The organism is Glaesserella parasuis (assembly GCF_002015085.1).
In the GTDB taxonomy this organism is placed as follows: domain Bacteria; phylum Pseudomonadota; class Gammaproteobacteria; order Enterobacterales; family Pasteurellaceae; genus Glaesserella; species Glaesserella parasuis.
On sequence record NZ_MUXW01000002.1, the window covers coordinates 1 to 54,760 of the forward strand.

At 40.9% G+C, this 54,760-nt stretch carries 67 protein-coding genes and 3 pseudogenes (1 of these 70 cut by a window edge); 19 read left to right on the top strand and 51 right to left on the bottom strand.

Annotation, left to right across the window (positions count from 1 at the left end; genetic code table 11):
- Positions 1 to 156: 156 nt before the first annotated feature.
- The 10 genes from B0183_RS00995 to B0183_RS01045 are packed head-to-tail and all read right to left on the bottom strand — an operon-like array spanning position 157 to position 10,569.
- The gene (locus tag B0183_RS00995; protein WP_078208195.1) at positions 157 to 714 is read right to left on the bottom strand and encodes a DUF4376 domain-containing protein; all 558 of its coding nucleotides are present in this window, start codon (positions 712 to 714) and stop codon (positions 157 to 159) included.
- A gap of 9 nt (positions 715 to 723) precedes the next feature.
- Positions 724 to 3,054 (bottom strand): tail fiber protein, encoded by a 2,331-nt coding sequence (locus tag B0183_RS12570; RefSeq protein WP_234802013.1) that lies wholly within the window; start codon positions 3,052 to 3,054, stop codon positions 724 to 726.
- 23 nt (positions 3,055 to 3,077) lie between these two features.
- Positions 3,078 to 3,644, bottom strand: coding sequence for a phage tail protein (locus B0183_RS01010; RefSeq protein WP_035493216.1), 567 nt, complete (start codon positions 3,642 to 3,644; stop codon positions 3,078 to 3,080).
- Entirely contained in the window at positions 3,637 to 4,752 is a 1,116-nt protein-coding gene (locus B0183_RS01015) for a baseplate assembly protein (RefSeq protein WP_078208196.1), read from the bottom strand. Before B0183_RS01015 ends, B0183_RS01010 begins: the two co-directional genes overlap by 8 nt.
- Positions 4,739 to 5,107: a GPW/gp25 family protein gene (locus tag B0183_RS01020; protein WP_021115058.1), complete on the bottom strand. Its 369-nt coding sequence runs from the start codon at positions 5,105 to 5,107 to the stop codon at positions 4,739 to 4,741. The genes B0183_RS01015 and B0183_RS01020 overlap by 14 nt, the downstream gene beginning before the upstream one ends.
- Before the next feature lie 57 nt (positions 5,108 to 5,164).
- Positions 5,165 to 5,749 carry a phage baseplate assembly protein V gene (locus tag B0183_RS01025; RefSeq protein ID WP_035493220.1) on the bottom strand — a complete coding sequence of 195 codons (585 nt, stop codon included), beginning with the start codon at positions 5,747 to 5,749 and terminating at the stop codon, positions 5,165 to 5,167.
- A 14-nt stretch (positions 5,750 to 5,763) separates the two neighbouring features.
- A complete protein-coding gene (locus B0183_RS01030; RefSeq protein WP_021115056.1) occupies positions 5,764 to 6,816 on the bottom strand; it encodes a phage late control D family protein in 1,053 nt (350 codons plus the stop codon).
- 3 nt (positions 6,817 to 6,819) lie between these two features.
- A complete protein-coding gene (locus B0183_RS01035) occupies positions 6,820 to 7,038 on the bottom strand; it encodes a tail protein X (protein WP_012621996.1) in 219 nt (72 codons plus the stop codon).
- Positions 7,031 to 7,972 carry a phage tail protein gene (locus tag B0183_RS01040; protein ID WP_078208197.1) on the bottom strand — a complete coding sequence of 314 codons (942 nt, stop codon included), beginning with the start codon at positions 7,970 to 7,972 and terminating at the stop codon, positions 7,031 to 7,033. The genes B0183_RS01035 and B0183_RS01040 overlap by 8 nt, the downstream gene beginning before the upstream one ends.
- Positions 7,972 to 10,569 carry a phage tail tape measure protein gene (locus tag B0183_RS01045; RefSeq protein ID WP_078208198.1) on the bottom strand — a complete coding sequence of 866 codons (2,598 nt, stop codon included), beginning with the start codon at positions 10,567 to 10,569 and terminating at the stop codon, positions 7,972 to 7,974. The genes B0183_RS01040 and B0183_RS01045 overlap by 1 nt, the downstream gene beginning before the upstream one ends.
- A 39-nt stretch (positions 10,570 to 10,608) precedes the next feature.
- Here B0183_RS01045 and B0183_RS01050 point away from each other — a divergent pair, with 39 nt between their 5' ends.
- Both B0183_RS01050 and B0183_RS01055 read left to right on the top strand, forming a co-directional pair.
- The gene (locus tag B0183_RS01050; RefSeq protein WP_035523003.1) at positions 10,609 to 10,878 is read left to right on the top strand and encodes a hypothetical protein; all 270 of its coding nucleotides are present in this window, start codon (positions 10,609 to 10,611) and stop codon (positions 10,876 to 10,878) included.
- 4 nt (positions 10,879 to 10,882) lie between these two features.
- Positions 10,883 to 11,131 (top strand): hypothetical protein, encoded by a 249-nt coding sequence (locus B0183_RS01055; RefSeq protein WP_078208199.1) that lies wholly within the window; start codon positions 10,883 to 10,885, stop codon positions 11,129 to 11,131.
- Between the two features lie 11 nt (positions 11,132 to 11,142).
- Here the strand turns inward: B0183_RS01055 and B0183_RS01060 are convergent, their stop codons facing one another.
- From B0183_RS01060 to B0183_RS01170, 23 genes are all read right to left on the bottom strand, one after another.
- On the bottom strand, positions 11,143 to 11,274 hold the full coding sequence (locus B0183_RS01060) for a GpE family phage tail protein (protein ID WP_078208200.1): 132 nt from the start codon (positions 11,272 to 11,274) through the stop codon (positions 11,143 to 11,145).
- A gap of 17 nt (positions 11,275 to 11,291) precedes the next feature.
- Entirely contained in the window at positions 11,292 to 11,573 is a 282-nt protein-coding gene (locus B0183_RS01065) for a phage tail assembly protein (protein ID WP_078208201.1), read from the bottom strand.
- A gap of 86 nt (positions 11,574 to 11,659) precedes the next feature.
- On the bottom strand, positions 11,660 to 12,178 hold the full coding sequence (locus B0183_RS01070; RefSeq protein ID WP_078208202.1) for a phage major tail tube protein: 519 nt from the start codon (positions 12,176 to 12,178) through the stop codon (positions 11,660 to 11,662).
- The gene (locus B0183_RS01075) at positions 12,178 to 13,572 is read right to left on the bottom strand and encodes a phage tail sheath family protein (protein ID WP_021110035.1); all 1,395 of its coding nucleotides are present in this window, start codon (positions 13,570 to 13,572) and stop codon (positions 12,178 to 12,180) included. Before B0183_RS01075 ends, B0183_RS01070 begins: the two co-directional genes overlap by 1 nt.
- A 9-nt stretch (positions 13,573 to 13,581) precedes the next feature.
- Positions 13,582 to 14,082 (bottom strand): Gp37 family protein, encoded by a 501-nt coding sequence (locus B0183_RS01080; protein ID WP_012621986.1) that lies wholly within the window; start codon positions 14,080 to 14,082, stop codon positions 13,582 to 13,584.
- Positions 14,082 to 14,519, bottom strand: coding sequence for a DUF1320 domain-containing protein (locus B0183_RS01085; protein ID WP_021110034.1), 438 nt, complete (start codon positions 14,517 to 14,519; stop codon positions 14,082 to 14,084). Before B0183_RS01085 ends, B0183_RS01080 begins: the two co-directional genes overlap by 1 nt.
- A 2-nt stretch (positions 14,520 to 14,521) precedes the next feature.
- On the bottom strand, positions 14,522 to 14,965 hold the full coding sequence (locus B0183_RS01090; RefSeq protein ID WP_012621984.1) for a DUF7210 family protein: 444 nt from the start codon (positions 14,963 to 14,965) through the stop codon (positions 14,522 to 14,524).
- A 67-nt stretch (positions 14,966 to 15,032) separates the two neighbouring features.
- A complete protein-coding gene (locus B0183_RS01095; RefSeq protein ID WP_075620909.1) occupies positions 15,033 to 15,974 on the bottom strand; it encodes a major capsid protein in 942 nt (313 codons plus the stop codon).
- 35 nt (positions 15,975 to 16,009) lie between these two features.
- A complete protein-coding gene (locus B0183_RS01100; RefSeq protein ID WP_078208203.1) occupies positions 16,010 to 17,116 on the bottom strand; it encodes a peptidase in 1,107 nt (368 codons plus the stop codon).
- Positions 17,117 to 17,336: 220 nt separating this feature from the next.
- Positions 17,337 to 17,792, bottom strand: a complete 456-nt coding sequence (locus B0183_RS01105; protein WP_078208204.1) for a phage virion morphogenesis protein — start codon at positions 17,790 to 17,792, stop codon at positions 17,337 to 17,339.
- Between the two features lie 126 nt (positions 17,793 to 17,918).
- Entirely contained in the window at positions 17,919 to 19,187 is a 1,269-nt protein-coding gene (locus B0183_RS01110) for a phage minor head protein (protein WP_021110031.1), read from the bottom strand.
- Positions 19,184 to 20,602 carry a DUF935 domain-containing protein gene (locus B0183_RS01115; protein WP_078208205.1) on the bottom strand — a complete coding sequence of 473 codons (1,419 nt, stop codon included), beginning with the start codon at positions 20,600 to 20,602 and terminating at the stop codon, positions 19,184 to 19,186. The genes B0183_RS01110 and B0183_RS01115 overlap by 4 nt, the downstream gene beginning before the upstream one ends.
- A 3-nt stretch (positions 20,603 to 20,605) precedes the next feature.
- Complete coding sequence (locus B0183_RS01120) at positions 20,606 to 21,916, bottom strand: terminase large subunit domain-containing protein (RefSeq protein WP_035498340.1); 1,311 nt, start codon at positions 21,914 to 21,916, stop codon at positions 20,606 to 20,608.
- Positions 21,903 to 22,475, bottom strand: coding sequence for a DUF3486 family protein (locus B0183_RS01125; protein ID WP_012621977.1), 573 nt, complete (start codon positions 22,473 to 22,475; stop codon positions 21,903 to 21,905). The genes B0183_RS01120 and B0183_RS01125 overlap by 14 nt, the downstream gene beginning before the upstream one ends.
- Positions 22,476 to 22,508: 33 nt before the next feature.
- Complete coding sequence (locus B0183_RS01130) at positions 22,509 to 22,799, bottom strand: VpaChn25_0724 family phage protein (protein ID WP_012621976.1); 291 nt, start codon at positions 22,797 to 22,799, stop codon at positions 22,509 to 22,511.
- A gap of 3 nt (positions 22,800 to 22,802) precedes the next feature.
- Positions 22,803 to 23,132, bottom strand: coding sequence for a DUF2730 domain-containing protein (locus B0183_RS01135; protein WP_012621975.1), 330 nt, complete (start codon positions 23,130 to 23,132; stop codon positions 22,803 to 22,805).
- A gap of 24 nt (positions 23,133 to 23,156) precedes the next feature.
- Positions 23,157 to 23,510 (bottom strand): DUF2681 domain-containing protein, encoded by a 354-nt coding sequence (locus tag B0183_RS12985; RefSeq protein WP_012621974.1) that lies wholly within the window; start codon positions 23,508 to 23,510, stop codon positions 23,157 to 23,159.
- On the bottom strand, positions 23,507 to 23,740 hold the full coding sequence (locus B0183_RS01145) for a DUF2644 domain-containing protein (RefSeq protein ID WP_012621973.1): 234 nt from the start codon (positions 23,738 to 23,740) through the stop codon (positions 23,507 to 23,509). Before B0183_RS01145 ends, B0183_RS12985 begins: the two co-directional genes overlap by 4 nt.
- A gap of 97 nt (positions 23,741 to 23,837) precedes the next feature.
- Positions 23,838 to 24,389, bottom strand: coding sequence for an N-acetylmuramoyl-L-alanine amidase (locus B0183_RS01150; RefSeq protein ID WP_078208206.1), 552 nt, complete (start codon positions 24,387 to 24,389; stop codon positions 23,838 to 23,840).
- Between the two features lie 82 nt (positions 24,390 to 24,471).
- Positions 24,472 to 25,527, bottom strand: a complete 1,056-nt coding sequence (locus B0183_RS01155; protein ID WP_035522972.1) for a hypothetical protein — start codon at positions 25,525 to 25,527, stop codon at positions 24,472 to 24,474.
- A 19-nt stretch (positions 25,528 to 25,546) separates the two neighbouring features.
- Entirely contained in the window at positions 25,547 to 25,762 is a 216-nt protein-coding gene (locus tag B0183_RS01160) for an excalibur calcium-binding domain-containing protein (protein ID WP_078208207.1), read from the bottom strand.
- 109 nt (positions 25,763 to 25,871) lie between these two features.
- Positions 25,872 to 26,270, bottom strand: a complete 399-nt coding sequence (locus tag B0183_RS01165; RefSeq protein ID WP_131826756.1) for a hypothetical protein — start codon at positions 26,268 to 26,270, stop codon at positions 25,872 to 25,874.
- Between the two features lie 33 nt (positions 26,271 to 26,303).
- On the bottom strand, positions 26,304 to 26,648 hold the full coding sequence (locus B0183_RS01170) for a helix-turn-helix domain-containing protein (protein WP_078208209.1): 345 nt from the start codon (positions 26,646 to 26,648) through the stop codon (positions 26,304 to 26,306).
- Between the two features lie 98 nt (positions 26,649 to 26,746).
- Here B0183_RS01170 and B0183_RS01175 point away from each other — a divergent pair, with 98 nt between their 5' ends.
- The 6 genes and pseudogenes from B0183_RS01175 to ggt form a co-directional block, all read left to right on the top strand.
- On the top strand, positions 26,747 to 26,941 hold the full coding sequence (locus B0183_RS01175; protein WP_071610387.1) for a DNA-binding protein: 195 nt from the start codon (positions 26,747 to 26,749) through the stop codon (positions 26,939 to 26,941).
- A gap of 111 nt (positions 26,942 to 27,052) precedes the next feature.
- The gene (locus B0183_RS12225; protein WP_164681667.1) at positions 27,053 to 27,223 is read left to right on the top strand and encodes a hypothetical protein; all 171 of its coding nucleotides are present in this window, start codon (positions 27,053 to 27,055) and stop codon (positions 27,221 to 27,223) included.
- Positions 27,220 to 27,522, top strand: a complete 303-nt coding sequence (locus B0183_RS01180; protein WP_041639451.1) for a helix-turn-helix domain-containing protein — start codon at positions 27,220 to 27,222, stop codon at positions 27,520 to 27,522. The genes B0183_RS12225 and B0183_RS01180 overlap by 4 nt, the downstream gene beginning before the upstream one ends.
- Before the next feature lie 57 nt (positions 27,523 to 27,579).
- Positions 27,580 to 28,431 carry a DUF3102 domain-containing protein gene (locus B0183_RS01185; protein ID WP_078208210.1) on the top strand — a complete coding sequence of 284 codons (852 nt, stop codon included), beginning with the start codon at positions 27,580 to 27,582 and terminating at the stop codon, positions 28,429 to 28,431.
- 11 nt (positions 28,432 to 28,442) lie between these two features.
- Positions 28,443 to 29,264: pseudogene (locus tag B0183_RS01190) on the top strand (transposase family protein); the annotation flags it as partial.
- Positions 29,264 to 30,280: pseudogene (gene ggt / locus B0183_RS01195) on the top strand (gamma-glutamyltransferase); the annotation flags it as partial. The pseudogenes B0183_RS01190 and ggt, both read left to right, overlap by 1 nt.
- Before the next feature lie 305 nt (positions 30,281 to 30,585).
- Here the strand turns inward: ggt and B0183_RS13075 are convergent.
- Together B0183_RS13075 and B0183_RS01205 are read right to left on the bottom strand one after the other, a co-directional pair.
- Positions 30,586 to 31,143, bottom strand: a complete 558-nt coding sequence (locus B0183_RS13075) for an IS256 family transposase, variant Zn-binding type (protein ID WP_415578947.1) — start codon at positions 31,141 to 31,143, stop codon at positions 30,586 to 30,588.
- A gap of 133 nt (positions 31,144 to 31,276) precedes the next feature.
- Positions 31,277 to 31,835 (bottom strand): annotated as a pseudogene (locus B0183_RS01205) (LOG family protein).
- Between the two features lie 63 nt (positions 31,836 to 31,898).
- On the opposite strand from B0183_RS01205, the gene B0183_RS01210 reads away from it, so the two are divergent.
- Positions 31,899 to 32,219 (top strand): MazG nucleotide pyrophosphohydrolase domain-containing protein, encoded by a 321-nt coding sequence (locus B0183_RS01210; RefSeq protein ID WP_021113014.1) that lies wholly within the window; start codon positions 31,899 to 31,901, stop codon positions 32,217 to 32,219.
- 57 nt (positions 32,220 to 32,276) lie between these two features.
- Here the strand turns inward: B0183_RS01210 and B0183_RS01215 are convergent, their stop codons facing one another.
- Positions 32,277 to 33,626 carry a GntP family permease gene (locus B0183_RS01215; RefSeq protein ID WP_078208212.1) on the bottom strand — a complete coding sequence of 450 codons (1,350 nt, stop codon included), beginning with the start codon at positions 33,624 to 33,626 and terminating at the stop codon, positions 32,277 to 32,279.
- 195 nt (positions 33,627 to 33,821) lie between these two features.
- Here B0183_RS01215 and B0183_RS01220 point away from each other — a divergent pair, with 195 nt between their 5' ends.
- Positions 33,822 to 34,337: a gluconokinase gene (locus tag B0183_RS01220; RefSeq protein ID WP_021114465.1), complete on the top strand. Its 516-nt coding sequence runs from the start codon at positions 33,822 to 33,824 to the stop codon at positions 34,335 to 34,337.
- On the opposite strand, the gene gntR is transcribed toward B0183_RS01220, so the two are convergent.
- The 10 genes from gntR to B0183_RS01270 all read right to left on the bottom strand — a co-directional run bounded on the left by gntR (position 34,334) and on the right by B0183_RS01270 (position 42,197).
- Positions 34,334 to 35,335: a gluconate operon transcriptional repressor GntR gene (gntR, locus tag B0183_RS01225; RefSeq protein WP_021113015.1), complete on the bottom strand. Its 1,002-nt coding sequence runs from the start codon at positions 35,333 to 35,335 to the stop codon at positions 34,334 to 34,336. The genes B0183_RS01220 and gntR overlap by 4 nt on opposite strands.
- Positions 35,336 to 35,469: 134 nt before the next feature.
- Entirely contained in the window at positions 35,470 to 36,060 is a 591-nt protein-coding gene (locus tag B0183_RS01230; RefSeq protein ID WP_005714264.1) for a cytochrome c3 family protein, read from the bottom strand.
- Positions 36,060 to 36,488: a nitrate reductase cytochrome c-type subunit gene (locus B0183_RS01235; RefSeq protein WP_021118590.1), complete on the bottom strand. Its 429-nt coding sequence runs from the start codon at positions 36,486 to 36,488 to the stop codon at positions 36,060 to 36,062. The genes B0183_RS01230 and B0183_RS01235 overlap by 1 nt, the downstream gene beginning before the upstream one ends.
- The gene (napH, locus tag B0183_RS01240) at positions 36,485 to 37,354 is read right to left on the bottom strand and encodes a quinol dehydrogenase ferredoxin subunit NapH (RefSeq protein WP_021118591.1); all 870 of its coding nucleotides are present in this window, start codon (positions 37,352 to 37,354) and stop codon (positions 36,485 to 36,487) included. Before napH ends, B0183_RS01235 begins: the two co-directional genes overlap by 4 nt.
- Positions 37,354 to 38,112, bottom strand: coding sequence for a ferredoxin-type protein NapG (gene napG / locus B0183_RS01245; protein ID WP_021111829.1), 759 nt, complete (start codon positions 38,110 to 38,112; stop codon positions 37,354 to 37,356). Before napG ends, napH begins: the two co-directional genes overlap by 1 nt.
- Positions 38,113 to 38,204: 92 nt before the next feature.
- Positions 38,205 to 40,688, bottom strand: coding sequence for a nitrate reductase catalytic subunit NapA (gene napA / locus B0183_RS01250; protein WP_078208213.1), 2,484 nt, complete (start codon positions 40,686 to 40,688; stop codon positions 38,205 to 38,207).
- Positions 40,689 to 40,720: 32 nt separating this feature from the next.
- Positions 40,721 to 41,005: a chaperone NapD gene (locus B0183_RS01255; RefSeq protein ID WP_021110111.1), complete on the bottom strand. Its 285-nt coding sequence runs from the start codon at positions 41,003 to 41,005 to the stop codon at positions 40,721 to 40,723.
- A gap of 52 nt (positions 41,006 to 41,057) precedes the next feature.
- Positions 41,058 to 41,615 carry a ferredoxin-type protein NapF gene (gene napF, locus B0183_RS01260; RefSeq protein ID WP_078208214.1) on the bottom strand — a complete coding sequence of 186 codons (558 nt, stop codon included), beginning with the start codon at positions 41,613 to 41,615 and terminating at the stop codon, positions 41,058 to 41,060.
- Positions 41,616 to 41,786: 171 nt separating this feature from the next.
- The gene (ykgO, locus tag B0183_RS01265; protein WP_005713329.1) at positions 41,787 to 41,912 is read right to left on the bottom strand and encodes a type B 50S ribosomal protein L36; all 126 of its coding nucleotides are present in this window, start codon (positions 41,910 to 41,912) and stop codon (positions 41,787 to 41,789) included.
- An 18-nt stretch (positions 41,913 to 41,930) separates the two neighbouring features.
- Positions 41,931 to 42,197 (bottom strand): type B 50S ribosomal protein L31, encoded by a 267-nt coding sequence (locus tag B0183_RS01270; RefSeq protein WP_005713327.1) that lies wholly within the window; start codon positions 42,195 to 42,197, stop codon positions 41,931 to 41,933.
- Between the two features lie 213 nt (positions 42,198 to 42,410).
- On the opposite strand from B0183_RS01270, the gene rpe reads away from it, so the two are divergent.
- On the top strand, positions 42,411 to 43,085 hold the full coding sequence (rpe, locus tag B0183_RS01275) for a ribulose-phosphate 3-epimerase (RefSeq protein WP_078208215.1): 675 nt from the start codon (positions 42,411 to 42,413) through the stop codon (positions 43,083 to 43,085).
- A gap of 74 nt (positions 43,086 to 43,159) precedes the next feature.
- On the opposite strand, the gene B0183_RS01280 is transcribed toward rpe, so the two are convergent.
- Together B0183_RS01280 and B0183_RS01285 are read right to left on the bottom strand one after the other, a co-directional pair.
- Complete coding sequence (locus tag B0183_RS01280) at positions 43,160 to 44,608, bottom strand: sulfatase-like hydrolase/transferase (protein WP_071610706.1); 1,449 nt, start codon at positions 44,606 to 44,608, stop codon at positions 43,160 to 43,162.
- A gap of 106 nt (positions 44,609 to 44,714) precedes the next feature.
- Positions 44,715 to 46,406: a solute:sodium symporter family transporter gene (locus B0183_RS01285; RefSeq protein WP_078208216.1), complete on the bottom strand. Its 1,692-nt coding sequence runs from the start codon at positions 46,404 to 46,406 to the stop codon at positions 44,715 to 44,717.
- A 253-nt stretch (positions 46,407 to 46,659) separates the two neighbouring features.
- On the opposite strand from B0183_RS01285, the gene B0183_RS01290 reads away from it, so the two are divergent.
- The 4 genes from B0183_RS01290 to B0183_RS01305 all read left to right on the top strand — a co-directional run bounded on the left by B0183_RS01290 (position 46,660) and on the right by B0183_RS01305 (position 49,614).
- Positions 46,660 to 47,466 (top strand): sulfite exporter TauE/SafE family protein, encoded by an 807-nt coding sequence (locus B0183_RS01290; RefSeq protein ID WP_021114472.1) that lies wholly within the window; start codon positions 46,660 to 46,662, stop codon positions 47,464 to 47,466.
- 123 nt (positions 47,467 to 47,589) lie between these two features.
- Entirely contained in the window at positions 47,590 to 48,480 is an 891-nt protein-coding gene (gene oxyR / locus B0183_RS01295; RefSeq protein ID WP_021118596.1) for a DNA-binding transcriptional regulator OxyR, read from the top strand.
- Entirely contained in the window at positions 48,477 to 49,097 is a 621-nt protein-coding gene (gene fabR / locus B0183_RS01300; protein ID WP_035493968.1) for an HTH-type transcriptional repressor FabR, read from the top strand. The genes oxyR and fabR overlap by 4 nt, the downstream gene beginning before the upstream one ends.
- 1 nt (position 49,098) lies before the next feature.
- Positions 49,099 to 49,614: a protein disulfide oxidoreductase gene (locus B0183_RS01305; RefSeq protein ID WP_078208217.1), complete on the top strand. Its 516-nt coding sequence runs from the start codon at positions 49,099 to 49,101 to the stop codon at positions 49,612 to 49,614.
- 41 nt (positions 49,615 to 49,655) lie between these two features.
- Here the strand turns inward: B0183_RS01305 and dsbA are convergent, their stop codons facing one another.
- A complete protein-coding gene (gene dsbA / locus B0183_RS01310; protein WP_005713308.1) occupies positions 49,656 to 50,294 on the bottom strand; it encodes a thiol:disulfide interchange protein DsbA in 639 nt (212 codons plus the stop codon).
- A 38-nt stretch (positions 50,295 to 50,332) separates the two neighbouring features.
- Positions 50,333 to 50,602, bottom strand: coding sequence for a DUF1040 family protein (locus B0183_RS01315; protein ID WP_078208218.1), 270 nt, complete (start codon positions 50,600 to 50,602; stop codon positions 50,333 to 50,335).
- Positions 50,603 to 50,686: 84 nt separating this feature from the next.
- Here B0183_RS01315 and mobA point away from each other — a divergent pair, with 84 nt between their 5' ends.
- Together mobA and B0183_RS12090 are read left to right on the top strand one after the other, a co-directional pair.
- Complete coding sequence (gene mobA / locus B0183_RS01320) at positions 50,687 to 51,799, top strand: molybdenum cofactor guanylyltransferase MobA (protein ID WP_021114474.1); 1,113 nt, start codon at positions 50,687 to 50,689, stop codon at positions 51,797 to 51,799.
- A 132-nt stretch (positions 51,800 to 51,931) separates the two neighbouring features.
- On the top strand, positions 51,932 to 52,078 hold the full coding sequence (locus B0183_RS12090; RefSeq protein ID WP_459543469.1) for a hypothetical protein: 147 nt from the start codon (positions 51,932 to 51,934) through the stop codon (positions 52,076 to 52,078).
- Between the two features lie 388 nt (positions 52,079 to 52,466).
- On the opposite strand, the gene B0183_RS01330 is transcribed toward B0183_RS12090, so the two are convergent.
- Positions 52,467 to 53,255 (bottom strand): IclR family transcriptional regulator, encoded by a 789-nt coding sequence (locus tag B0183_RS01330; protein WP_078208219.1) that lies wholly within the window; start codon positions 53,253 to 53,255, stop codon positions 52,467 to 52,469.
- A 224-nt stretch (positions 53,256 to 53,479) separates the two neighbouring features.
- On the opposite strand from B0183_RS01330, the gene yiaK reads away from it, so the two are divergent.
- Together yiaK and B0183_RS01340 are read left to right on the top strand one after the other, a co-directional pair.
- Complete coding sequence (gene yiaK, locus B0183_RS01335) at positions 53,480 to 54,478, top strand: 3-dehydro-L-gulonate 2-dehydrogenase (RefSeq protein WP_021111842.1); 999 nt, start codon at positions 53,480 to 53,482, stop codon at positions 54,476 to 54,478.
- A 48-nt stretch (positions 54,479 to 54,526) separates the two neighbouring features.
- A protein-coding gene (locus B0183_RS01340; RefSeq protein WP_021111847.1) for a YhcH/YjgK/YiaL family protein crosses the window boundary here: on the top strand, positions 54,527 to 54,760 show its beginning. It continues 234 nt past the right edge of the window; the window shows 234 of its 468 coding nt (coding positions 1-234); it begins with the start codon at positions 54,527 to 54,529; its stop codon lies off the right edge, out of view.

Sequence of the window (54,760 nt, forward strand, 5' to 3'; positions counted from 1 at the left end):
TCACCATTGCCTACAATTGACGCATTAATACCATCAATCTGTTCTTGTGTTGTGAGGGTATACCAACCTTCGCCGTGAGTGGTGATAATAGGTTGCCCCTCTTCGTCGGTAGTGATGACAGGGTCGTCGAATCTGAGTTGTTGTAGGTTAAATTGTTTAAGCATTTTGATATTCCTCATAAGTCTGCGTCCACCCACTCGAATAATCATATTCCAACGGATTTTCTACTTGCTCCACCATCGCTTTATGCTTCAAGGCATTAGCGTGATTGCCCGTCTTGGCTTCCATTAATGTTTGCCAAATAACCAGTAGCTTCTCTTTGTTAATCATTGCCACCGAATTATCGGCGAAGGTCCACGGAATTTCTTGGTCGCCGAATAAGTCAAATGTGGCTTTGACAGACAAGATATTGCGTTCGGCGGTGGCATCGGTATCAATCCATTTGTCAATCGCTGACACATAAACACCGCCGTTGATTTTTTTGTCTCGCAGAGCGTTGATGGCATTGCGGACTTGTTGACGTTGTTCTTCAATAGGCATCGGCGCTGGTTCAACTAAAATCGGAAGCCCTTCATCATCGGCAACGATTAGCTTACCTTGAGCTTGTCCTTCAAGTAACAAGCGGTAGGTTTCTTCCGAAATTTCACAAGCCCCTTCAGGTACAAAACCGCCGTGGTCGTTGTTATAAAAACCATCTTTATAAAAAATTGCCATTGTATTCTCCTATTTCCAGCGACCAACACCTAAAAATTGCACTCGACAGTCACCTTGATTCTCACTGTTGTGTTCATATAATTTATAATAACAAACAGCATTGGTGCTTTTTCTCATAATAGCACTACCAACATCGCTGTTTATACCATAGGTATGCTCCACTTTAGGTATCACCATAGGTTTATCAGCAAAAGCAACCGCCCAAGTGAATGTTTTTTCATTCCACTCTTTCAAATCATTTACATCATAAAAATAGGTTTGAATCATCGTCCCATCAGGGTATTTGCGGATTTCGAAGTTGCCGATTTTTTGATAAGTAAATAACGCTGTCACTCTATTATCAAAATCATTAATACCTAAACCTGATGCGGTCGTTGGCTTATTTCTCACTTCACTCCAATCCGCTCCGTCAATCTGCTTCCACGGCAGCCATCCGTTGCCATCTCTGCCTCTTACAAATTTTTTATTGCTGAAAAAAGTTGTGTACTCTTGCTGATAACCATACGCAGATGGCGTAACCAGCAACGTCCCCGCCTCTTGTGCAGGGTAGTTGAGGTTAGGCTGAGCGTTGACATTTGCCACTTGGGAGTACACGCCACACATAGTGACGTCATTGAGGTTGCTTACTCCTAATTGTGGGCGGAGCATAAAGTACTCATGCACGCTCCCCCAGCCACTGGCATTGTTGCCCCATTGGGCAAAATGCCTATCAAAGTTTACAGCTTGGCGAAAGGCTTGGGTATTATCTGTTTTGCTAACAAAACCCCACCCGCTGAATACGCCATTGCCACTTAGCTGCGCATTGGTTGTAAATCCTATATAGCTACCCACAGGCAACTCTGCGGGCGTGGCGTTTTGGTACTCAATTTGAGTATTAGGGATATGAGACCGCAAGTTGATTTGCTTGACCGGGAGCAGGTTGCCCTCGTCAAAGACTTTATTCGCTCCATGATAGATGGGCTTGTTGCTCTCAACTCTGTCCGCCTTGAGGTGGACGCCGGTACTGTATTGATATGACACAAGCGCCACGTCGTTGTCATTATCCCTAACTCGTCCGACAAACCAATCATCCACATCGTTATTTTTACCTCTTAGATAAGAGGCGGCGTGGTTGATATTGAGTATGCCAGTCATCGTATCGCCAGTCTTCTTAACCGCGTCTGTAATACCAAATCCGTCTACAGTCGTAGGTTTATTTCTCAACGTACTCCATTCCTCGCCATCGACCCTTGCCCAATTGCTCCAACTATTCGTACTAGCATCAAACCATCGCTCATAACATTCTTGTTTATTATGTAGTGTGTAGCGTTGTAGGGTTCCTGTGCGACCCTCAACACCGCCTGACAAAACAAATAACATACCACTATGCGCGACAGGACGAGATATGGCGTGTCTGATGCTAAAAACGCCATCGCTCTTAAAATCATTTAAGTTGATGTTGGGCGAGTCGAATCTTCCAAAAAGCCCCCCAATATCAGCACGTTTCCAAGGCGACCAATTCCCATTAAATGACAATTTATAACGCTCATATCTATCCCCAGAATAAGCTCTCATCGCCACCTGTCTGTGCCAACCAGGGCTGTCACCAGAAATCACCTGTACATAATAGTTATGGCTCGTAGGCAAATTCTTATTAGACATATCGCCACTACCATAAGAGTAAATCCCATCAACCACTAATGTATCAGCGTCGTCCTGACAATTGTTGTTAATAATGAATTTATCCAATCTTCCTTTAATCACAACTCCCTGCGCCGCCGTCAACGCCTTTGTGTCATCATCGGTGGTTAGGTTATTGGCGAGTTGAACTAAGCCTTTTTGGGTTGGGCTGGCATCTTGAGCTGTGTATTTGCTGTTAGCTAAATCATAAGCCGTTTTTACTGCTTGTGAAGAAGCTACCGTAGTTTGAGATGTTGAATTGACAGCGTTACTGATGTCGGTTTTATTGACTTTTTGATTTAGCGCATTGGTTGTACTAAGTTGCAACTGTGCCACAGACTGAGCAATGGATTTACCTGCTTTTGCGGTTAATGCCAATACTTCAGAGTCTAGTCCTGTGTCGTTGGTGAGTTGAACAAGCCCTTTGGTTGTGGTACTTGCGAGATCAATCTCGTGAGTATGCCCTGTATTATCAGCAGTGTTGCGAGTTGTTGCTGTCAGTTTTTTAGGCATCAGTTTTTGTCCTGCAGCTTCAAGGACTTGTTTTAAATATAAAGTACGATTAGCAAGATGCTTAAGGGGCTTGTTAGTCACGCCTTCCACACCACCAAGCACAGGATCGTCTTCTTCAATTTGATAGACTTCTCTTTCCCATTTTGCTGTTTCGTTTAAGCCTGCCATTTCTATTTTTGTCCTTTGTTGAATTAATTTGAACCGTGATTATATTTGCCGTTATAACGAGCTTTTTTGTTATATCTAAGGGGAACGGCTTTATAATCTAGTACTGCTAATACACATCTTGCTGGGGCAAAGTTACGCATAATTTTTCGAATATTAGTTGCTTGGTCATTAGTGACTGGTTCTCTTAATCGAATAGCATAATGAGCCCAACGTTCATTTGCTGGGATATTGACGACATTAGAATTTTCATAAATTCTATCCTTGAGTCCTTCGTCTATTTCAATTTCCCCAAAACCTAGCGAACGTAATACATCTCGAATTGCCTTAGGTGTGCCTTTTCTACGGTGTAATTCAATCGCATTGCGAATTAGAGCCTGTTTAGAGTCATTATCTTCTGCAACAAATTCACCGTCATAACCTGTGACACTCCATTTTTCTGCCAACAGTGGAATAAATTCATCACCTAGTAATTCCACAATTGTTGTCATAATTTTGGCGTGGTTTAAATGATCTAACTGATTGCTCAAATTCGCTAAAGCTACATATTTAGGGTCATTTACAATGATGTCGGGGTATACTAACTTAGCCATTACTGCGTTCCTCTTTTACTTCGATTCGCAATGCAGTACAGTTTGCCCATTCATTTTCAGCAATGACTGTTTTTGTCGGTGAAATCAAATTCACATCATATACGCCATCAACACGCAATACCGAAATAATGGCACTCGGTACAATATCCATACCGAGCTTTTTAGTTTTATCAGCAAGATATAACTGCATTGCATCACGAGCCTTGGTTTTCACAATATCTTCACGATAACCATCAAGTAAAATCAATTCTGCTTGAATTTGATAATCTCGTTTAGTCGGAGCAATTACTTCAACGGTATCGCACAATGGGCGTAGTTTCTCTGCACTAACATATTTTTTAATGTCGTTTAATAAACGTGTATCAGGTAAGCCTGTTTTAGTTAATACTGTAATACGAACAAGCCCACCCTTAGGAGTGGCAATATTGACATCTGCAATATCTTGCGACACCGCTCTAACGTGGTAGTCATAAGCTGCAATAGAGCCACAAGAACTAAATGCTTCAGGTGCTGCAAGAATCCGCTTGCGGTAGTCATCGTCATTCTCTTCAACTAAACCACCACTAGGTCTATCAATATTGGTGACTTCAAGTGTGGTGGTCGTATTAAGTGATGTTCTGAGATTTTTAATTCGACCAATTTCCCATTCATTACCAATCAGCCCTTTTTTATTACATTCTGCTTCAATTTCAACGTAAGAAATCAAAGGTGTAATCACATCATCATTTAGCGTAATAAAATACAGAACATCAGTAATAGCAACTTGAGTCCCTTTAGGAATTAAAATAGATGAGTGCTCACCTTGTACGCTAAATCGCAGAACACAACGAGCCGCTTTGTCTTTTAAGCGATAACAACCTAATGTTTCACCACACAAATCCAACGCAATCCCCGTTGCCGTTTGCGGAAAGGTTTGACGAAATGCTTCGTTAATCCCTTTACGCACCAACATTTCACGAAAGGCATAAACGTTGATAATCAAGCGTTCAATATGAGCAGGTTGTAATACCTTGCCTGTATCTTGTTCATATTTTGCGATAGTCTCGGCAAGAATCTGTTTAACATCTTCAGGCACAACGGTAATGTCATAACGACTATTTATTTCCATAATCAAACTCCGTTGCATAAATTTGACGTTCAATATCTTCAGCAACACACCATTTCACATTAAAGAAAAAATGCGGTGCTTCACCACTAATTTGCACTTCTTGTACTACCACGCGCTTTTCCCATTTATCAATCGCCACAAAAATTTCCCGAACCATATTTGGTACAGCAATATCGAAGGGCTGATCAATATATTCAAAATGATTTGAGCCAAAATCAGGGCGCAATACATCGCTTCCTTTACGAGTAGAAAGGATGTTAATAATGCACTGGTGTAAATCACCTTCCCCCTGAATGCTCTCAACGCCTTCAGGGGCAATTTGCCAATGTGTATGTTGAAGTGTATGTGTATTCATAGCCGTGAGTGTAACGGCTATGATGAAGATGGGCTTTTAAACTACTTTAAAGATTGACTAGGCTTTGGGTGTACCTGATGTTTTATTACCACTTTCCACCCCAGTATGAACGTGAGAACCCAGAGAAACAGAGCCTTGTTTTACACTTGGTGCAGAAACTTCGGTCGCAGAGGTAATAGCACCTGTGGCGTGCAAACTGCCATTGATAACTGTATCACCGTTGATTTCAGTCGGAGCATTCACCACCGCTTGAGCTGCGGTGACGGTGACTGTACCACTGGTTTTGACTATCACATCGCCTGTTTTACGATTGTGGGAAATTTCCGTGCCATTTTTGAATTTATGTAACCACATTTCACTATCTGTAACAGGTGTTGGATCTTCACTATTATAAATCGACCCAAGCACATACCCACCTTCACCCCTTGCATCTAAAATCATTGCCACCAACTCGCCCACATCGGGCAAACCGTAAAACTGATTACCGCCTGCATTGATAGTAAAAAATGGCAACCACGCTGTTTCAAAATCTTCTAGCGTTGGGATTTTGACTTTGACACGGTGATTTTTCGGATCGACTTGACTGACAAAACCTTCTTGATAGGTTGCCCCAAAGTTATGGGTAACGACAGCTTTCTTCATTTGCAAAATTCCTGTTAAATCAGACCGCTTGCGGTCGGTAAATCTTCAATAAATTCCAACATTCGAACACCAAGATCAGTCACATATCCCTGACTTTTGGTGTAACTATGACGAGCGGATTTAATCAAGTATTTGCCACTAAACATACCAAAACCTGTCAATAACACCGTATTACCTGCGACTAACTTAGGATTGCCAATCACCTGAATATTGCCTGCTTGTTGGTCATCATTCTGTTCAGCAAGAGCAGCATCTGCACGAGCTTTTATCTGCTCTTGGCTTTCGCCACGAGTCACAATTTTCAAGGTGTCAGCATTACTGGCTTTAGATTGCTTTTTCGTAGGGCGTTTAGGCTTACTGCTTTTTTCGGATTTCACCGTTTTTTTACTATCGGCATTCAGTCCTACCGCTTCAACCTTCTGCACCGCATCTTTAATACGATCTCGAAGCCGTAGCGACAGCACTTGTGAAAAATCCAATACCGTCACAGGTGGACGATTTTCAAGGCTCTCCATTGTGGTGAACACTAAGGTTTTACCCACAATCTTAAAACTGTGATGGTATTCGTGGGCAAGTCGAGTTAAAAACTCAACATCTCGTTCTTGATACTGCGTAACCCGTTTTATTGGGATATTGGCGACTGTTCCTGTAACATCAAGTTTCAAATTTTTTGCCACTTTTCGCACAATGTCCGCAAGGGTGGTGTTCTCATAGGCTTTAGGCTTTAACGTACGGTTGGATTTACTAATCCCTGTTGCTAAGGCTCGTAGAGTCACCACCGAACCACTGCCTTTGACTTTTGACCAATCAATTTCGTCTAACTCGAACGAACCTAAATTGACTAACGACTCGCCCAAATACCCTAAATGCAGTTTCAGTTCATCGCCTTGGGTCGGAAACCAAGAGCCAATCCATTTCTGTTCAATATCTTCAAAGGTGACTTGTAGCTCATCAGATTGGTCACTTAAATAATCCGTATAAGTTAGACTAATCAAATGGGGCTTGATGTTATGTGTAATGGCCGTTTTGCCGTAAAACAGCTCAAAGGTGGGCGTTTGTACTTGCATTGCTTACTCCTGCATCCAAGGCGGAAGATCTGCCTGCGACGTGGCTTTAACCGCAATCACAGGCACAAATAACGTCTGTCCCATCGGTAACACTTCACAAAACGGAATATGGGGATTAGCATCGATTAAACGGCTTATTTCTCCCACATCACCGTAATAGCGATAAGCCAGCAAATCCCAACGTTCGCCTGCCTTAATTTGATGTTCAATTACGCTACTCATCAACATTCTCCTTCGGCTCAGGCGTATCACTGCGTAAAGCAATCCAAGCGGTTAGATGTGCTGCAGGTTTTGCCATTGATTGAGCAATTTCATCGGCTTCATCAATTGCCTTCACACCCAGATCAAACCACGCACCCAAATTATTCTGCCCCAAACCACGACTAAATTCAGTTTGAGCGGTACGCAAGGTTTCACTCAGTTCAGCCAAGCCATTTAAAAACGGCATAGCCCCTGTTATCCCTTGTGTAAGAATGCCAAAGCTATGACCAAGCCCCACCATCTCAGCCAAACCTTGAGTAGATGAACCTAAGCTACCCAATAAAATCGGCAGTTGTGTTAAGGCTTCTAAAGGGTTATGAGCCAAAGCACGCACAACGGCTACCGTATTGCGGACATCATCAATCGTCTGCCGTGCTTGGCGATACACTTGCACCCCTTTATTGACTAACTGAGCCGTTTTACTGACAAATTGGGTTAGGTCTTTCGGCAAAATTGAAGCAAGGGGAGATAATCCACCAATCGACAACGCAGAACCCAACAAGCCCTGACTGGTATTGCCAACAAATTCACGCAAGCTCACAGACACTTCACGGGCAAGGGCATTGCCTTTGGCATCACTGAATAGAACAGAGCTACTCAAATCTGTAATCACAAAATGCCCCTTGAACCGCGAAAAACCTAACACAAGGGCTAGGGCTTCCTGTTTCTCTTTTGCAGTAACTAACGCTTGATAGCGTTGTTCTACAGGGGCAAGCTGATGATGTAACTTCAGTTGCAAGGTAATATCGGTAAGATTATCGCCCATTGCCTGCAGTTTCGGCTTACCTGATAACACAGCGTGTTCTGCAAAGGTTGCCGAACGACGTTCATCAAAGGCTGAAGGGGCAGTTAATAAATCAAAGGCAATATTGCCAAGTAATGCGTAATTTGCCATTAGTAAGCTCTCCGTCCAAATTGGTCGTTTACTCGATTAAGCAGTTGCTCCAAACCGTATAACATTGCAGGGTCATTTAACGCTTGCAATAACTGTTCTTTTAAATCAGGGGCAGGGGCTGAACCTGAGATCGTGATATTAGGGCTAAAATGCACCGTAATCCCTTGATTATGGGTTGTTGCTGTATTGGAGACTTCATTTCTGTTTAAGGGTTGATAATCCGCAAACAAACCGCCGTCTTTTGCTTGGGGATTAAAGGACGGCGTGCGTAAATCCGTAGGTTGATTTAAGCCCAATAGATTGCCGACCATATTCGCCCCGAATTGAATATCGTCCCATAAACTACCAAAGAAGCCTTTTTCCTTGATTAAGGTTGGTTTAAATATCGTTTCAACCGTATTTAAAACAGGTTCAAATGTCACTGCATTTGAAAGATGTTGGCTGGCTTCAGTTGCAAGAGGTTGAGCCTTATCCATACCAATCACTAAGCCTTCCACTACATTGACACCGTAGCCTTTAAATACACGGCTAGGGGAATGGATCCCTAATTTTTCTGCAAACCAACCTTTAATACCATTGCCTAATTCACCAACTTTTTCTTTAGCTAAATTCCACGCATTGCTGATACCATTGACTAAACCGTCAATGATGTTTTGCCCAAAATCACTAAATTTTGCAGGTAAATCAATCCCAAACCAATTTAATACTGAAGTAAAAATCGTGGTGAATAGAGCTAGAGGATTAAAAGAAAGGATAATGTTACCAAGAGCAGAAAAGTTACCACTAAATAAACTCTTGAGATTTTCCCATAAGCCTGAAAACCAGTTACTTATCCCACCCCATACAGACGACCAAATTCCTGAAATACCATTCCAAAGATTACTGACAAACTGACTGAAATTATCAAAATAAGGCTTAATAGTTGTCCATAGATTAAGGAAAAAACCTTTAATGGGTTCCCAATATTGATAAACTAATAATGCAACTGTACCAATGGTAATTAATGTACCAACAGGACTTGCCAACATTGCCCTACCTAAAAACAGAAATGCTTTTCCAATACCTAAGACTGCATTTAATAGTATTCCACCAAGAGCTTTTCCAAGAGCAAATGTGAGCGATAGTGTTCCTCTCAAGATAGAAACAAAGCCTTTCATAATACCTAAATTAATCTTGATAAATAATTTAGCAAAAGAAATACCAAGATCTAATACTTTAAGCGTTAGTAATGTACTAACACGAACTAAAGCCCATCCAATCTGAAAAAAGCCAACAAATGTTTTGTAAGCTCCAAAAGTGACAAATGCAATACTAGAAAGGATACCTTTTAATGCAAAGAAGCCAACGGAAGCTGTCGCAAGCCCAGCTCCAATAAGTAATACTTGATTGACTAATTGTTCGTTCTTTCCAATCCACTCAACAACACTATACACAACAGGCTTGATGTCATTCACTATATTATTGATAAGAGGCAGAAATTTAGCTCCAATGGTTACACCAATCTCAGAGAAGCTATTTTTTAAAAGTTGTAAGTTATTTTCTGTTGTTGAACTGCGACTTTCAAATTCACGTTGCATTGAACCAAGATATTTCAACTCACCATTTTTATCTGTTTCTTGAAGCAACTGTAATTGACGGTTATATTCACCAGTATTTTGAGCTAATAACATCACATCATCAGCATATTGTTTACCAAACATTTTAGCTAAAAGTGGATATTGCTTATCTTTTGGTAGTTTTTTAACTTTTTCAATAAAACTAGTGATTGCTCCTTGAGCATCTTTATTCATTGCAGTTGCAAAGGATTTTGTCGTAAAACCAAGGGCTTTTAGTTCTTCTTGATGTTTGCCTGCTTTTAATTCAGCAAAAGCAGATGTTATTCCTGTTATTGCTTGTGCAGCTAACTCAGGAGCTTTACCCATTGATAGAAATGTAGAGCCAAGTGCAGCAGCTTGATTTTCAGACAGACCTAACATTCTCGTATCAGAACCAGCACGAGTAATTACATTCACAATATCGGCGGCTTTTGAGTTAGCATTGTCAGAGAGATAGTTAATAGCATCACCAAACTTTGCCATTTCAGAAATTGGTTTCCCAAGTACATTTGCCATTGTTGCCATTGCGGTACCCGCTTCACCAGCAGCCATATCAAATGCAACTCCCATTTTGGCGGCATCTGTGGCATACCCTAATAAATGCTCACGAGCAAGCCCCGCCTGCCCTCCAGCTGCTACAATAGTCGCAATTTCTTCCCCAGCCATCGGAATTGTGCGAGTTAATTTAAGGATGTCCTTTTCCATTTCCTTAAATTGTTCAGGCGTATCAAAGTTCACTACTTTTTTCACATCTGCCATTGCACTCTCAAATTGAATAGCTGGTTGAGCAATACCCATAATAGATGAGCCTATTGCTGTTGTGGTAGATATAGCACCACCAAAGCCTTTTACTATCCCTGAACCTAAGGCACCTAGCTTTGCAGGTGTAGATAAGGCAGAATCTTTGAGTATATTTAACTCGTTTTTTAAGCCCCGTAATGCACTTACTGCACCGCCAACAGAAGCTCCAATAACTAAAGATATTGCTAAATTTGATGACATAATTTATAGTTCCTTAAAAACAATAGTTCGGAGGAAAATATGTTGTTTAAATTTTTGGATAATGTATTTACTGTCGTTGGTTTGTTCTTTGTTAGTATTTTGGCACTTATTGGCATTACATTTGCTGTTACTTATATTCCTGTAATAATAGGTATCGTTGTTACAGTCATTGTCCTAGCTTGGGCTAACAGCTATATTCAATCCTCACTAAAGCCAAATAAGCTACCGAAATTTTTGCAGGCTAGAAATCCTATTTTGCGTAATATGCAAAAGCAACTTTTAATAGGATTTAAGAAGTCAAGCCTTTAAAAATATGTTCGTTTCACTTTTAAGTTTTATCTTCAGCTTGATTGGGTTCGCTATTTTTGCCTATGTAGGTGTTTCTTTTTCCCATTGGCTTTGGGGAGTCTTATTTGTATGGTTCGCCTACCGAGTGATTAAATGGGATAAACATAGACGGCAACAAAAATTACAGCCCAACTATCAAAATGGTGGAAAAATGCCGTTAGGCGTAACAGAAGATAAGACTGAAAGCCATCTCTCTTTTCAACCTAAACATTAAACAGAAAGCCGCTATAAAGCGGCTTTTGTATATCTAGCTTTGACCTGTCTATTTGCTTGGTTATACCATTTTTGAATTTCATCCAACGTAAACTCGTCCAGTTCACTCGGTTGCCAACCATACCACCAAGCTAAATCTGCCAATACCGCATCAAGTTGCTCTAAGCTGACTTTCCCTTTTGCATTTCTTTTAATGCTTTTTGAACCTGTTGATAATCCGCAATATCTAACTCAGCAACATCGTCCATTACCAAGCCTGTTAGAATGGAAATTAGATAAAACTCTTGGTCTGCATCATTTCTTTGACTTTGGGCATTGCGTAAATCTTTCGCTTTTGCACGGCGGATTTTTAGTTCGGTAATTTCATTACCTTGCCCATCTTTAATTGGGTAATCCAATTTCACCGTGGCAAAAATCAGTAAATCGTCTAATTTTTCAGACATAAAAAACTCCTTAGTGGGTTATTGTTTAACTTCACTAAGGAGTTTATTGAAAGAGCGTTTAAACTGCTTTTAAACTACTTTAAAGATTACTGCCCAACATTCTTACGATATTGTGACAGCACATCTTCACTTGCTACACGGTATTCATTGGTGAAAGCGTTGTAATACAGCACTTCTTTACCATCAATGGTTGCCTTAATACTATGTGCTTTATAAGTCATCGCATATTCTGCAGCTTCATTTTGTTTGTATTCGCCGTTGCCAATTTTACTGAAGCTGCCGTTAATGATAACAACTAACGGTACTTCAGCAGCTCTACCTGTGGCATTGAATACCCGTACATTGCCACGCACCATCAACTGTGCAGTTTTGAACGGATTCAGGGCGATAGCCATTGCTTCAGGATAGTAGCCGTCCCAGACAATTTCACCTTCAAGGGCTTCCACCCCTGACGGTAAATTGATTGTGCCGACTAAACCTAAATTTTTATGCTCAACCATCACAGGGTTAAACTCTGGCAATTTAACGCTTTTGGCTTTACCGATAAAACTCACGCCATTGAGATAGACGTTGGCATTATCAACTTGATGAATAATTGCACTCATTAATTACCTCCACGACTGGTTAAATTAATTAAGAACTCACGAGTCACTTCAGACGTATTCGTGATGCGTTCCGCTGGGATTTTTGGCGTGAACTTATATTTAATCGGCACGTTGCCTTTACTAAAGGCATCAACCAAATCCGCATCAGGATCAAGCCAGACTTCAAAACCAATAATAGAACGCAATGTACCCATATAGGTTTCAATCGTGCCTAGCAATGCATCTAGCAAAGCATCATCAATCGGCAAGTCAATAAATTGCAACTCTACACGACGAAGAGATTCATCAATTAAGTCTGCAGTACGTTGTACCACTTCAAAATTGACAATATGGGTTTCTGTTGGATAATTCGCTAAGCGGTTACCCCACAAGCGGAAGCCTGTACCATAGCTGTTAAATACCGTCGTAATACCCACTGCGTTCAAGCGGTTGGTTTCTGATTGAATATCATCAACACGAGCGGTCAGCGGAATTTCCACTCCAATCACACCTTTTAATTGACGGTTAGACGTTGAGAACCAATAGCCAAAATCAACGTCCGTTCGCATACGCAAACCTGCAGCGTGGGTCGCAAGGCTTTCAAGAGTATTACGCTCTCCCACAACGTGTGGGAAGAATAAATGTGTACGGTCACTTGAAGTCTTGAAGTTAATTTGTCCTTCTGTACCACGCCCTGCCAAGGCTTTTGCAAGGGTTGTGCCTTGTGGAGCTTGGATATAAGCAATCGCATTGAGTTGGCTTGCTAGGGTTTCTAGTGCAGTTGCCATTGTTGCTTGGGTGTCGTAGTGTGGGCAGAGTAAAATCTTGGCATCACTACCAAACAAGTTAAAGCCTGCACGCAACATTTCAAAGCCTGTACGTTTGCCTGTACCTGTATCAATCGCACCTTTAATATCTGCTTCCGTGACTTTGGTTGGGTCTGCATAAGTATAAGTCGCAGTCACATTTTCTAACATACGATGGAACTTGATTTCACCTGTCAGTAAATCGGCGGTGTAATCTTGCCCACTTGTCAGCGAACCTGAACTATGGCTAAGACTTAATTCAATCACCCCAGCGTATGCTAAGGTTGCGGTCAGGCGGTCTTTATCTAAGGTTAAATTTTCACTTGAAACCGTCGTACGGTGTTTGGCTGGGTCTAACACATTGACCACATAAACTTGCCCTGCTTGATAACGGCTAATAATATCTAAGGCATCTGGCAAGGTATAGCCACGATCTAACACATTGCCGAATTGTGCAAAATCCTTTTTGGTCATACACAATTTCAGCTCATTCACTGCACCAACAGGGGCAGTGCCGACGATACCGATAATAGCACCATCGACGGTATGAACAGGTACAGAACCGCCTTTCACTCGTTTGGTTTCTGTACCGTGATGGAATTGAGACATACTATTCTCCTATGATTTGGGTTTTAAACGGACATCAAGGGGTTGATGTTCTTGTCTAGCAATCAACGTGGTAAATTTCGGCTCTAAATCGACCGCTTGTAATCGTTGAATTTGCAATGTTTCTGTGGCTAGAACCAGTTGATAAATCCACACACCGCTTTCTTGCTCATCAAACTGTTCTTCAACTAGCCAGCTTGGCGTACAGTCCATCGGTTGAAAGCCAACCACAGAGAGCCGTAACTCATCTAAAAACTGCAAAGCACCAAAGTCGTTGTGCAAGTTACGACTTAACACCGTAAAGACAATATGCACCTTGCGAGTTTGCGTAATCACCGACGTAGAGCGTGGCTCGCTAAATTTTGACCCAGCATAACTAATCAAGACCGCACCATTTGGGTGTGACAGAAAATAATGGCTAGGATCATCGGGCATTAGCTGAATATCCCAATCGGGAAACTGCGTTTTCAAGCGAGTTTCAAACTCGGTCAAAATCGGCAAGGTGGCAGACATTAGTAACCCCCTGTATCTATTTGCTGTTTGGCTCGCACTGCATATTCACCTACGTCAGGCAATAAATCGCCTGTTTCACTCACCTCTTCTGCATTGGCTAATCCAAGATGTAAAGTACCTTTAGCAATCGCATCTAGCTCTTTAATCACTTGAGCGTAGGTGTCCTTAACCGTTTCAGGCATTTTCATTTCTGCACGGCGAGCGTAGAGCCAGTGACGAGCAAGGTACAAGGCGTGCGAGTTAATCATTGTTGGCACTTGAGTAAGGGGTAAGGCATAACGGCTACGCAGTGATGCATCAATACGTTCACAAGCCGTTTGAATTGCCTGTTCCACCACAGCCATATTCACTTCAGTCGCTCTGTGGTCGTCATTACTGAGTTGAACTAAGATCTGCTTACTAAAAGAGCCAATTAACTCATCAGCGGTGATGTACATTGCTAAGCCTCTTTCGTTTTAGCTGATTTTGGCTTTTCTGCTTTACAAGCGGTCAATTCTGCAGAAAGCGTTGCAATTTCGCTCTCTTTCTCAGCTAATTGAGCTTCGAGTTCTTTGATACGAGCTTCAGCTTCTTCTGCTCGTAAACCATTTTCACTGGCTAAGGCTTCCGCTTTGGTATGGGCTTCTTGAGCCTCGGCTAAAGCGGTTTGCAATGCTTGTTTTTCTGCTTGAGCTTCTTCGGCAAGAGATTTTGCTTTAGCTTCAGCTTCTGCTTGAGCCTCTTGACGAGCTTTAATCGCTTCGTCTTTTGGCTGTAAATAAAGAGAGTTTTGATGATACTCTTGCTCGGTGACTTCAATTTCATCCCCGATTTGATAATGTTTACCGTTATGGATAATGGCTGATCCAACTACAATAGCGACAATCATTTGACGTTCTCTCATATCGTTTCCTTTTCAGTATGTGTAACAATGTTTCATTTCCCCCTTTGAAAAAAAGGGGGTAAGGGGGCTAGACTGCTGATTTAATTAAGAAGCCTGAACTTGGCATTAAAACGTGTTCTTTGTGAATATCAGTACAACGCACGTTATAGACTTTGCCTCCAACTTCGTCATATTTATCTACCACAAGTGAACCTTGACGGCGGAAGGTATAACCAAATGAAGGCTGATACATTGCGTGAGAGCCATCTGCACGAGCTTTCGGCACATACGCCATCACAATATCATTTGCCCAAATGGATGTCGGCTCGGCATCGAGTGTGGCACGGTAAGTAGCACGACCTACACTGACTTCTAACTCTTGACCTTCATCTTTCAACATTTCCGCAAAAAGTTGTGGTGTTAATCGCTGAATACCACGACGTTTCAAAATTTCAACAATTTTGTCGTGTTTGCGTAGTACAGCCCAAACATTAGAAGGGATCACAATTTGGTTTACTGTAACACCCGCTTGTTTACGCACTTTTTCAAACGCATCATCAAATACGCCGAAAATATCCGAGGTTGTGTCGCTGAATTGGCTTGTACCAGATAACACAATTTTGTTGTTTGAACCGTAAATTGCTTCATTGCTGACTAAGGCGTGAACACGCTTTTCGTGATTTAACATCATTTTTTCACGCACCACAGAAATCGCATATTGCTCATAAGCGAAGTCAGCTTCTTTGCCCTCACGATAGTCAATCGGGTGAGCAAGGTCGTGTTCGACTAACTCAATGGTTTTTTGAGTTACTTTGACTGGGGTAATTTTGTTACTTGCTGCGTGTAATTCACGTTCATCTTCTTCCGCAACAAAGGCTTCATTACCAAATTGTGGTAAACGAGCTCCTTCCTTCGGTACTTCTGCAACAGGCAATAATTTATCGCCGACAAAGGCGGCATTTTTGTAGCCCAACGCAAATTGGGTTAAGACAGGGTCTGTCAAGCGAGTATGTACTTTTTGTCCACTCATTTTATTTTCCTCTTGGTTATTTAATTTTGCTTACGCTACATCACCGCACTAATTGCCGTGGCGTAATCCACACTATGTTGCTTCATATACGCACGAGCTTTGAGGTCTAACTCAACACGAGCAGGGTCGTCCGTTTCAGCATAATTCACTACATTAGGCTCGGTTTCAGCGGCTTTCTCTTTCGTCGCCACTTCACCAAACTGCACAATTTGCGGTTGGGCTTCTAAGAACTTTTTGGTTAATCTGTGAATAGATTCCCCTTCGTTAAAATTGACGACTTGACCGCTTGCCATCGTTGCCGAGCAGTTAAGCAAGGCAAGAGCAGCGTCTTTTGCAACAGGGGCAAGTTTGCCTTGAGTGACTAAGTTTTCACAAAAGGACGCATTGTCCTCCTTGGATGCTTCCAGTTTTTCGGCGACTTTCTCTGCTTCAGCTTGAGCTTTTTCGGCTTTTAGCTGGGCATTTTCGGCTTGCATTGCTGCAATTTCTTCGGGTGTCATTGACATTTGACGTTCTCCTTTAGGTTTCTTTGGTTCATTAAAAATAGGGTTAGGCTCAGGGGCTTCATAAATGCGTTTCATATCTTCACGCACGGCATCTTCTTGAATGCTGGATACCAAATAATCAGGCAGAGCTTTATCGGCTTCTTCCTGACCGTGCTTGCCAATAATCCAATCACGCAAACGTCGCCACAGGGTTGCTTCCGTCCAGTCTGAGAAATCCACCACACCTTCTTCGCCTTCGGCAAAAACAGGGTTGCGAAGTCCTTTTACTGCAGGTGGCATCGCGCCTAAAAAACCAACGTGGCGTAAATAGAGTGAGCCTTGTTTAGGATTATTCGGACTATTGGCGAGATAGAATGAAGCAGACACTTTCTTAAACCGCCCTTTATCCACCATCTCGGCAAATTCAGGGTCAATTTGGTCAAGTTCGGCTTTGAGAATATCGCCTTCCAGTTCTAGACGTTTCACCCACGCATACGCAGGGTGGTTATGTTCAGGGTGACCAATCACTGCAGGGGCTTCGTGAAATTCCACGTTATAGCTTTCTACGGCTTGTTTTAGGTCGGCAACAGTAATAGTGACTTCTGTGCCATTGGCATCTTTGCGAGTGCCAGCTTTGAAGATTTCGATTAGGTTCATAATGCCTCCGTTTCGATAAGCATTATGAAAAAAGAGAGTGTTTTCGGCTTTTAAACTAGTTTAAGGAATGCAAAAATAAAATAGACAAGTCAGAAGAGTGTAATATGTGATTTAAGGCGTTTACAGGTGTTTATAAACGCCTTGAATTTGTGTCGAGCTATCATTTATTGAAAAAAGAATAAAACGCTAAATCGGGCGTTTTAGGCGTTATTTTTGAAATTTAGCTATTGCCAATCACATTTCGTAAAAAATGTTCTGTTTTTGCCAGTAAGTAGTCTTCGTTTTTCTTGCTTACACCAAGCCAAGGGCGAGCGGGGATACCTGAACCTTTGCCACTGGCTTTATTACTGCCAAAGTGATGTAAGCGAGCATACTTGCGGTCACTTCCAAAGGTTACGCCTTCATTGGTTGCTTGAAAGCGAAGTAGATTTTTCAAATAGCCATCGTGAATTAAAATTTTATCGGCATTCTTACGTTTTTTAGCCTGATACTTTGCCGATAATGGAGTCCACTTTTCTCCATCAGGTGAAGCCTGTTCTTTCTCAAAACGGTCTTTGTGAATTGAACGTAACGTTTCACCTAATCCCCCAAAGAGCTTTTTACCCTGTTGCAAGTTTTGGGCTGTACGGTGTAAGCCCCTGAGAGCTTGGTCAGCATCAAGTTTAATATGGATCATTATTATTCCTATTGATTAAAAAATAGTTTAGGCGTATAGTTTGGCTATCCGCAGGGGGTTTCCTACTGGAAAGGTTACGCTAGGCAACTACCGTATGATCCTGTTCGAATCAGGCAAACCTGCGGACTACTCTAAATTACCCCATAAGACTTCATAGCCTTTCAAACTTTCCCATTGACGAGCATTGCTAATTTTTGTGCCAGTTGTCACCATATTCAGTGCAATCCGTTCCTTTTTCTTCGTAACACTGTTTTTCACCTGTACTTTATAGTCCATTGAAATGATTATTTTGGCTCCATCTTCTTCATACACAAATAACAGTGCATTAAGTTTTTGAGAACTATCTAATAAAATCGCTTTCGGATTACGCAATTTTTCAGGCAACTGTTGCCAAAACTCAAGCGGTAGGTTTATCCCTTTACCTTGCTTCACATCACGCAAGGCGTGCAGAATATCGTCATCACGCACCGCAATCACGGCTGTCTGCGGCGCAAGCTCCATAGCTTCGAGTTTTTTCACTACATCACGGGGAATAACGCCAACATATTTCATCTGCCCACGAGCCATTTTATCTGCGACAACCGTGTCCACCATCTCTTTCATTGAACGGTTTAATAAGGCTAACGCAGGGGCATAATTCAAGACATTACTCACCGCAGAACTGGCAAACTGCGGTGGAGCCTCAACCAGTTTCTGCATTAAAATTTCATCTACCTTATGCACAGGCACAAGGCGTTTGGGGTGTTCAAAACTCGGATCGACACCTTTCGGTACTCGCACAATTCTCGGACTGCCTGAACGCTGTCCGATCACCTTTTCTTCCCATTCAATTTCAGGGGCTTGCTGAACAGTTTTATTTTGATATTTGAGATCGACATCATCTAAGGCACGCACAGTACAATGACAACCGTATGCACGGGTTGGATAATGGTAGTCCCACCACGGATCATCTGCTCGTAATACTAAGCCGTCCCACGCAACGTGTTGCGGTCTTGGGTGAGCTGAGTCATTATGCTCATATTCCCAATAAGGCATTACATCAGCAAGTTCACGCTGTTGCATATAACGCCCGTGGTTATAGCTGGCGTAAAGATTAGTGTCATAAATAATACGGCTACGCCAATTTCGCCCACCGTTATATTCCCAGCTATGTTTGTCGGCAATGGCATCGAATACCTTACGAAACTCTTCTAATGTACCACCACGCTCAATCACATCATCTATCGCACGGCGAAAGTCACCGATGATTTCTTGTGTATGAGCTCCTGCAACCACAAAAGCATAGTCGTGGGCTTCGCCGTAAATATCAAGGTAGGTTGCAGTTGGGATATTTACTTTCTTACGAAAGTATTCAATTTGCTCACTAAACGGCAAGGGTTGTGCAACAATGCTCATCGCTTGGCTTCCTGTTTCACTTCATAGCGACCACGCAATGTCGCCGTGGTTAGCCCTTCGGCAAACAGTTGTGCATATTCGCTAAAATCTAACTGGGGCAAAATATCATCTAAAATTTGTTGAGCTTCTTCTAAGCTCTCGGCGGTATCAAGTCTTGCTCTAACTTGAGCAATATTAGCGTTTAATGAATGCTGAGAAAGTTCACCCATTTGGCTGACAATCCGATCCATTTCTGTTTCGTGATGGTGATGTTCTGCAAAATTTACCGTCGAACTCACCGCTTGTAGCTCAATATCACCATCTTCAAAGCCATATTCACGCATAAAGTATTGCTTCGTAAACCGCACACCCATTCGGTGTAGCTTCTCATCACGCTCAACTTGCTCGGTATTTATGCTTTCTTGCTCAAAAAACTCAAATGTAGGCAACTGCTCGACATTGAAGTTATAGTGACAAATCCATTGCAACAACTGATTGAAGGTTGCTTCAATCATCGCTTGGTCGTCTGCACGGATACTCTCTAACACTTCAAGCCCTGCGGTAGCCGATGCACGATTACTTTCTTGCTCTGTCGTTTGGTTTTGCCCCAATAACGCAATATTGATTTCACCTTTACAGAACGCTAAGAACTTCTCGTAACTGTCGCTAGAAGCCCCTTTACCTGCGGACTCCACAATTTCCACACTGGCATCATCAGGGATAACTGCAATGGCTGTCCCTATCATTGCTTCTAGGCTATCAGCCAAACGATCTTTTTCAGGCTCTGATGTCGTGCGTGGATGTTTACCAATAAGCCACGGCGAGCCGTATTTTTCGGTAAACTCTAACCAATATTTAAAACCGCCTTTCTTAAAGGTTGCCGCCCAAAAGCACAGCGATAAATCACCTAAGCCGTATGGGTTGTCTTGGGTCGCTTCTTGTGTCGTTAAAAGGAATTTATGCTCAGACAATAATTCACCCTCAATCCAATGCTCCTTGGTACGAAAGCGAAGCTGATTGTCTTCATCAAACACAAACCATTCTGGCTTTTTACCAATAATTTCGGCTGGCACAATCAAACCATCACGCTCCGCCCAAATTACTTCAGAAATTTGATAGCCAAACAGAGAAGCGTTTAGCATGTCGGTGATGATGTTATTTAATGGCAAGCGGTTAAATACTTGATAAAGTTGCTCATCAACTTTTTCATTATTCGTGGTCGTAATTCGCCACTCTAAGCCTTTGATTGCCGCCTTTCTGCGACGGACACCTGAACGAACTTGCCCATCTGATAGTAATTCACGATAAACAGCAATGTCTTTTCCCATTTTTTTGAGAATAGGATCAGGGTTCGGCAGATGATACCCCGTTGCCCAATGGTCAAAACTTCTTGCACGAGTGGCAATTTCGCTGATTAAATCTTTTTTATTTTTCATATCCTAATAACCTTCAGAAAGTTGCTGGCTACGACGTGGTTTGCGTGCTAGTGGTGCAACAGGTTGCTTCACATCAGATGCCGCATACAATGCTAAGAAACACGCCCAAGTTCTATCTGCGTGACCTTGACTATCTCGTTCTGCAACAAAGCGTGGCTGACCATTTGCTCCAGTCACCTTTTTGAGCTTATGCAAATCTTCTCGTAATGCTTTATCTCCCTGTGGAATGCGTAGTCGTTTATCTTCAAATACTTCTTTGCCAAGGGTAGCAAGCATCATTTTATTCGTTTGGGTGAAAATAACCCCTTCAACTCGGTATTCACCGAAACGGCGTTTAGCATCTTCTACGGGTTTCTCCCCTAAGCCTGTTTGGTCAATACAACAACGCAATACACGATATTCTGCAAATACTCGGTCAAGCTCAGCATCTTGTGTTGCAAAACTCGCTCGTTTTAAAGCGGTGATTTCTCTTGTCCAGAATACATCACCTACTAGTTCAATAACCCAAATAATAAATAGGTCATTTCGCACCCCAATATCAACGCCGACAAAACACGGATTACCTGTATAGTGGAATGGCAATCCTGCGTGCGAATGCTCAACACCATCAATCAAATCATAAGAGAGCCAACTACTTGCTTCATCTAACCATTTCAACTCAAACTCTTGAGCCCACGCATCTTCATCATTTAAGCCCACTCTTAACTGTTCTACATTGCGAGGTAAACCATCTGCAACAGCCTGATAAATATCAACTGAGTGGCGTGACCATTCATTATTATTTAAGTCAGTCATCAACTCGTAGAACTTGTTACCTTTACCATTTGGGGTAGAAACAACTCGTAATTTCCAACCAGCAGAAATCACAGGGAATAAGGCTTTCCAAATTTCACGGCTATCTTGGTGGAATGCAAACTCATCTAAGAACACATTGGCTGAGAAACCACGAGCCGTGTCAGGATTGGCAGGTAATGCAGTGATTTTTGAACCATTAGGGAAGATCACTTCTAAGGCATTAATCGTAGTGTCTTCTTTAAAAGGCACTTCCAATACTTCGCAAACAATCCCCATTGCTTCAAGATGGCGTTTTACTCCTTCATTCATTGCTTCTTTCGCTTGGCGTTCTCCACGAGAAAGGATTACCCAGCGAGTACGTTCGCCGTTGGCTTCTGCTTCTAAGCAATCCAGTACAATTTCAAGGGTAGTGGTAAATGTTTTACCTGTTTGACGAGCAAACATTGCTACTTTGAAACGGCTTTTATCGTTTAACCATCGCTTTTGATAGTCATAGAGAACGGTGTTATTCAATGCCATAAACTGCTTTTACCATTTTTGTCACATCTTCAAGGGATAGTCCTGCTTGTGTACCACTTTCTTCTACGGCTTTAGCAGCTTGTTCAATCACTTCCTTGCGGATTTTACGTTCACGCTCATAGCTTAAACTTTCCGCTTGCTCCAAACGTTGTAATGCTGACGATAACAATGCTAAATCTTTCGGCTCAATACCACCTTCTTGTTCACCCAATCTAATGGACGTTTCAAAGGCAATATTCTTCACCATTTCCATCACGATTTTCCCAATGTCAGACTGCGGAGCTTCACCAAATTGTTTCGTCCAAATTTCTGCCACTTCTCGTGCATTACGGATTTTACTTGCCATTTTTTCCATACGATTGGCATAGCGATTTAGCCCTGTTTTACTTAAACAATAGCTTTCATCAAGCCCACAATCACGGATCAGATCGTTAATTTCTTCTAGAATTTGCGTTTGTGAATATTGCTTATCACGCAACATCATTGCCAGTTGGGTTTTGATGTTCGGCGGTAATAAATCCACTTTACTTGCACGTCCACGGGTCGTTTTCTCATTCATTTAAACGCTCCTTAAATATCCTTTAAAAACCGTTTAAACCTTAGGTCTTGGGCGTTTTACCCCTTCAACCGTCACTCGACCTTGAGCCACATCTAACCCACGTTGCGTAATGCTGGCAACCATATAGCCATCTTTTAAACGCTCAAGCTGAATAAGCCCTTGCTCTTCTAACCATACAAGGTGATTACGCACAAGATCACGGCTAATATCGTGACCATATAAATCAAGGCAATCACTTAAAATAGACTCGTTGGCATCATAGCCAGCTTCGGCAAGAGAACGTAAAATCACTAAGCGTTGATCTTTAGTTAAAATTGTCTGCATACATCATTCCTTTAATACTTTAGCTTCAAGTAATAAGCCGACTTGGTGATTTATTGAAGTCATTTTTGCGTTGGCAGTTTGTGTTTCCCCTCGCACTTCCGTCATTAAAATTTCAAGTCTTGCGACATCTTGAGCGGTGGGTAAGTTATCCACTTTTGTTTCAAGCTGAGTTAAACGTCGGTCATAGTGTTCAACATTTTCAGCAAGGGTATTCACATCGGATTTTTTGGCATACTTACTATCCATTTTTAGCCAAAATCCAGCCCCAACTAAACCAATAACAGTAGAAATCAAGGCGAAATGTTGGCGTAAGAAATCCAGAATCTCTGTCATTTAGACTGCTCCTTACAGACTTCTTCATAGGTCAGATTGTGTGCTAGTACTTGGCGTTTCGTTTCCGTCGTATCCTGACGGCTTGGGTAAATCAGCCCGAATGCCGTGCAACCTGTCGTCGTCACGGAAGTAGTTGTGTGCGTGCAACTGCTCATCAACGGTATCAGGGCTAACACGCTGAACATTTTCACGATGCGTTTGTTGAATTTTTGCATTTTGTACCTCTGCATTTTTTTGCTGAATTTCGACCGCTTGTTGTTGGTTTTCTGCTTGTAGCTTCCGATTACGCTCTGCCAAGCGTTCTGCTTTGAGCCAAAGCCAAAACAAAACACAAGCAGCAAGAAATAACACTACGGTCACAATTTTTACTGTCATCATTCAAACTCTCCTTGTCGCTTGCTACTCAAGGCATTAGCAAAACCTTTTGTAGCCACTTGACCACCGCAGAACACCGCAAAGGTCATAAATAATTCAGGCACATAACTGCGATCTAAATAGACGCAATAAGCCAAAATCGCTGACATCAATAACGCCCCGAAAAACTGGATAAATCCCGTGGTCGAAAGGCGACCGTCTGAATTAGTAAAGAGTTCTGCAAATTTAGCCATTACCAATACCACCCACGTTCTAATAAAATCACTTCAGCGGTAGTGTAACGACCGCCATTTTTTGCACGACTGCGTTTAGCGTTGTTGCTGAGTTTTTTCATTCTTCCCCCTTAAATAAATGATCCACGTTCACAATTTCTTCGCTATCCAACCAGCTCCAAACATCAAAGCACGGGCAATCTTTTAACCATTCATTTTTGGTAATCTTGCCGTCTCCGTTGAGATCAGGGCTTAAATCACGATGTCCGCAAATGCGAGCGTTGGGATGTTTCGCTTCTAATTGGCGTAATAATTTATGCAGTGCCTGCCATTGTTTTTCGGTATATTTGCCGTGATTTTTACCGTTTGCGGTAATACCACCGACTAAGCAAATGCCGACGGAGCGGAAATTATGTCCTTTGACGTGAGCTCCGAATTCGCCGACTTGACGACCGGTTTCCACCGTGCCATCGGTATCAATTACGAAGTGATAACCAATGTGAGCAAGATGAGGATTAAAGGATTTCATCGCTGATGATGGACGTTTAAAACCACGCTGTTTATGCCAACTGTCAATGGTTTGTGCGGCAGTTTTGCCATTTTGTTTAAGGGATTTACCGTTGCGTGTTGCGGAGCAGTGCACAACGATTTTGTGGATAGGTAATGACATAAAAAACTCCGTTGTAAAGGTTTAACTTCACAACGGAGTTTAGGGGATTAAGAGAGAAAGTGATTTTAAACTGGTTTAAGGATTATTTAGTCGATTTGTGTAAAACAGCCTTAATGACGACAACATCATAAATTGTGCCATTGGCAACTTTCTGTTTCGCATTAATATCTAATGCGACAGGGCGTTTTTCAAAGGTTGCGGTTTCAATGGCTTTTTTGTATTGGCTTTGGAAAGTGTTGTCTTGCACTTCTGCAATTAATTCCTGACCGCTTGCTTCATTACGAATGCTAACTTTGAAGCCTGTATCTAATTCTGTATTGACATTTAAAATACGATACATTCCATCGAGGCGAATTTCTTCAAATTCACGTGCAGGCGACAGACGTTGTTTTTTCGCCAACTCTTTTGCTTGTTCGCCAGTGACTTCAACGCCTTGGATATTGATTTTTTCCGCATCACTGGCTTGTTTAAAGAATTCTCGCTTAGTTTCTTTCGCTTCAATCGCAATTTCTTCCAGCTCAGGTTTTTGTTCGACCAGTTGGCGAATAAGTTCACGGTTTTCTTTTTGATGCTCAGCCAAAACGTCTAATGTTTTTTCATTAAGTTCTACTAGTTTTGCTGTCGTATCTGACTGAGCCTGAGCTTCTCGTTCTGCTTGTTTATCGTCGAGAAACATTTTATAAGCATCTGTACCAAAATAACACAGAAGCCCAAACAACAATGTGATCATCAAATGCTTACTAGTCATCTTTGAAATCAACCCTGTTAAAACATTTCCCCAATCAATGTTTTCTCCATCAAACTTAGACGAACCTTGACTAACTTTAATAATGAGTTCTAAGTCTTTCTTTTCATCATCACTTAAACGATGTTTACTATCAGCGTAAACTGCTAACGCATAGGCTTTATATAAACCATCTTGCAATTTCAAGAAAGCCTTCATAATTGAAGGTGTAATTGTGGACTGATATTTTTCGCCTGTCAATTTTACTTGAACTTTTGGCCACCCTTCAAATTGCACGTGTAACTTAGACACATCATTGCCAAGTTCAGTTTCATAGATTTGGCGCAAAAAATCATAAGCATCTTGTTCATTACGAATAATGATATTTTGTAATTCTGATTGTTGTTCTGTCATTTCATTCCCTCAGGTTAATTTATCCATTCTTTTTCTTCTTCCCACCGCACAAACTCTCACAAGGTATGCCGTCTTTATCGCGGTCGAGGCTACTGACACCACATTGGGTGAGGTGGAAACGAGCTTCTTCACAGCTGTCCATTTGGCTACAGGTACGTTTGCTACAAGTAAATGTTTGAGCAAAGGCAAAGGTGGCAACGCCTGCCACCAATAATGTAATAAGGAGCTTTTTCATAGATTGATCCCTATTCAGCAAACCCAGCAGATGACATTACACCGGTATAAGAACTTATGCTGACAGAGTATTTTTTACCGTTGAAAATGAATTCTTGCATAGTATTCTCCTAAAATTTAGCAAGGGCTTTTTCTAATTTTTTAGCAGTTTCGGGTGTCATTTTTTCGTTAAGTTGTAGCACGACCAAACCTTTTGGCGATTGGTAGTAATATGAACCACCGAATGCTTTTAAAGCATCAAAATAGACATAAAGTGGATCGCATAATTTTTTCTCATCACAAATAAACACTTGACCGCCCTTTGGTGCTATCTCAGGTGTTGAAAAGGCAAAACGTACAGCATAGCTATTTGGCAGTGGTGATTTAGTATCACGTTCTAGTGTTCTAACATCATTAATTTCTACTCCCGTAGATTTTAATTCTGCAACTACAGTTTCTCGTGTTGGTTTTTCATCTCCACAAGCAACTAATGCGAATACAGATAATGTAAGTGCAAGTAATTTTTTCATTTTGGTTTCCTTCTGTTGTGTTAATAAAATCATCTACGCTGCTTGACGAGCCGTAAGTGCCGCCGTCGCCGCCAAGGCTTTTGCGGTTTTCTCTATGGCTTCTTTGCCTTGTTCGTTGCTTTCTCGGTAGTCTTCAAGGAGTGCATTTTCTGTTTCGGTTAAAGGTATTGTTCTAACGCCTGAAAATAAATACCCAATATCTACACCAATCTCAGCCAATGAGAACAAAACTTCACTTCCTGCCAAAGCTATACCTCGTTCGTATTTACCCCACATTTCACGAGAAACGTTGCATTTACTAGCTATTTCAGCCTGTGTCAGCCCTAAACGGGTTCGTTCATTTTTTAATCGAACAGACAAAAGAGAACTATTATTCACAATTTACCCTTGACTTTGAGAACTTAAGTTCTCATAATGTAGTTAAAAGATTGATTAAAGATTTAATCAATTATAACGCAACAAGGAGCATAAAACCAATGCAACAAACAGTAAAAACGCCGAGTGAAGTAAAGGCAATGTTCAGGGCAAAAGGAGAAACTTTTGCGCAATGGGCAAGGGAGAATGGCTATGACCCAACTCACGTATCTCGTGTACTTAATGGCACGATTAAAGCGAGTTATGGCAAGTCCCACGAGATTGCCGTGAAACTTGGCTTAAAAGCCGCTGCGTAAGTCAGCTTAAACCTTACTTGCTCTTTAACAATTTGGTAGATCCTAAAGCGATGTTTTTTTGTAAAACCATAGCGGAATAGCACCGCTTGTAAAACGAATAGGAGAAAGAAGATGAAACAAATTTTAGTGAAATTCGCCACGGCGTTTTTAAACCGCCAAGGCTATATCGTTAAACCCAAAGCAGAATATCAATTAGTGCCTGATTTTATTTTACGTATGCAGGCAAAACAGGTTAAACCGCTTGAACCTTATGATTGGGCGGAGGAAGGAGAAACAAAATGAGCGAGAAAATCAACAGTACACAGCGTGCGTTGCGGATTTTAAAAGCCTTGAAAGGCAGAACCTTAACAGGGTTAAGCAATAAGGAATTAGCCGACCGATTAAATGAAAGCCCTGTGAACATTACACGTTCATTACAGGCGTTAATTGCGGAAGGGTTGGTGGTGAAACTGGAAGAAACAGGACGCTTTGCCTTAAGTATTCAGATGTTACAGATTGCCGTTACCCACCAGCGTGATACGGAAAAAATGCAAGCCCGAATGGCTGAAATGGATCAGCGAGTGAATGCTGGGGCATTTTAAATGGGTCGCCAGCGACCCATTTGAACGAATTAAATTATAGAAAAAGGATCATAAAAAATGACAGAAACAACCGAAAAATCGACCGCACTTTCGAACGAAACTTACCTACGCCACAGTATGGCGATTATGGATAAATGGGGTAACGGCGAAGTCTTTGATAAAAAAATCATCGTTGATAGAGCTAAACATTGTCAACAAGCGATTACAGGGCAAATGTTAGAACTAGGGCGAGCATTAATTATTCTCAAAGAACATTTGGCACATGGCGAATTTATTACGACGGTAGAAGATGAATTAGGGATGAGCCGCCATACAGCTAAGAAATTTATGCAAGCCACGCTGAAATTCTGCGGCGAAGGCTTGCAAGATACCACGCCGAAGTTGGTGCAGCTAGGTAAATCGAAGTTATTAGAGCTGGTCACGCAAGATGATGACGATTTGAAAGAACTCGCCGAAGGCGGCACGGTGGCAGGTTTAAAGCTAGATGAAATTGACCGAATGACCCGTGATGAATTGCGTAAGGCGTTGCGTAAAGCGCGAGAAGATAAAGATGCGATGGCGAAAGTGCTTGCCAATAAAGATGAAAAAATCAACCGCCTTGATGTGGATTTGGCAAAAAAACAGAAACTGATTGAAACTCAAACCCCTGAACAGCGTGGCGGTGTGTTACGCGAAGAAACGGCAGGAATTAGCTATAAAGCCGAAGCCATTTTGCGTGGGCAAGTGTTTCAAGCCTTTGAATCCTTGCAAGCCCACCAAGCAGAAACAGGTATTGACCATCGCCAATTTATGAGTGGTGTGCTGGCGGAATATCAGTTGATTTTGAGTGAGCTTCAGCAACATTTCCAGCTTGATGATAGCCCAAGTGGTTCAGATTTGCCTGAATGGGCAAGAGATGATGCGGAGTAAGGATAGATGCAATGGCAATACTACCGAGCGTTCTCGCCCAATATGCCGAGTGTGTGGAGAAAGCAGGCTTTGGCGAGAAGGAGAAAATTATTGAAGAAGGTTGCAACAAAACAGGGCTAAGCCGAGCGACTTTCTTGCGTCAAATTAAGCCTTACCGCCCTGCAAGCGGTCGCAAAGTGCGGTCGGATAAGGGGAAGCACCAAATGGATAATGCAGAACTTGAAGTGATTAGTGCGGCTTGGTTACAGCTACGGCGTAAAAACGGCAAAACAATGGCAACGCTGGAACGAGTGTTAGATATTTTACGAGCTAACCATAAAGTAAAAGCGGAGTTCTTGGATTGTCAAACAGGGGAAATTCGCCCTTATTCCGCCACCAGTGTGGAGCGTGCGTTACGCAATGCCAATATGCACCCCGACCAGTTATTACGTCCTGCCCCTGTGGTACAAATGCAAAGCCGACACCCGAACCACGTTTGGCAAATCGACCCGTCTTTATGTGTGTTGTATTACTTAAAGGAAACGGGCAAAGGCAATGGGTTGTGCATTATGGAGCAAGAAGAGTTTTACAAAAATAAGCCTGCCAATGTGGCTAAAGTTGAACCGCAACGGGTGTGGCGATATGTGATTACCGACCACGCAAGCGGTGTGATTTATGTGGAATATGTCTATGGGGGTGAAACAGCGGAAAACGTGAGCCAGTGTTTTATCAATGCCATTCAGCCGAAAGCCCATAAATCCGAGCCATTTTATGGTGTGCCGAAAATCTTAATGTTTGACCGAGGCACGGCGAATACTTCGCAAATGTTTACGCATTTACTCAATCAGTTAGATTCTATGAAGGCGACATTGCGAAAAAGATTGTTGCTGAGATGGAGAAACATAATGGATTGATCACCTTAGATGACATGAAAGGTTATCAAGCCGTCGAACGTAAACCGATTACTGGTGAATATCGAGGATACAAAATTGTGACAATGCCACCGCCAAGCTCAGGTGGGATTCACTTAGTACAAATCCTCAATATGTTAGAAAACTACCCATTAAATGAATTTGGTTCTAATAGCGCCAAAACGATTCACCATCTCGCTGAAACAATGAAATTGGCTTATGCCGATCGCTCTGAATATTTAGGTGACCCAGATTTTGTAAAAGTTCCTGCGAAAGGGTTAACCTCTAAAGAATATGCAAAATCACTCATCCAAGGTATTGATGAAGAAAAAGCACGCCCAGCATCTGATATCAAACCAGGACAACCACAATCTTACGAGAGTGATCAAACCACCCATTATTCCGTGATGGATAAAGAAGGTAATGCTGTAGCAGTCACTTATACGTTAAATCTCAATTTCGGTAGTGGTATTGTTGCCGAAGGAACAGGAATTCTTCTGAATAATGAAATGGATGACTTCTCGGCTAAACCTGGTGTTGCCAATGCCTTTGGTTTAATTGGTGGAGATGCCAATGCTGTCGAAGGAAAAAAACGCCCACTTTCTTCTATGACACCAACCTTAGTTCTGAAAGAGGATAAACCATGGTTAGTGACTGGTAGCCCTGGCGGTGCTCGTATCATTACCACGGTGTTACAAAGTATTTTAAACACCGTTGATCATGGAATGAACCCAGCTGAAGCGATTGTAACTCCTCGCGTACACCATCAATGGTTACCTGATGAGTTACGCATTGAGGAAGGAATTAGTCCTGATACCCTCAAACTCTTGGAGCAAAAAGGTCATAAAATTAATGTCAAAGCTCCTATGGGAAGAATTCAGATTATCCAAGCGAGAGAAGATGGATTTTATGGCTACTCTGATCCGAGAAATCCAGATGGTAGAACCATTGGTTTCTAATGTCTATCTATAAAAAGGGCATAGTAGACAAAATAGTTGCTAATTTCGTGAAAACTACGCCTATATGACAAAGTGGTTGCTAATGAATATTTTAATTATTCTTAGCAACTCTTTTTATTTAAAAAATCCTTTATAAACATAATCTTATGTTTTTTTCATTAATCCTGTATGATGCGATAATTTTTCCTTTAGTTGCCCAAATAAGTTTTCAAGTCTATTTGTCGTTTTTTCGATATTTAAATCGCCATGCTTTTCATAGGTAAATAGATAATCCATATAACGTTTAAAACTATGATAAGCACTTCTTACATTCCGATGTTTATAAGGATAATAGCCCTTTTCATTCGGTAATGGCACATTTGCGTCGGTGTATCCAATAAATCTTTCAATATACCCCGTCTGCCGTCGCAGGTAATTGATTGAATGTTATGGCCTTTCATACGAAGTGAATTGAACGCTATCCTGTAATAAACATCTTTTTCCGTTTTGATGGCACGATGGTAAACCACCTTTTTAGAAAGCGAATCCATCAGGAGTAAAATACCAAATTCACGACCAAAAAAGGTGGTATCCGCAATAATATTTAAATCACGTAATTGTGGTGGATTTAATACTGTTTTAGGGGCTTTTTCGATATATCTTTGAATCGTTCTGATTGAACAATGATATTTTTCGGCAAGTTGTTTATAGGTTTGTTTTCCTATTGAATAATCATTCCAAATACTTATTGGATTTAATTTCTTTTTAAGGGTAAATGTTTTATTGCAAGCATTACATTTATAGCGTTGAATATTATTTCTTATACCATGCTTGCGAATGTCGCTACTGTGGCAAAAATGACATTTTTTTGGTTCATAATTCAAAAAAGTGGCTTAAAGCCCGTAATATAAGACTTTAAGCCACTTTTTAGCAACCATTTTGTATACTATGCCATTTTTCCCTCTCGAGAAACATTAGCCTGCCTATAAAGAAAACTGTTAAATATCTCCCAGACAATTAATATACTCTCACTTTTGGTGGAGTATAACTTTGAATAAAACTTTCAATTTCTACCAAATTATCTGAAAACAGTGTTTTGTTTCTATCCGCTTGAGTGAGAAAGCCTTGTTTTACCATATTGTCAAAAAAGGCTTTTAAATCATCATAATAGCCATCACTATTAAACAAAATACACGGATTGGGGTTTTGACCAATTCTCGCCCACGAGATCACTTCAACGATTTCTTCTAAAGTACCCGGTCCGCCTGCTAACGCAATATAAGCGTCACCTAATTCTATCATTTTGCTCTTACGTTCAGGCATAGAGTTGACGGTTATCATCTGCGTCAAGCCCTTATGTGCCAATTCTCTTTCCTGTAAAAAGGTTGGCATAATACCAATCACTTCACCACCATTTTCCAACACAGTATTTGCTAATAAGCCCATCAAACCCTCATTACCGCCACCATAGACTAACGTATGTTGATGTTCTGCAATCCATTTACCCAATTCAAGTCGCTTGTTGGTGAGCCAAATTATTCCCGACACTTGCTCCGCAATAGACGGTTATTTTCATTTCTTTTTCTTCCTATTTTGTTAAAGTAGTGACAGATGGTAACAAATAATCAGAGAGAACAAAATGCACTTTCAAGAATATCAAAAATGGGTGAGAGAATTTTATCAACTGCAGAATTGGTACGAGCGAGATGTTTTTCGTCGCCTTGCTTATCTGACTGAGGAAATTGGCGAGGTTGCCTGTGCCGTGCGTGCTATTGAGATTGGTCGAGAGCGTCCTGATGAAATTGAGCAAGATGCCTTACAGAAAAAAGAAAACTTAATTGAAGAATTGGGCGATGTGTTTGATAACTTATTTATCTTAGCGGATAAATACGATATTGCGATTGAAGATGTGATTGCTAGACATCAACAAAAATTTACTAAACGTTATCGTGGGGAATAAACAAGCGGTGAGATTTGCAAAAAATTTTGCAGATTTCACCGCTTGTCACATCAATAACTAAAGTAAAATACTACCAATATAAGCAATAATAAAGCCTACAACACCGATAGAGGTTTCAAGGGCTGTCCAAGTTTTTAAAGTTGTTTTCTCATCCATTTCTAGGAAACGGCTTACGAGCCAGAAACCCGAATCGTTTACGTGAGAAAGAACTGTCGCACCAGAAGCAATAGAAATCACAATAAAGCAGAGATCAAATTGAGTTAGGCTTGTATCTGCTGCAACCATTGGTGCAATTAATGCTGCCGTTGTGGTTAATGCGACTGTTGCAGAACCTTGTGCAACACGGAAAGTCGTTGCAATAATAAATGCCGCTACAATAATTGGCATACCAGTATCTGACATTAAAACAGAGAGTTCGTCACCAATACCACTTGCACGGAGCACGCCACCAAACATACCACCAGCCCCTGTTACTAGAATAATAGAGCAGATTGGTCCTAAAGCATTGTTACAAATTTTTTCAATTTGCTCATAGCTACGATTGCCTTTTAACAGCAGAATCGCAACCACCAAGGTAATCAACAAGGCAACAGGTGTTTTACCAATCAAACGTAAACTTTGAACCCAAAGGTCTGAACCATCTACCACTTTAGCAACTGTTAATGTATTCAATCCTGTATCAAATAAAATCAAGAAGATAGGTAATAACAGAATAATCAGAACACGTTTAAAGCTTGGCGGATTTTGTACCGCTGTATCATTCACGGCCAATGAATTTAAAAAGGCTTTTGGTAAATCCACATGGATACGTTTACTCACAAACATACTGAATAAGTAAGTACCAATATACCAAGTTGGAATCGCACAGATTAATCCGACAATCACCAGCAATCCCATATTAGCCCCCAGTAAATCACCAGAAGCAACAGGGCCTGGATGAGGAGGAAGGAAGGCGTGCATCACTGCAAAAGCGCCCGATGATGGTAATGCATAACGTAATACTGAACCACCAAACTGTTTTGCCACACTGAAAATAATAGGCAACATCACCACAAGTCCAGCATCAAAAAAGATAGGGAAACCAAAAAGTAAAGAGGCCACACCAAGAGCGAATGGTGCGCGTTTTTCCCCAAATTTATTGATTAAAGTATCCGCAAGGACTTTTGCTCCTCCCGTAATTTCAAGTAAGCGACCAATCATCGCCCCTAAACCTACCAATAAAGCGACAGATGCTAATGTACTACCGAAGCCACCTAACAAGGTTGGTAAAATTTTATCGACAGAGATCCCTGTCGCTAACGCAGTTAATAAACTCACAATAATTAAAGCCACAAATGCGTGCACTTTAAATTTCATAATCATCACTAGTAGCAAAATAATCGCTACAACCATCGTAAAAATTAACATATAACCCCCTAAGGCATAAATTGTTACTGGTAACATATTATTTTGTATCTAAAATGTAAACGGAATTCTCAAATTTATTTTAAATCTGTGATCTTGTTCAAATTTTGAATAAAATTTTCATAATTTAATCTATCAACGTGTTACATTATGGAAAAATTTCAGTTATCGGTAACATTTTGTTGTAGGAGAACCGTTATGTCAGAAGGGAAAGCATTTATTTTAATGGGCGTATCAAGTACAGGGAAAACCTCTATCGGGACAGAAGTCACACGCCGTTTAGGTATGAAATTGATTGATGGCGATGATCTTCATCCAAGAGCGAACATTATTAAAATGGGGAATGGCATTCCACTCAATGATCAAGACAGAGAACCTTGGCTAGAACGGATTAATGATGCGGCATTTAGCTTAGAACAGAAAAGTGAAAAAGGTATTATCGTCTGTTCTGCGTTGAAAAAAATCTATCGAGATCGTATTCGACAAGGCAACAATGATGTTAAATTTATCTTTCTAAAAGGCTCTTTTGAATTGGTGTTAGAACGTATGAAGCAACGGAAAGGGCATTATATGAAAACAGATATGCTGAAAAGCCAATTTGCGACCTTAGAAGAACCTCAGGCAGATGAAAAGGACGTGATTTTTATTGATATTGATGCACCTTTTGAAACTGTGGTAGAACGTTGTATTGACACTATCAAACCACTGCTTTAAATACTCTCTCCCAAATGAATTTGGTAGCCTAAGTTGATGATACTACTCTGCTGTGCTTCACCCTTTAGACGATTCAATAGCTCTTGGGCTGCAACTTTGCCGATCTCTAAACGGGGAGTAATGACCGTTGCTAATTGTGGGGTGAGTGATTGCCCCACATCGTGCCCATGAAAGCCTGCAATCGCCATCTCTTTTGGAACCTTAATACCTAAGCGTTGGCATTCAAATAAAGCCCCGATTGCTAAATCATCATTGGTACAGAAAATACCATCAATATCAGGATATTGTGCCAATGCCTGTTGAAGTTGCTTGGCTCCAAGCGTAAAAGAAGATGGTTCATCGGTAATCAAACTATGCGGTTCTAAATGATATTTTAGCATGGCTTGTTCATAGCCTTGCATTTTCAATTTTGTCCGTTTATCCATACGAGCAGTAAAATAAACAATATTTTTATGTCCACGACTAATCATAGTTTCAACCATAGATTGTGCTGCAGAAATATTGTCAAATCCGACCGCTTGTTGAATGCCAATTTCACTGCTATCCATGATCTCAATCACTGGAATATTCGCCACCTCTAACATCTTCAAAGTACGTTTAGAATGGTGATTTTCCGACAGAATAATGCCATCCACATTATAGGAGAGTAACGACTCAATTCGCTGTTCTTCTTTCTCTTGGCTATAACCATAGTGAGCTAACATCGTTTGATAACCTGCCTTATCCGTGACTAATTCAATACCTTTAATCACATCAGCAAAGACTTGGTTGGTTAAAGAAGGCACCAACACTCCTATGGCTCGGCTTTTTGCATTCGATAAAATATCAGGTGCTCGATTGGGAATATAGCCAAATTCTGTAATCGCTTCTGCAATTCGCAGCCCTGTTTCATGTGCGACTGCTTCTGGATTACGCAAATAACGACTGATCGTCATTTTAGTAATCCCTAAATGATCGGCAATATGTTGAAGCGTTGGGCGTTTACGTTTTGGTGCCATAAATAGAATAGATAAAAGAATAGATTACTTATTCTACTGAAATTTAAGAGAGGTTCCAATGGAGAGGCAATAAATAGAAATGATCAAGCGGTGAGATTCGCAAAAAATTTTGCAAATCTCACCGCTTGTATTCCTTATTTCTCTGAAGAGAAACCCGATTTCACCCCGTGCATATTTGGCAACTGGTGAGCAATCCCTTTATGGCAGTCAATACAAGTTTTACCTTCTTGTTCAGCCATTGCGTGCATTTTTGCCGCCACATTTTTTTGCTGAGTGAAGTCCATATCGCTGAAGTTATGGCAGTTACGGCACTCTTGTGAATTGTTGGCTTTCATTCTTGCCCATTCACGTTGAGCCATTTCTAAGCGGTGTGCTTCAAATTTCTCTTTGGTGTCCACTTTGCCTGTCAGGTGAGCAAAAACTTCACGAGATGCGACAATTTTGCGTGTCCATTTCGGAATAAATTCGTGCGGTAAGTGGCAATCTGCACAGTCCGCTTTAACACCACTGCGGTTTGAGTAGTGAGCAGATGCTCGATACTCAGGAACAACATCATTCATATGACAGCTTGAACAAAACTCTTCTGTATTAGTGTGCTCTAATGCTGTGTTAAATCCACCCCAGAATAAAATACCGCCGATCGCAGAAACGACAATGAGAAAACCGATGCCGATTTTGCTTGGCGTTTTAAACCACGTCCAAAATTTTTTGATGAGCTTAAACATTATTTACCCCCAAATGCTTTGGTCGGTTCAAATTGGTTTTCGATAATTGGATCAACATTTGCTTGTGGAACGTGGCATTGTAAGCAGAAATAACGACGTGGTGATGTGTCACCAGTCACATTGCCGTTACGATCCATAAAGTGTGTTGGGCTAATGCGGGGTGCACCTGTGGTACGATAGTTCTCTACGCCGTGACAGTTTAAACATTGGTTGGTGTTTTTGGTCACTTGGTAGCCTTTAATGCTATGTGGGATCATTGGGGGTTGGTTCACATAGCTAAGCGGTAACTTTCCTTCATCTTTTGGCATATTGTGGAAAGCAGGTTCAATCGCTTCAACACCTTTATCTGCACTTGACGGGACTTTTTCTACATTCGCAAAAGCCACACCTGTTACTGCGATTAATAATAGGGCGAGATATTTTTTCATTTTTCACTCCGTTCACGTTCAAAACGTGTTGTAAAACTAAATACATTTTCTGCACAGACATCAACGCAACGTCCGCAACTAATACAATCTTTCGATAACACTATTTGGCTATCTTCGGGTTTACCATTTAAGGGTAAGCGTAGTACCTGTGGTTCAGGGCAAACGTGGAAACAATCCATACAGCGATCGCATTTCGCACGATCAACAACCCTTACTCGTACAATGCTTTTTGCACCGATTAAACCGTAGGCTGCTCCGATTGGACAGAGATGTCCGCACCAACCGTGTTCCACAATCAATAAATCAAATAAGAAAACCGCTAACACTAACCAAAGCGTTGCACCAAGACCAAAGACGAACACTCGACCAAGTGCTGCAACGGGGTTGATCCATTCCCATAATAATGTGCCAGAAATGGCTGATCCGACTAAGATCATTGCTAAAATACCGTAACGTAATGAACGGGGTAATTTAGCGGATTGACGGATCCCAAGTTTTCGTCGTAGCCAAGCGGCACAGTCTGTGACGATATTGACAGGGCAAATCCAGCCACAGAATACCTTGCTTGCGAGTAACGCATATATTGCCACGATGATCGCTGCACCCAGTAAGGTTTTCCATTCAGGCAAATAGCCTGTTGCAAGACTTTCTGCGGTAATCAGTGGATCGGTTAAAGGGATAAGGTCAAACAGCATACTTGAGCTGTAATTCCCTTTTAAGATCCATACATTCCACATCGGACCGCTTAAGAACATTAACACTACACTGAGCTGGCTTAATCGGCGTAAAATCAAAAAGCGATAAGCACGCCACCAACCTAATTTTTGTCGGGCTTCAAGCCCTGCATCTTTCGGGGAATTTGCCATTATTTCACCCCTTCTGGCATTCGTGTTGGTAAGGAAATAATGCCTTCTGGGTTGGTTTCATCAAGCAGAGAATGCCCTGCTTTCTGTTTTTCTTCCCAACCAAGTCGGTAATGTTTGCCTAACATTCCTTTTGCCAACGACATTGGCAATACTTTGATTGCGGCTTCTTCTAACACACAGGCTTCTTCACACTTACCACACCCTGTACACGCATCGGAATGTACCGTTGGGATAAACATTGCGTGTTTACCAGTACGATCGTTGCGTTGCATTTCAAGGGTGATCGCCTTGTCAATTAACGGGCAAACCCGATAACACACATCACAACGTAAACCTTGCCAGTTCAAACAGGTTTCGTGATCAAGCAGAACGGATAAACCCATTCGAGCATCATCAATATTCGTTAAATTTGGATCTAACGCACCGCTTGGGCAAGCCTTAACACAAGGAATATCAGGACACATTTCGCACGGTTTATCACGAGCGATAAAGTAAGGTGTTCCTGCTTCCATTGGCGATAGTAATGAAGCCAAATGCAACATATCGTAAGGGCAAGCCTGTACACATTGTCCACAGCGAACACAAGCGGCAGTGAAATCTTTGTCATCGGCTAATGCACCTGGTGGACGCAGTGCCACGCCTTGTCGAGCAAGGCTTTGGTTTTGTTGTAAGGCTAAGATGATCCCCACACCACAAACACCGCCTGCCGTGCGTGTCGCATTTTTTAAAAATTGGCGACGATTTGGATCGAGTTTCAATGCCTGTTCCTTATTTGCAAATTGTTGCTCAAATCTAACCGCTTACGGGGTATCTGATATTCTTCCCCCATTTATGGGGGAAGTGTTCTTGGCTAAGCCTTCACAACCTTAACCGCACATTTTTTGAAGTCGGTTTCTTTTGAGATTGGGTCGGTTGCATCTAAGGTTAATTTATTGGCTAACTGACCTGCATCGAAGAAGGTGGTGTAAATTAAGCCTTCAGGCACTTTGTTACGACCACGGGTATCTAAATGCGAGATCATCTCACCACGGCGTGAAATTACTTTCACTTTGTCGCCGTGACGTAAACCACGTTTTTGAGCGTCCGTTGGGTGCATCCACACTAAGTTATTCGGGAATGAACGGTGTAATTCAGGTACACGACGGGTCATTGAGCCTGAGTGCCAGTGTTCAAGTACACGCCCTGTTGATAACCATAAATCATATTCCGCATCTGGTGCTTCTGCAGGTGGCTCATAAGGTACAGCAAGAATAATCGCTTTTTTATCTGGATAACCGTAGAAAGCAACGCCTTCGCCTGCTTTGACATATGGGTCATAGCCTTCACGGTAACGCCATAAGGTTTCTTTGCCATCCACGACCGGCCAACGTAAACCACGTGCTTTATGATAAGTTTCAAAGTCTGCTAAATCGTGACCGTGACCACGACCGAATGCCGCATACTCTTCAAATAAACCTTTTTGTAAATAGAAGCCAAAATGGGTTGACTCATCATTGATGTAATCAGCTTTATCCGTTGGTACTTGGAATTTATCCACTTGACCATTGCGATATAACACATCGTATAGTGTTTTACCTTTATATTCAGGGTTTGCTGCTAATACTTCTGCTGGCCACATTTCATCTGTGGTGAAGTATTTAGAGAACTCCACTAATTGCCATAAGTCTGATTTCGCTTCGCCTGGTGCTTTCACTTGTTGGAACCAGAACTGAGTACGACGCTCTGCGTTACCATAAGCCCCTTCTTTTTCTACCCACATTGCTGTTGGAAGAATTAAGTCTGCAGAAAGTGCAGAAACTGTTGGGTATGGATCTGACACAACAATAAAGTTGCGTTCATCACGCCAGCCTGGCATACGCTCTTGGTTAATATTCGGACCACATTGCATATTATTGTTACACATTACCCAGTAAGCATTGAGTTTACCGTCTTTTAATGCACGGTCTTGTGCCACAGCGTGCAAGCCTACTTTAGTTTGGATAACACCATTTGGTAACTTCCATAATTTTTCTGCGGTTTTAACGTGTTCAGGGTTAGTCACCACTAAATCTGCTGGTAAGCGGTGAATAAAGGTTCCTACTTCACGTGCTGTACCACAGGCTGATGGCTGACCTGTTAATGAGAAAGGTCCACAACCTGGTTTAGAAATTTTGCCTGTCAGTAAGTGAATGTTATAGATGAGATGGTTTGCCCACACACCACGAACGTGTTGGTTAAAGCCCATTGTCCAGAATGAAACGATGTTCAGGTTTGGATCCGCATACATTTTCGCAAGGCTTTCTAACTGATCTTTTGGCACGCCCGATAATTCGTGTGCTTTATCTAAGGTATATTCAGAAACAAGCTGTTTAAACTCTTCAAAGCTACTGTCGTGCATTTTGCCTGCAGTTTTTGCATTTTTAGCCGCTTGTTCTAATGGGTGGTTGTCACGCAGACCGTAACCGATATCCGTTTCACCACGTTTGAATTTAGTGTGTTTTTGGATAAAGTCTTGGTCAATCGCATTGTTTTGAATCAAGTAATTTGCGATATAGTTCATAATCGCTAAATCACCTTGTGGTTTAAATACGATAGGCAAATCCGCAAGTTCAAAAGAACGGTGTTCAAAGGTAGAAAGAACCGCAACTTTTGCATCTTGTTTGGATAAACGGCGATCAGAAATACGCGACCATAAGATCGGGTGCATTTCCGCCATATTGGATCCCCAAAGCACAAATACATCGGCTTTCTCAATATCGTCATAACAACCCATCGGTTCGTCCATACCAAAGGTACGCATAAACGCAACCGCTGCTGAAGCCATACAGTGACGTGCATTTGGATCGATATTATTTGAACGTAAACCTGCTTTAAATAGTTTAGATTTTGCTACCCCTTCAAAGATCGTTGATTGACCCGAAGTAAACATACCCACGCCATTTGGACCTTGCTCTTTAATCGCTTTCTTGAATTTTTCCGCCATAATGGTAAATGCTTGATCCCAAGAAACAGGGGTAAATTCACCATTTTTGTCGTACTTACCGTCTTTCATACGCAACATTGGCGATGTTAAGCGGTCTTTTCCGTACATAATTTTCGGCAGGAAGTAACCTTTAATACAGTTCAAACCACGGTTTACTTCGGCATCAGGGTCACCTTGAGAAGCAACCACACGTCCATTTTGCGTACCGACAAGCACGCTACAACCTGTACCGCAGAAACGGCAAGGTGCTTTATCCCATTTAATGCTATTGTCGTTAGCGTACACATTTTTCACAGGTAACGTAATACCTGCGGCGAGAGCTGCTGCTGCCGCTGCATTCGCTTTCATAAAATCGCGACGATTGAGTTCCATAAATTCCCCACAAAATAATAGGTAATACCAAATTAAAGAGCTTCATCTTGGTGGCTATAAATCAGCGACACCACGATAACCCCTTCAATATCTTTAATCATTTCCATACGATCAACCAAATCAGGTTGATAACTGGACTCCAAAACAACCACGAGTTTACTTTCTTCAAGTTTCACCCCGTGGATTTCCGTATTCGGTAACTCAGTTAAGGCTTGCTTCACCAAGTCCAACTTTTCAGGTTTCACTTGAACTACAAGACTGCAAACATACCAGTTGTCCGCTTCGTCATAGTTCAATTTATCAGATACATTTCTCATTATTACTCTCTTTTATCCCTATCCCGTTTACGGGAGAGGGAGGAGAAAGCCTTTAGGCTTTCGGAGGGAGAGGGCTTTGGACATTTCTCACCAAAGTGACCGCTTGTGTCGGGCAAACTGCCATACAAGCCCCACAACCATTACAACTTTCCACATTTAATTCAGGCATTGCCACTCGCCCCACTTGTCGCTTAAAGCGAATAGCGCGGCTTTCACAACTATCTTCACAACTACGGCATTCCACACCGCTAAACGTCATACAGCTTTGCTGAATTTCAACATAATGAAACCACGCTCGCTCATCTGTTGAACGAAACACATCGGCTTCACACGCCTTCACACACGCCTGACAAAAAGTACACTCCCCACGTCCATTCATAAAATTGACTTCAGGATAACCGCCAGCCCCTTTCACTAAAATTTGCGTTTCACACACAGCAATACACTTATCACAATCGGTGCATTTATCAAAAAAATTTGCAAGATCAGTCCAAGGTGCTCGAACGGCTTGATGCCCTTGCTGAGCCACTTTTTCGTCCTGAAGTGATTTCAAAAAATGTCCACGCAAAAAGCTACGGCGAGGTAAAGTTGTTTCTGTAAAATTAGCCAAAAATAGTTTACTAAATGGATAGGTTATTTATGTTAATGATTGTAACATTTATAAAACATAAAAAATGCAAACAAAATACATTTTATGAATGTTATTTGACAATAATCAATAAAAAAGCGGTGAAAATGATTTAATTCTCACCGCTATATATTTGATTTTATAATGCTTTTCTTAACGCTGTCTTGCCTTAAAGCGAGGGTTCGTTTTACAAATCACATATAATTTGCCCTTACGACGAACCACTTGGCAATCTGGGTGGCGTGATTTCGCTGATTTAAGCGAATTTAAAATTTTCATTTTGTCCCCTTTTATTTCTTATTTTTTCGTTAAGCTCGAAATGCCTTTAAAGCGTTCATTGAATTTGCTTGCACGTCCTTCAGTATTTGCTTCACGGCGTTTACCCGTATAAACAGGGTGAGAAGCAGAAGACGTATCTAACGGATAAAGTGGATACTCTTTACCATCTTCCCACACCATTGTTTTATTTGTTGCCGCACAAGAGCGGATAATCCAGCCTTGTTGCACACTGCCGTCGTAAAATAACACTTCACGATAATTTTCAGGGTGAATCCCTTTTTTCATATATTCTCCTAGTCAAAAACTCAGACTTAAAACCATAAATTAAATATGGGATTATTTTGCCTGAAGCAAAATAAAAAAGCTATAATTTTTTTATGGTCTTTGTCACTTTTTTCAACTTAAACACAAGGAAATAACGAAATTGCGAACTGGATCTAAGTTTCTTAGCAATAAATATGCTAGGCTATTGCTATTTTGTAAGTAGGAGATCAGACAATGGCAAAACAACCTTATCTCATCGCCCCATCTATCTTATCTGCGGATCTTGCTCGTTTAGGCGATGATGTTGCAGACGTATTAAAAGCAGGGGCGGATTTAATTCATTTTGATGTAATGGACAACCACTATGTGCCGAATTTAACGTTCGGTCCTGCAATTTGCAAAGCCTTACGGGATTACGGCATTACTTGCCCGATTGATGTACATTTAATGGCAAAACCCGTTGATCGCTTAATCCCTGATTTTGCAAAAGCAGGGGCAGACATCATCACCTTCCACCCAGAAGCAACAGAGCATATTGACCGCTCGTTACAACTTATCCGTGAACACGGTTGCAAATCAGGCTTAGTATTTAACCCTGCAACGTCGTTAAGCTACTTAGACTATGTAATGGATAAAGTCGATGTGATTTTATTAATGTCCGTTAATCCAGGTTTTGGCGGACAAGCATTCTTACCATCTACCTTGAATAAATTGCGTGAAGCTCGCCGCAGAATTGATGCCAGTGGATTTAACATTCGCTTGGAAGTTGATGGCGGTGTGAAAGTCAATAATATTGCTGAAATTGCAGAAGCAGGAGCTGATATGTTTGTTGCAGGCTCTGCAATTTTCGATCAACCAGATTATAAAGCTGTGATTGATCAGATGAGAGCGGAGTTGGCTGTAAAATAATACTGTAAAATATCTAAGAGGTTAACCAGATTAAAACTATTTATTATATCTATCAGGTTAACCCCTTAATGCCCTTAAATTTCATCAATAATCCGATACACCCAATTCTCAAGCGGGTCGTTCAGACGTTTCATTTCCAAACGCATCTCTTCGAGCATCTCTTTTTTGATTTCCTTATAGGTATCATCATAGAAAAGGTTGTGCATTTCTTCAGGATCTTTACGGACATCATAGAGTTCGCAGAGGTCGGTGGCGTTGAATACCAATTTGTAGTCTTTACGTCGCCACATACGCTGTTCAAAGTAAACAAAGTGTCCTGCAAGTTGGCAGAGCAAGCCTTTGCGGTCGTTCTCTTTGTTTTCTCTGGTGATTGGTAAAATGGTTTCCCCTTGGAACTCTGGCGGTACTTCTTGCCCAGCCACATCATAGACCGTTGAGGTTAGGTCGTGAAGATAGACGAGGTTGTCATCAACTTCATTGACACGGTTAGATTGTGGGTCTTTGATGATCAGTGGGACGTTGTAGGTGGTTTCAAACATAAACTCACCTTTTTCAATCATACGATGTGCCCCCATTGCATCGCCGTGATCTGCTGTGGCGACAAGGAAGGTGTTTTCGTATAAGCCGTTTTCTTCCAAGAAGGTAAACAGCTCACCGATGGCATCATCTATTAAGGTAATGTAGCCCCAGAATTTCGTGATCACTTCTTTCCAACGTTCTTCGCTGGCTTCCCACATTCCCCACATTTTTGAGATGGTGCGGAAATGCCCTGGTTTACCTTCAAGCGGTTTGAAGAAACTTTCATCTAGCACAACGTCTTTTGGATCGTACATTGAGTAATAAGGCTCAGGCACAATGCAAGGGGTGTGTGGTCCCCAGAAGTTGATCCAAGTGAAGAACGGTTTACCTTCAGCCAGCGATTCGCGGATATATTTTTTCGCTTCGTCAATGATGAAGTATTCAATGGTTTCTTCTTTTGTGCCAGAGAGCAAACCACATAACTCTTGTACGCGTAAATGAGGGTTATCGCCAAAGTAAGCTCGGCTGACTTCAGGGATTTCATAGCCTTTTTCTTCTAGCCATTCACGATAACGGTTAGAGTGTGTCGGCGGTTGGTTGAACACCAAATTTTTATAGACTTGGCTACCTGGGTAACCGTATCCGTCAAAATTGTGTCCTTTAATCCCGTAATCTTCAGGAACAGATTTTGTGCCGACGTGCCATTTTCCTACGACATAAGAGTTGTATCCTTCTAAGTTACAGATATTCGGTGCCTGTTGGCTGATTTCCCCTGTGCCACCTTTTTCGCCGTTCTTAATAATACCGTGACTAGATGGCATTAAGCCGGTAAACAATGATGTTCGAGCAGGTCCACACACAGAAGCAGGCGTAAAGGCATTATTGAAACGAATACCGTCTGCTGCAAGTCTGTCAAGGTTAGGGGTTTTGACAATTTGGTGTCCGTAAGGACCAAGCATATCTTTGCGGACTTGGTCTAAAAGAATGTAAACGATGTTGTTCATAATGCTATTCCATTATTTTAGGGTAGGGACACACTGCGTGTGTCCGTACATTTGTTTTTCTTTGGACACACGCAGTGTGTCCCTACACTTTAATTATGCTTTGTTATTACGCTTTATCTACCATTTTCTTTTTACCGAAGAAAATCAGGATAAGCACTTGCACCACGGCCCATACGCCCATAATCATTGTCGCATTGCCTTCTGCGGAAGCTAAACCAAGCGGTGATAACACTAAGTGTAAGGTAATTAAGCCTAACACTAATGAAGCTACTGCAGTTCTTGCATATTCCCAGTGGGTTAAATCGACATTTGAATGATTGACTTGGTTATCTTCATATGGGGTCGCACGTTTTAAGAACTGACCTAAGATAAGCATTAACGCTACATCAAAGACGAAGAGTGAACCCATTACATACACAAAGTTTACGTTCACATTGATAATCCAAACGAGAGTGAAGTAAAGCACAACGTGGACTAACAAGGTAATGCGTGCAGCTAAGCCTGATACATAGCGGTTGAACAATCCAACGGCAAAGAGTGCCACGATAGGAATGTTAAAGAAGCCAGCAAAACGGCGAGTGAATAAGAATATACCGTCTGTACCGAACATCAATAACGGTGCAACAACCATTGTGATAATCGCCATAATGGTACAGACTTTTTTCGCATAACTGATAAGCTCTGCATCGGTGCGTTTGACTTTAGTAATCGCAGGCAATAAGTCGTTACAGTAGATGGTTGCCGCTGAATTTAAGAATGAGTTGAAGGTACTTAAAATCGCTCCGAATAATGCAGCCACAAAGAAGCCTTGTAACCAAGTCGGTAACACTTTATTGACTAAACTTGGGTATGAGGCATCAATCGGTTTTAAGCCTTCGCCAAGAATGTGATAGCTTAATAAGCCTGGCAAGTTAAGGATTAACGGTAGCAACAAGAGGAAAAGTGCTGCAATTAAAATCCCTTTTTGACCCGCTTTTAAATCTCTTGCCCCTAATGCACGTTGCACAATCGCTTGGTTTGTGGTCCAGTAGAAGAAGTTGACGATTAAGATACCCGTGAAGATTGCCGGCCAAGGCACAGCGTCTGTTGCACTACCGATGGCATTGAATTTTTCAACGTGGGTTGTACCGATAATGTGTAAACCTTCTGAAATACTGCCATTACCTAAATAAGCAAGAGCAAAGATAGGCACAAGTAAGGCACCGATCACTAAGATCACTGCATTCCAAGTATCCGATACGGCAACAGCTTTTAAGCCGCCGAAAATCGCATAAATTGCACCGATGATACCGATTGCAATCACAGTGTAAGTAATCGCTTCGCCATAGCTAAGATTAAACACTTCTTGTAGGCTGAAGATTTTGTTAAATGCAATTGCCCCTGTATAAAGTGCGGTTGGGATAGCAATGAAAAGATAGAAGAACAAGAAGAGCGTGGACATAATCAAACGAGTTTGTCTGTCGAAACGTGCTTCAAAGAACTCTGGAATGGTGGTGTAACCGTTACGGATATATTTTGGTAACAGATATAACGCAAGGAAACAGAGTGGAATGACTGATTGTACAGTCCACGCCATAATCGAGAAGTTACCTGCATAAGAGTTTGCGTTGATCCCGATTAACTGTTCCGTTGAAAGTGAGGTTAATACCATTGAGCAGCCGATGACCACACCACTCAATCCACGCCCTGCAAGGAAATAACCTTTTGATGATTTTAAATCATCACCCTTAGTTTGATACCACGAAATCCAGCCAACTGCAGCAGTGACTAGAATAAAACTGACTATTGTGAGCAACATATAGTCCTCCTTTCATTTTGAGATTAAATTATCACATAACTATTCTAGAAATTTAGAACCGCTTTAGCATAATCTCGTTAGATGTAAATAAATTATGATAATTGTCATAACTGTAAAGTGATCTTGCTCACAAATTTAGAAAATAGTGAAATTTCACTCGGAAAAATATGAGGACGATCATAATGGGATAGCAGATTTCACTTTCATAATAGAAGCTGTAGGACTTTCAACACCTCTATATTAGGGGGCATTTATGACAATAACCACAATTTTGATTTTAATCGCCTGTGGCATACTGACTAATTTAATGTCAGCACTGTTTGGGATCGGCGGCGGTGTGCTAATGGTGCCGATTTTACATACACTGTTTCCTGAATTTTCGTTGCAAATGGTTGCTGCCACCTCTTTAATGACAGTGATGGGAACAGCAACAATCAACTTAGTCTATTTCTATAAACAGCGTGTTCCTGTCAAAATGAAATCACTGTTGCTATGGTCAACTGGAATGATTATCGGCGTTCAGCTCGGGTTTGAAATTAGTTTTTTCATTCCAAATTGGGCAATTGTTGCAGTGTTTGTGACTACACTTGTTGTCCTTGCATTACGTCTTATTCTCGCAAAAAAATCTGAGAATTCCACCGCTTGTAGCTCGTTAAAAGAGAACATTAAGGGAATTTCAGTATGCTTATTTGGTGGAAGTGTCGCAGGAATTACAGGTATTGGTGGTGGCTCAATTATGGCACCTCTTATTAGTTTATTACCAAGCGTCAAACCACATCACATCGCCGCTTATAGCAACTATATGATGATTATTGGTGGATTAGGAAACTTATACGGTTATCTAAGCAAAACTCCACCGGTCTATTTAGAAAACTCTTGGCAAGTGGGATATGTGAATTTTACCGTTGTGTCTATTGTGGTTCTATGTTCATTTTTAACCAGTTTCTTTTCAATGAAGCTGAGAGGGATTTTAAAACCGCTTACAATGCAAAGGTTGCTAAGTGGTATTTTGTTGATGATTGCTGGTTATATGTTGATCTTGCAGGGTGTTCGTTATTAGGCTGGTAAATATTATTTAGATAGCGTAATTTGATGTTATGCTCTATGGTATATTTAAAACATTAATATTTTGTCATCAAATATGGCATAATTTAATTATTGATTTAATGGGGACTAGTATTATATGAATATCCGAGATCTAGAATATCTAATCGCTTTAGCTGATTTTAAACATTTTCGTAAAGCAGCTGATGCTTGTAATGTAAGCCAGCCCACACTGAGTGGGCAGATTCGTAAGTTAGAAGATGAGCTCGGAACTGTGCTATTGGAAAGAACTAGCCGGAAAGTACTCTTTACCCAATCAGGGCTTACCTTAGTTGAACAAGCAAAAGCTGTGTTAAGAGAAGTGAAGATTCTTAGAGAAATGGCAAGCAACCAAGGTAAAGCAATGTCTGGCCCCTTACATATTGGTATCATTCCAACATTAGGACCTTATATTTCACCGATAATTTTTCCTCAACTAAAACAACTTTTCCCTAGATTAGAGCTTTATATTTATGAACTACAAACATCATTACTTGTGGAACAACTTGAGTCGGGACAACTAGATTGCGTTATTTTAGCTTTTGACAAAGAAAGCGCGCCATTTATCGAAATACCTATTTTTAATGAAAAAATGCTACTTGCAGTATCCAATCAGCATAAATGGGCAACAACAACCTCAATAGACTTATCAAAATTACGCGATCAAGAAATGTTGATGCTAGATGGAGGGCATTGTCTACGAACACAGTTGATGGACTATTGCTTATCAATCGGAGCAAAAGAGAACAGCCACTTTAAAGCAAATAGTTTAGAAACATTACGTAATATGGTTGCCGCAGATGAAGGAATTGCGTTTATTCCTGAACTAGCAGCTAAAATTGGAAAAACAGATAATTTACACTATATTCATTTTAATAATCCTGAACCATATAGAACAATTGGGTTAATCTATCGCCCCGGCTCCCCATTACGGTTGCGATATGAACGCCTTGCAAAAGAGATTCAAAAAATAATGTCAGAGATTCAATAATGAGTAGTGGAATCAGAGCAATCCAAAAAGAGAAAACTCGCCGTGCATTAGTTGATGCTGCATTTAACCAGCTAACTGCAGACAAAAGTTTTTCAAATTTAAGTCTACGTGAAGTTGCCCGTGAAGCGGGCATTGCACCAACGTCTTTTTACCGACACTTTAAAGATATGGATGAATTGGGGTTAGCAATGGTAGACGAATCAGGGTTAATCTTACGTCAATTAATGCGCCAAGCTAGAAAAAGATTAGAAAAAGGGGGGAGTGTTATTGCTATCTCTGTAGAAACCTTTTTTGAACTTATTGAATACCGCCCTAATATGTTTCGTCTTTTGCTGAGAGAACGATCAGGAACCTCGCAAGAATTTAGAACTGCCACGTCACGTGAAATCCAGCATTTTGTAGCAGAACTCGCAGAATATATTCAACAAAGAGATCACGCAATAACTCAGGAACTAGCTTATATTCAATCTGAAGGACTTGTTACTCTCGTTTTCACAGCAGGTTCCCATGCTTTAGACTTAAATAGTCAAGAACGAGAAAAATTAAAACAACGTGTAATTACACAATTAAGAATGCTAGCTAGAGGAGCTGCAGCTTATACTGGTGGTAAGAAATAAAATGAAAAAGCATGGCATTATCAACTGTTCTATGAAAAATATTTTGTTATTTGTGAGTTTATTTGTATTGATCAACACTGCAGTAGATTGGTTTCGTAGACCCAATCCCTCTCATCAATTTGCAGAACAAGTTTTATATGATTTGGAGAAAAATCCTCAAATTATTGCACAACTAAGCCACCAAAAATCACTGTTACTCTATTTTTGGGGCAGTTGGTGCAAATTTTGTGAATATACCTCCCCATCTATTTCTCAGCTTGTACTAGATGGCGCCAATGTTTTAAGTATTGCTCTCAAATCGGGAAGTGATGATGAAGTAAAACAGTATATGAAAGCGCATCAATATCATTTTGTGACTATCAATGATCCAATAGGGACATTTTCAAAAAGTTGGGATATTCAAGCGACTCCGACATTAATTATTGTAAAAGATGGCAAAATGATTAGCCACACTACTGGCTTCTCAACCTATTGGGGGATTAAAATTCGGTTATGGTTAGCCGATTGGGTGAGATAAAAACAAGCGGTCAGATTGAACGCTTGTTTTGCAAATACACTCTATTTTTTCACTAAAAATAAAATCGCATCAATATAACGTTGAACAAATTCGTTGGTTGAGCCTGAATCGGAGAAACCTTCTGGATTTAGCTGATATTGTTCATTCACAAAAAATGCTGGCACGCCACGCACTTTAAATTCTTCAGCAGCTTGAGTTTGTTTTGTCACTAAACCATTCACCGCAAAGCTATTAATGCCGCCGTCAAATTGTTCTGCGGTAATACCATTTGCTAAGAAAATCGCACGAATGTCGTCCATTGATTTAATTGCATCTTTTTGTGCCGCTTCAAATAATGGGGTTTTCACCTTATCTTCCGCGCCTAATGCCATTGCTAATGCCCACGCTCGTGTTAATTCTGTCGATTGACGACCTAAAAAATCAACGTGGTACTGTTTTAACACAGCCCCTTCAGGTAAACCTGCTTTGACTTTACTTGGAATTTTGTAATTCAATTCAAAATCATAGCAGTGTGGGCAATAGAAAGAGAAAAATTCTAACACCTCTTTTTGAGCCGAAGGCACTTGGCGAACTTCGAGATACTCTTTATTTGCAACAGGATCTTGTGCCATTGCGGTTGTTGAAAAAGCCCCTAATGCAGAAAGGGCAATGAATACGGTTTTTAAAGCAAATTTCTTCATAAATTCCTCGAGTTAAAAAAGTCGATCCTATGACAACATTAATCATTTAAAATTCCACGCGCTTTTAATAAAGCAGTTTTAAAATCTTCTTCGTAATCTTTTTTGATACCAGGGATCACTTCGGTTTTATTTTTTTCACGCATTTTGAGTTGATAAATTAACACTTCATCACGCAGTGCATCTAAATCATTCGGTTTGCCAACTTCTTCAGCAAGTTTGTGTAATAAATCAAGTAAGTGAAGATCGGGTTCTTTACGCCAATGTTCACCTAATAGCTCTAACACTTCGTCTAAACGTTTACATTTCATCAGAAAATCCTTAAAAAATTTGGAAAAAACTAGGCAGGATCATATACTTTTAAGGTTAATTTTGCAAAAACAAGGGGAAAATAAATGCAATTTAATCAAATTCAAGGGGTAATTTTAGCGGGGGGGCTTGCTCGTCGTTTGAATGGGGTACAAAAAGGATTGCAACTTCTACAAGGTAAACCTCTGATTTCTCATATTTTGGAAAGATTATCCCCACAAATTTGCAAAATCTGGTTGAATGTGAACCGCTTGCAAGCGCAGTATCAGCAACACTATCCTGATATTCCGCTTTATGCCGATTGTCTTGAAGGCTTTCAAGGGGCATTAAGCGGTATGTTAGCTGGCTTTGAGCAAATTGATAGTGAATATTTGCTATTTGTCCCTTGCGATAGCCCATTTTTACCTGAAAATCTTGCCGTAAAACTAAGTACAGCCTTACAGATCAACAATGCTCAAATTGCCTTTGCCCACGACGGTGAACGCCCACACCCGACTTTTGCTTTAATCCATCGTTCTGTCGTACCTGCATTACAAGATTACCTGAATAATGGCGAACGCCGTCTATTTCAGTTTTTCCAAAGCCAACGCAGTATTGCCGTTGATTTTTCCGAACAAAAACAGGCGTTTAACAATTTTAATACCCCAGAAGATTTTCTTCCGTATTCCCTCCCTCCGCTTGCGGGGGGAGATGTCCGCAGGACAGAGGGGGGCGTTCCGTTGCTTGCAGTGACAGGTTATAGTGGCACAGGCAAAACCACTTTACTTGAAAAGCTCATTCCCCAGTTAAATCAAAAAGGGATAAAAGTAGGTTTAATTAAGCACTCTCATCATAATGTCGATGTCGATAAAGCAGGAAAAGACAGCCATCGCCTACGTTTAGCAGGGGCAAATCCGACAATGATTGTGTGTGAACAGCGTTGGGCGATGATGGTGGAAACGAATACTCTCGCGTCTTTTAATGTACTGGTAAAACAGATGGAAACACAAAATGTCGATCTGATTTTAGTCGAAGGCTTCAAACACGAAACCTTGCCGAAAATTCAGCTACACCGAAAAGAGATGGATAAACCCTTACCTGAGTTAGATCCTTTCACCCTTGCCACCGCAACGGATTATCCGTTGGAAAGAGAAAATCTGTTGGATATTAATAATGTGGAGCAGATTGCGGAGTTTGTGGTGGGTGTTTTGGAAGGGTAACGTATTGGAGCTAATAAACGACATAGTAGGAAAATTTATGTAGCAACTGCTACATAATATCGATAGTATAAGGCTTTAAGCCCTCTTTTTGAAACATGAACAAAAAACTGCCCATTTTGCCAAAGCCTGAAAATAAAAAAACATAGGACATCAAAGAATATTCAACGATATTTTTGTCATAAGTGTCATAAAACATTTTCTCTTAAGAATAAATTAGATCCAATAAAAATTTGGACTGATTACACATCTGGAAAACAAACCTATCAACATTCCTTATAAATATCGTAATGTAAGAAGTACTTATACCAGTTTAAATCGTTATATAGATTTTATTTTTACCTATGAGAAATATTCTGAATTAAATATAGAAAAGACTATAGATCACTTAGAGGGATTATTTAGAAAACTTGAGTGGAAATTAAATAATTACAAGGGGTTAACGAAATCTATAACACGTTGTTTATAAATAATTTTTAAATAAAAAGAGTTGCTAATATTTAAAGAAAATAAACATTAGCAACTATTTTGTCTACTATGCTAGATATCTATATTAGCATATAACCATAAATAATAGTTTACTGCTTATAGTAAATCATCTCCTTAGCCACCAATCTATACTTTATATTCTAAATTACTTTAGATTAGACATAGTAAGTCATTGGTAAGATTAAATTTCCTTCCACCCTAACTCCTGCGAAATAGTTTGTGCAGTTTGTTGTACCTCGCGTAGAAAATCACCCATCGTATATTCATTCAAACGATGAATAGATGTTGAAACTGAAATGGCATATTCCACTCTGCCAAGGTGATTAAATACAGGTACAGCGAGGCAGCACACGCCAAGTTCATTTTCTTCCCTATCCATAGCAAAACCAGATTGAAGAATGTCATTGAGTTCTTGACGCATAGCTTGAATGTCCGTAATGGTTTTGCAAGTTCTTTGCTCAATCTGACCGCTATGTGCCTGCCAATAACGATCTAAATATTCTTTATTTTCTTCATAAGCAAGATAAAGTTTACCCATTGCAGAACAATAAAGTGGCAAATGTTGTCCAATATAGGCGCGCGTTTTCATCATACCCATTGTTGGCTCGAGCTTGTAAATCATAATCGCGTGATCGTCTTCTCGCTTTGAAAAATTGACGGTTTCACCTAAGGCAAGATTTAATCGTTCTAAATGCGGGGAAGCTAAATGAATAATATTCATTGAAGCAAGGGTTTTCTGCCCTAAACTTAGACATTTTGTTGTTAAACGATAGCTACCAACAGAACTTGCTGCTTTCACATACCCCTCGTTTTGTAACCCTTGCAGTAAACGGTGTACGGTACTTTTGTTAAGTTCTGAAATTTCAGCCAATTTCGCTAGTGGGCAACCATTTGGAAAGTTACTTAAAATATCCATTAAACGTAAACCACGAATAAGGCTTTGATTTCCACCACTTTTTTCCTCTGCCATTCTGTTCTCCTATTTCATTTTATACCTCCTATCATAGCATATTTTTCTCTTTCATATTTTGGAATGCAATCCCATAAAAATGAGATCTTACTCACAAAACTAAAACTTTACAAATAACATATTGATTTTAAATGGTTTTTATTTTTATGGTTTGATTGACTTTTAATCTGTTTAGGTTTAATTTATGAAATATCATTTTGATATATGAAACAAAGGGGTTGCTAATGAAAGTATCATATCAAGAGCTTAAAGCCGAATTTAAACGTGTGCTACTTGCCCGCAATGTTCGTGAAGAGATTGCAGAAGAGTGTGCCACAATGTTTGCTGACACTACCCAAGCGGGTGTTTATTCTCACGGTGTAAACCGTTTTCCTCGTTTTATTCAACAGTTAGAAAAGGGCGATGTTATTCCTGATGCAGTGCCAACTAAAGTGCTTTCGTTAGGGGCGATTGAACAATGGGACGCACATCAAGCCATCGGTAACTTAACTGCTAAAAAAATGATGGATAGAGCAATGGAAATTGCTGACCAATTTGGTATCGGTGTAGTGGCATTAAAAAATGCAAATCACTGGATGCGTGGCGGCGGTTATGGCTGGCAAGCTGCTGAGAAAGGTTATATCGGCATTTGTTGGACAAACGCCCTTGCGGTAATGCCACCTTGGGGGGCAAAAGAGTGCCGTATCGGAACAAATCCATTAATTATTGCTGTACCAAGTAACCCAATCACAATGGTTGATATGTCTTGCTCAATGTACTCTTACGGTATGTTGGAAGTTCATCGTTTAGCGGGGCGCCAAACCTTTGTTGATGCTGGTTTTGATGATGACGGCAATCTCACTCGTGATCCGGGTACCGTTGAGAAAAACCGTCGCTTATTACCTGCAGGTTTCTGGAAAGGTTCTGGTTTATCTATCGTGTTAGATATGATTGCTACCTTACTTTCTAATGGTCTATCGACTGCTGCGGTGACAGAAGATAAAGATGATGAATATTGTGTTTCACAAATCTTTATTGCAATCGAAGTTGATCGCTTAATTGATGGCAAAACCAAAGAAGAAAAACTTGAACGGATTATGGATTATGTCCGCACAGCGGAACGTTCTGATCCAAATGTGGCAATTCGCTTACCAGGACACGAATTTACCACTATTCTGGCAGAGAACAAAGCGAATGGTATTCCTGTAGATGATACCGTTTGGGCGAAATTGAAGTCGCTATAAACATATAGCGATCCAATTTTCCATCTTTTTTACTAAAAGGAGGATGAAATGTTCTTCGGTCACATTTCCAACGTAAACAAAAGCCAATATCCGAAAGCAATTCAATTTGCTCTAGATTACTTACAAAATACCGACTTTGATCGCCTTGAAGTAGGGCGTTATTCACTGAAAGAAGATCGTATTTATGTACAAGTTCTTGATTTAGATACTAAACCTAAATCTGCTTACCAGCCAGAAGTTCACCGAAATTACTTAGACGTACAATATTTACATCGGGGAAAG

What these genes read in the sequence shown, in the direction of transcription:
- B0183_RS00995 (WP_078208195.1), bottom strand. Translation starts at nt 714, where the DNA reads ATGGCAATTTTTTATAAAGATGGTTTTTATAACAACGACCACGGCGGT.
- B0183_RS12570 (WP_234802013.1), bottom strand. Translation starts at nt 3,054, where the DNA reads ATGGCAGGCTTAAACGAAACAGCAAAATGGGAAAGAGAAGTCTATCAA.
- B0183_RS01010 (WP_035493216.1), bottom strand. Translation starts at nt 3,644, where the DNA reads ATGGCTAAGTTAGTATACCCCGACATCATTGTAAATGACCCTAAATAT.
- B0183_RS01015 (WP_078208196.1), bottom strand. Translation starts at nt 4,752, where the DNA reads ATGGAAATAAATAGTCGTTATGACATTACCGTTGTGCCTGAAGATGTT.
- B0183_RS01020 (WP_021115058.1), bottom strand. Translation starts at nt 5,107, where the DNA reads ATGAATACACATACACTTCAACATACACATTGGCAAATTGCCCCTGAA.
- B0183_RS01025 (WP_035493220.1), bottom strand. Translation starts at nt 5,749, where the DNA reads ATGAAGAAAGCTGTCGTTACCCATAACTTTGGGGCAACCTATCAAGAA.
- B0183_RS01030 (WP_021115056.1), bottom strand. Translation starts at nt 6,816, where the DNA reads ATGCAAGTACAAACGCCCACCTTTGAGCTGTTTTACGGCAAAACGGCC.
- B0183_RS01035 (WP_012621996.1), bottom strand. Translation starts at nt 7,038, where the DNA reads ATGAGTAGCGTAATTGAACATCAAATTAAGGCAGGCGAACGTTGGGAT.
- B0183_RS01040 (WP_078208197.1), bottom strand. Translation starts at nt 7,972, where the DNA reads ATGGCAAATTACGCATTACTTGGCAATATTGCCTTTGATTTATTAACT.
- B0183_RS01045 (WP_078208198.1), bottom strand. Translation starts at nt 10,569, where the DNA reads ATGTCATCAAATTTAGCAATATCTTTAGTTATTGGAGCTTCTGTTGGC.
- B0183_RS01050 (WP_035523003.1), top strand. Translation starts at nt 10,609, where the DNA reads ATGTTGTTTAAATTTTTGGATAATGTATTTACTGTCGTTGGTTTGTTC.
- B0183_RS01055 (WP_078208199.1), top strand. Translation starts at nt 10,883, where the DNA reads ATGTTCGTTTCACTTTTAAGTTTTATCTTCAGCTTGATTGGGTTCGCT.
- B0183_RS01065 (WP_078208201.1), bottom strand. Translation starts at nt 11,573, where the DNA reads ATGTCTGAAAAATTAGACGATTTACTGATTTTTGCCACGGTGAAATTG.
- B0183_RS01070 (WP_078208202.1), bottom strand. Translation starts at nt 12,178, where the DNA reads ATGAGTGCAATTATTCATCAAGTTGATAATGCCAACGTCTATCTCAAT.
- B0183_RS01075 (WP_021110035.1), bottom strand. Translation starts at nt 13,572, where the DNA reads ATGTCTCAATTCCATCACGGTACAGAAACCAAACGAGTGAAAGGCGGT.
- B0183_RS01080 (WP_012621986.1), bottom strand. Translation starts at nt 14,082, where the DNA reads ATGTCTGCCACCTTGCCGATTTTGACCGAGTTTGAAACTCGCTTGAAA.
- B0183_RS01085 (WP_021110034.1), bottom strand. Translation starts at nt 14,519, where the DNA reads ATGTACATCACCGCTGATGAGTTAATTGGCTCTTTTAGTAAGCAGATC.
- B0183_RS01090 (WP_012621984.1), bottom strand. Translation starts at nt 14,965, where the DNA reads ATGAGAGAACGTCAAATGATTGTCGCTATTGTAGTTGGATCAGCCATT.
- B0183_RS01095 (WP_075620909.1), bottom strand. Translation starts at nt 15,974, where the DNA reads ATGAGTGGACAAAAAGTACATACTCGCTTGACAGACCCTGTCTTAACC.
- B0183_RS01100 (WP_078208203.1), bottom strand. Translation starts at nt 17,116, where the DNA reads ATGAACCTAATCGAAATCTTCAAAGCTGGCACTCGCAAAGATGCCAAT.
- B0183_RS01105 (WP_078208204.1), bottom strand. Translation starts at nt 17,792, where the DNA reads ATGATCCATATTAAACTTGATGCTGACCAAGCTCTCAGGGGCTTACAC.
- B0183_RS01110 (WP_021110031.1), bottom strand. Translation starts at nt 19,187, where the DNA reads ATGAGCATTGTTGCACAACCCTTGCCGTTTAGTGAGCAAATTGAATAC.
- B0183_RS01115 (WP_078208205.1), bottom strand. Translation starts at nt 20,602, where the DNA reads ATGAAAAATAAAAAAGATTTAATCAGCGAAATTGCCACTCGTGCAAGA.
- B0183_RS01120 (WP_035498340.1), bottom strand. Translation starts at nt 21,916, where the DNA reads ATGGCATTGAATAACACCGTTCTCTATGACTATCAAAAGCGATGGTTA.
- B0183_RS01125 (WP_012621977.1), bottom strand. Translation starts at nt 22,475, where the DNA reads ATGAATGAGAAAACGACCCGTGGACGTGCAAGTAAAGTGGATTTATTA.
- B0183_RS01130 (WP_012621976.1), bottom strand. Translation starts at nt 22,799, where the DNA reads ATGCAGACAATTTTAACTAAAGATCAACGCTTAGTGATTTTACGTTCT.
- B0183_RS01135 (WP_012621975.1), bottom strand. Translation starts at nt 23,132, where the DNA reads ATGACAGAGATTCTGGATTTCTTACGCCAACATTTCGCCTTGATTTCT.
- B0183_RS12985 (WP_012621974.1), bottom strand. Translation starts at nt 23,510, where the DNA reads ATGATGACAGTAAAAATTGTGACCGTAGTGTTATTTCTTGCTGCTTGT.
- B0183_RS01145 (WP_012621973.1), bottom strand. Translation starts at nt 23,740, where the DNA reads ATGGCTAAATTTGCAGAACTCTTTACTAATTCAGACGGTCGCCTTTCG.
- B0183_RS01150 (WP_078208206.1), bottom strand. Translation starts at nt 24,389, where the DNA reads ATGTCATTACCTATCCACAAAATCGTTGTGCACTGCTCCGCAACACGC.
- B0183_RS01155 (WP_035522972.1), bottom strand. Translation starts at nt 25,527, where the DNA reads ATGACAGAACAACAATCAGAATTACAAAATATCATTATTCGTAATGAA.
- B0183_RS01160 (WP_078208207.1), bottom strand. Translation starts at nt 25,762, where the DNA reads ATGAAAAAGCTCCTTATTACATTATTGGTGGCAGGCGTTGCCACCTTT.
- B0183_RS01165 (WP_131826756.1), bottom strand. Translation starts at nt 26,270, where the DNA reads ATGAAAAAATTACTTGCACTTACATTATCTGTATTCGCATTAGTTGCT.
- B0183_RS01175 (WP_071610387.1), top strand. Translation starts at nt 26,747, where the DNA reads ATGCAACAAACAGTAAAAACGCCGAGTGAAGTAAAGGCAATGTTCAGG.
- B0183_RS12225 (WP_164681667.1), top strand. Translation starts at nt 27,053, where the DNA reads ATGAAACAAATTTTAGTGAAATTCGCCACGGCGTTTTTAAACCGCCAA.
- B0183_RS01180 (WP_041639451.1), top strand. Translation starts at nt 27,220, where the DNA reads ATGAGCGAGAAAATCAACAGTACACAGCGTGCGTTGCGGATTTTAAAA.
- B0183_RS01185 (WP_078208210.1), top strand. Translation starts at nt 27,580, where the DNA reads ATGACAGAAACAACCGAAAAATCGACCGCACTTTCGAACGAAACTTAC.
- B0183_RS01210 (WP_021113014.1), top strand. Translation starts at nt 31,899, where the DNA reads ATGCACTTTCAAGAATATCAAAAATGGGTGAGAGAATTTTATCAACTG.
- B0183_RS01215 (WP_078208212.1), bottom strand. Translation starts at nt 33,626, where the DNA reads ATGTTAATTTTTACGATGGTTGTAGCGATTATTTTGCTACTAGTGATG.
- B0183_RS01220 (WP_021114465.1), top strand. Translation starts at nt 33,822, where the DNA reads ATGTCAGAAGGGAAAGCATTTATTTTAATGGGCGTATCAAGTACAGGG.
- gntR (WP_021113015.1), bottom strand. Translation starts at nt 35,335, where the DNA reads ATGGCACCAAAACGTAAACGCCCAACGCTTCAACATATTGCCGATCAT.
- B0183_RS01230 (WP_005714264.1), bottom strand. Translation starts at nt 36,060, where the DNA reads ATGTTTAAGCTCATCAAAAAATTTTGGACGTGGTTTAAAACGCCAAGC.
- B0183_RS01235 (WP_021118590.1), bottom strand. Translation starts at nt 36,488, where the DNA reads ATGAAAAAATATCTCGCCCTATTATTAATCGCAGTAACAGGTGTGGCT.
- napH (WP_021118591.1), bottom strand. Translation starts at nt 37,354, where the DNA reads ATGGCAAATTCCCCGAAAGATGCAGGGCTTGAAGCCCGACAAAAATTA.
- napA (WP_078208213.1), bottom strand. Translation starts at nt 40,688, where the DNA reads ATGGAACTCAATCGTCGCGATTTTATGAAAGCGAATGCAGCGGCAGCA.
- B0183_RS01255 (WP_021110111.1), bottom strand. Translation starts at nt 41,005, where the DNA reads ATGAGAAATGTATCTGATAAATTGAACTATGACGAAGCGGACAACTGG.
- ykgO (WP_005713329.1), bottom strand. Translation starts at nt 41,912, where the DNA reads ATGAAAATTTTAAATTCGCTTAAATCAGCGAAATCACGCCACCCAGAT.
- B0183_RS01270 (WP_005713327.1), bottom strand. Translation starts at nt 42,197, where the DNA reads ATGAAAAAAGGGATTCACCCTGAAAATTATCGTGAAGTGTTATTTTAC.
- rpe (WP_078208215.1), top strand. Translation starts at nt 42,411, where the DNA reads ATGGCAAAACAACCTTATCTCATCGCCCCATCTATCTTATCTGCGGAT.
- B0183_RS01280 (WP_071610706.1), bottom strand. Translation starts at nt 44,608, where the DNA reads ATGAACAACATCGTTTACATTCTTTTAGACCAAGTCCGCAAAGATATG.
- B0183_RS01285 (WP_078208216.1), bottom strand. Translation starts at nt 46,406, where the DNA reads ATGTTGCTCACAATAGTCAGTTTTATTCTAGTCACTGCTGCAGTTGGC.
- B0183_RS01290 (WP_021114472.1), top strand. Translation starts at nt 46,660, where the DNA reads ATGACAATAACCACAATTTTGATTTTAATCGCCTGTGGCATACTGACT.
- oxyR (WP_021118596.1), top strand. Translation starts at nt 47,590, where the DNA reads ATGAATATCCGAGATCTAGAATATCTAATCGCTTTAGCTGATTTTAAA.
- B0183_RS01305 (WP_078208217.1), top strand. Translation starts at nt 49,099, where the DNA reads ATGAAAAAGCATGGCATTATCAACTGTTCTATGAAAAATATTTTGTTA.
- dsbA (WP_005713308.1), bottom strand. Translation starts at nt 50,294, where the DNA reads ATGAAGAAATTTGCTTTAAAAACCGTATTCATTGCCCTTTCTGCATTA.
- B0183_RS01315 (WP_078208218.1), bottom strand. Translation starts at nt 50,602, where the DNA reads ATGAAATGTAAACGTTTAGACGAAGTGTTAGAGCTATTAGGTGAACAT.
- mobA (WP_021114474.1), top strand. Translation starts at nt 50,687, where the DNA reads ATGCAATTTAATCAAATTCAAGGGGTAATTTTAGCGGGGGGGCTTGCT.
- B0183_RS01330 (WP_078208219.1), bottom strand. Translation starts at nt 53,255, where the DNA reads ATGGCAGAGGAAAAAAGTGGTGGAAATCAAAGCCTTATTCGTGGTTTA.
- yiaK (WP_021111842.1), top strand. Translation starts at nt 53,480, where the DNA reads ATGAAAGTATCATATCAAGAGCTTAAAGCCGAATTTAAACGTGTGCTA.